This window comes from Streptomyces sp. NPDC054866 (genome assembly GCF_053610745.1).
Genome location: NZ_JBSGZA010000008.1, coordinates 57174 through 114249, shown reverse-complemented (window position 1 = coordinate 114249; position 57076 = coordinate 57174). Strand labels below are relative to the sequence as shown.

Here is a 57076-nt window from a genome sequence, read left to right as displayed (position 1 = left end):
CCTCGCTCGCCGCCCACGGATACGTGGTGGACGAGATCCGTGACGCCCCCGACCGCCCCGGCAGGGAACTCGTCTTCCTCGCCCGCCGCCCGGAGTCGCCCGAACACGTCAGCGCAGGGTCATCCGATACCTCAGCGGCGAGCGGCCGGTGATCAGGACCCGGATGCCGTCCGGTGTGAGGGAGCCGTTCATCCAGGTGTAGCGCTCCCCCGGCTCGACCACGGGCGGCTGCTTACCGCCCTTCCCGTTGCCGGGGCCGAAGGTGATCCGGTCGTCGCCGACCGCGTAGGTCGCCTCGCCACTGACGAGCTGGTAGGTGTCATCGGCTCCGGCGACCGGCTCCAGGCCCTCCCCCGAGAGTTCACCGCCCCGCCGGAAGCACAGTTCGAGGGCCAGCGGCACCGCGGACTCCGACACGTCGAAGGACAGGTCCCAGCCGCCGTCGTCCGTCTCGCGCACCAGGATCTCGGTGCGCAGCGCCCGGTACTCCTTGGGCCGGTGCGGGAAGTCCATCGCCGACCAGAAGCGGCCGTCGTCGGTGAGCGGGTAGAGCCCGTCCTTGCGCCGGTGGCGCCGGGGCAGTGGCTGGTGGAAGGCCGCGCGGACCTCCGCGTGCAGCCGCCACGCGTCGCCCCGCCGCTCAAGGCCCTCGGACCGGAAGGGTCCGAGCGAGAAGAACCGCGGGGCGAGCCGCAGCGAGTCGAGGATCGCGGCGCCCTTGCGCATCTTGAAGAACGTGGGGTTGGTGGACAGGCCCGACGAGATGGCGTGCACCTCGGGCAGGTCCGTGCCGCCGAAGATGCTCGCCGTCCGCTCCCCGCGGCGCACACGCACCAGGCGGCAGCTGTCGTCGTGGTGCTCGAAGTCGGTCGGCAGGGCCTTCACGGACGGCAGTTCGCGCGCGAGCTCGGGGCGGTCGAGGACCTCGGCGAGCCGGTCCCCCGGCGGGGTCTCGCCGAAGGTCTGCCCGGTGCCGCGCTCCCGCAGCAGCTCGGCGACCGCAGCGAACGTCCCGTTGCCGTCGCGGATCGCCAACTCCCGGTACTGGAGCCAGAACTCGGGCAGGTGGCGCAGCGCCGCCTGGTCCTGGCGTCGCGAATGGACGGACTCCACCTCGCCGTTGGGCTCGGTGACGTAGAGCGAGGCGGTGAGGTTGTCCCGTACGTGTGCGTACAGGTCGCGACGGTCGTGGAAGCGGGCGATGGTCAGCAGGGCCGGGTTGGTCACCACCGCCGAGTAGGTGGGACTGCGCTCGCTGTACTCGCCGCCCGGGAGCTGGTCGATGCCCTCCGCGAGCCAGGCGTCGATCCGCCGGGGATAGGACGGGTGGGGCCAGCGCCGGTGGATACGGGAGAGCGCGGAACACACCAGCCAGCGGTGGTTGGCGGTGTGCACACCGCCGTTCGCAAGGCCGGGGCCCGCCTTGCGCAGGATCCGCTCGACCGTGGCCCGCAGCTTCGCGGTCGACCGTTCGCCGTCCTTGTCGAGGAGGGCGTGGGCGATGTTGAGGTCGACGATGGAGAAGGCCGTGTCGGGCGGCGAATGGACGGCGCCCTGGTCCCAGAGACCGTCGTCGAACTGTTCGTCGGCGAGGGCCTGCGCGAGTCCGCCCAGCGGAGCCAGGAGCGCGTCGTCGTGGTGGTACCGCGACCCGGGGTGCACGTGGACGGAGGTGAGGGTGCGCAGGCTGCGGGCGGCGGCGCGGGCTTTCCCCTGGTCGCGCAGATCGGTGATGTAGTCGTCGTACCCGTCGATGACGGAGGCGGCGCGCGCGTCGGCGGCCTCGGTGAGGAAGTCGACGAAGTCCTGGTCCTGGCGCGGCGGTTCGGACGCGGCTGCCGCCGAGCCCGCGGCGAGGCCCCCCATCCCCGCGGCGGTGGCGGAGGTGGCGAGGAAAGTCCTGCGGGCTATCATGCTGTCTCCCCATGGGGCATGCGTACGTTGCGTACATCGATGGCGGTGAGGGCCAGGGCCAGCGGTCCCGGCACGAGGAACGCGAGCGGCAGCATCATCCAGGCGCACAGCACGGCGGCCGCGAGGGCGAGCAGGGCCAGGAGGCTGCCGCCCACGTCCCGCGCCGCTTCACCGGCGGCTCCGCGCACCGCGGCGCGCCAGTCGCTGAGCGCTTCGGGACGGGCGCAGGCGCGCAGGCCCACGACCACGGCGCACGCCCCGATCGCCGCCGCCGTCACGGCGAAGCCCCGGGCACCCGGCAGCCCCGCCCCAGCGAGCGCAAGGTCCGCCGCGAGCAGCGACGCCCCGGCCAGTGCGACCGCCCCCGCGGCGAGGTCACCGGCACGGAACCGGTCACGGAGGAGCGCCAAGTAGCGCCTCACCGTGGCGGGTTGGCCCTCGCCGGTGCCGCGCACCACCGCGCAGGCGGTGGAGAGCGCCACCGGAGCGGTGATCAGCGGCAGGCAGGCGAGTGCCGTGACCACGCCGAGTGCGAGGACGTCCGCGAACAGGGTCATCCGCGGCCCGAACATCTCGCCCGTCTCGCGGGTCCGGGCGCTCATCCCTTCACCCCCGAGTTGGCCATGCCCTCGACGAGGAAGCGCTGGAAGGCGAGGAAGAACAGCACGATCGGAAGGAGCGCGATCACCGACATGGCGAACATCGGGCCGAACGCGGACTGGCTCGAAGCGTCCACGAACGACCTCAGGGCCAGCGTCAGCGTGAACTTCTCCGGCGAGAAGAGATAGATCAGCTGGGTGAAGAAGTCGTTCCAGGTCCAGATGAAGGTGAAGATGGCGGTGGTGATCAGCGCGGGCCTGGTGAGCGGCAGGACGACCAGGAAGAAGCTCCGGAACGGTCCGCAGCCGTCGATCCTGGCCGCCTCCTCCAGCTCGCGCGGCAGGCCGCGCATGAACTGCACGATGAGGAAGACGAAGAAGGCCTCGGTGGCGAGGAACTTCGGCAGGATCAGCGGCCAGTAGGTGTTCACCATGCCGAGCTGGTTGAAGATGATGTACTGCGGGATCAGGACGGCGTGGTGCGGCAGCATGATCGTCGCGATCATGAAGGCGAAGAGCGGCCCGCGGAGGCGGAAGCGCAGCCGCGCGAAGGCGTAGGCCGCGAGCGAGCAGCTGAGTACGTTGCCGAGGACCGCGCCGCCCGCGATCAGCAGGGAGTTGGAGAGCAGCCGACCGACGGACACGTCGTCCACGCCGTCGAGGGCGGTCGAGTAGTTCGACCACTCCAGCTTGCTCGGCAGCAGATTCAGGCTCGCGATCACCTCTTCGGCGGGCTTGAGCGACGTGGCGACGAGCCAGGCCAGCGGATAGAGCATCACCAGGAGCGCGGCCAGGCATCCGGCGTGCAGTGCGACGCGGCGCCAGGGGAAGGACCGCCGGCCCCCGGTGGTGGCAGTGGTGGTGGTCATCGCTCCCCCTCGTTCGCGTAGAAGACCCAGGAGCGCGAGGTGCGGAAGAGCACCGCGGTCACGGCTCCGATGGCGATCAGCAGGACCCAGGCCATGGCGGAGGCATAGCCCATGTGTGAGGCGACGAAGCCGCGGTCGTAGAGGTAGAGCGTGTAGAAGAGGGTGGAGTCGGCGGGTCCGCCCTTGCCGCCGCTGACCGCGAATGCGGGCGTGAAGACCTGGAAGGCCTGGATGGTCTGGAGCACCAGGTTGAAGAAGAGCACCGGTGACAGCATCGGAAGGGTGATGGAGACGAACTGCCGCCTGCGGCTCGCCCCGTCCACCGCGGCGGCTTCGTAGAGCTCGACGGGGATCTGCTGGAGGCCCGCCAGGAAGATCACCATGGGGGCGCCGAACTGCCAGACCGTCAGGAGCGCCACGGCGAGCAGCGCCCAGCCGGGCTTGTTGACCCAACCGCCGGTGTGGATGCCGATGTCGGAGAGGAGGTTGTCGACGGTGCCGCCGTCGTTGAAGACCGCCCGCCACACCAGGGCGATCGACATGGACGCGCCGAGCAGCGAAGGGGCGTAGAAGGCGGAGCGGTAGAAGGACTTGCCGCGCTTCATGGACTTCAGGGCGAGGGCGACGGCGAGCGCGAGCGCCAGTTGCAGCGGCACGGCGATCACGACGTACATCAGCGTCGCGCCGACCGAGCGCCAGTAGCGCGGGTCCTCGGTGAACATCTGGACGTAGTTGCGAAAGCCCACCCAGCGCGGGGTGTTGAACAGGTCGTAGTCGGTGAAGGACAGATACAGCGAGACGGCCATCGGAAGGAGCGTCAGGACGACGGCGCCAAGGACCCAGGGCGAGAGGAACACCCAGGCGGCGCCCTCGCGCCGGAGCCTGCCGGGCTGCTTCGGCGGTGGTGCGGGGGTCTTGGTCCGCGCGGCTTCAGCGCGTATGCCGGTGGTGGTGGTCATTTACCTCAGCTCCGCCTTCGCCTCGGTGATGAAGTCCTCCGCGGCTTCGCGGGGTGTCATCTGCTCGAACGACACCTGGTCGTAGTCGCGCTGGAAGGTGGTCTGCAGGGAGTTGTCGCCGCTCGGCGGGGCCTGCGGCGGTGTCTTGAGAGTGCCGTCGACGGAGTCCTGGTAGTCGGCGACGGTCTTGTCGAAGTCCTTCAGTTCGGGGCCGAGTTCGTCGCGGATCTGTTCGTTGACGGGGATGCCGCGGGAGGCGCCGAGTATCGCCGCCGCCTTCTCGTCATTGATCATGAAGTCGATGAACTCGGCGGACTCCTCCGGGTGTTCGGTGCTCGCGGCGGCGCCCATGAACATCGACGGCTTGAAGTACTGGCCGGGTGTGCCGTCCGCGCCGGACGGCATCGGGGCGAGCGTCAGCCCTTGGCCCACGATGGGCGTGTATCCGCTGGCGGGCGCGTCCCAGTTGAAGTCGGCGATCGCCTTGCCTCGGGCCAGCGGCTGGTTCTCCACCGACCCGTCGAGCTGGGTGGTCTGCTCGGCGGCGGACACCGCGCCCTCGCGCCGCAGCTTGTCGGTGAAGGTCCACCAGCGGGTCAGGTCGTCGGCCGTGAAGCCGAGTCGGCGGTCCTTCGTGTAGAGGGCCTTGCCCTGGCCGCGCAGCCACACCTCGAAGCAGTCCTCGCTCTGTCCGGGGTCGACCGAGCCCGGCTTCCCGGTCCTCTTCGCCAACTGCCGCATGGCGTCGGCCCATTCGTCCCAGGTCCAGCCCTTGCGCGGGGGCGCCACCCCGGCCGCCTTCCACTGCTTGGCGTCGTAGACGAGGGTCTCGGTGCCGCGGCCCTGGGGGATGGCGTACTGGGTGCCGTCGACGACGCCGGTGGCGAGGAGCCCCGCGTCGATGTCGTCGGTGCGCAGGGCCTTCTTCTGCTTTCCGAGGTCGAGCAGGATGCCACCGGACGCGTACTGGTCGATCTGCCGGTAGTCGAGCTGCATGACGTCGGGGGCGTCGCCTCCCGCCGCCTGGGTGGCGAGCTTCTGCTTGTACGCCTCGTAGCCGGCGAACGAGGTCTGCACCGTGATCCCGGGGTGCTCCTTCTCGAACAGCGCGACGGCTTCCTGCGTACGGGCCGCCCGGTCGGGGTTGCCCCACCAGGTGTAGCGCAGAACGGTCCTGCCGCCGCCGCTCGATTCGTCCGAGCCGCCGCAGCCGGTGAGCAGCGCACTGAGCGTGAGCACCGCGACCGTTGCGCAGGACCACTTTGTCCTGCTTCCGGGCATGCCGATGACACCTCTCCTCTCTGGATTCTTGACGGGCGCTTCTAGGAATGGGGGCGGTTACTCGCCGTGGTACGGAAGCGTGGTGCCCGGCAGTTCGTACTCGTCGCGGCGCCCGCACATGCCGTAGCCGCCGAGGCGCGAAGGGCGGCTGTCGTACGATCCCGAGCCCGCGAGGTAGTCGGGGCTGCCGGACTCCAGGGCGTCGAGCTGGGCGCCGGTGCGCTCGGCGGTGGCAAGGGCGCCGGCCCGCCACAGCTCGCGCCACGTGGGGACCTTGTCCCGCACGAGCCGGGCCGCGGCCTGCTGGAACTCCAGGTAGGGGCCGTTGTCCCCGGCCCTGAGCGCGTCCCGCAGCGGCAGGTATCCCTCGACGGCCAGGTCACGGCGTTTGCGCGCGGCTGCTTCCGCCTCGGGGCCGGTCTTCGCGGGGAGCCGTGCCGCGGCGGCGTACCGCTCGGGGTCGGCGAGCACGTCGGGCGGGAAGGTGAAGACGGCGTCCCCGGCCTCGGGCAGGCCGCTGTTCTGCATCAGGACCGTGATCCGCAGGTCGCCGCCCTGGACCATGCGGTGGACGGTGCCGGGCGTGAACCACGCGACGGAGCCCGCTTCCAGGGGGACATCGCGGCAGCCGTCGGGGCTGAGCGTCTGGACGGCGCCGCGGCCACCGGTGACGACGTACGCCTCCGTGCAGACCAGGTGCAGATGCGGACTGCCGCCGCACAGGCCGTCGGCCGCCTCCCACTCGTAGGCGCTGAGGTGCGAGAGGCCGACGGCTCCGGGCAGGGGGTGCGGGAGGCTCACCATGTCAGTCCCTTCAGGTGGGTGGCGACGCGGTCGCGGTCCCAGGCGCCGTCGGCGATCACGACGCGGTAGCGGTAGGTGAAGGACGCGCCGGGCGGCAGCTGGAACTCCTCGAAGAACGCCCAGGAGAACGCGACGGTCGGGATGGGTTCGGAGCGTACGAACCAGTGCGAGTCGTGGATCCCGTCCGCGTTCTCCGGGCTGTGCACGAAGACGAGCGTCGAGTGCGCGTCGACGTCGTCATGCTCGGCGGTGAAGGCCAGCCAGGGGCCCTGGGTACCCATAAGACCGTCCGCGTCCTTGTCGTCGTCGGGGCCGAAGGCGGCGCCGCCGGTGAAGTCACGCGGACCGCGCCACTGCAGGCCGGTGTATCCGGCCATCTCGCGGCCCGCGGTGGTCGGCGAGCCGAAGCGCAGCGGTTCGTCACGGATGTTGGTCAGCCGGATCGACCAGTCCAGGGCCCAGGACCCGGCGTCCTCGTCGACCGAGTGGACGGTGATGTCCCGCTCTTCCCTGGCCCATTCCTGGCCGCCGTTCTCGATCCAGGTGAGCTCTTCGGTGAAGTGGAGGCGCTCGTCGTCCACGGCGATGGCGGGGAACCCGTCGTGGCGCATGGACCCGACCCGCTCCGGCAAGCGCAGATAACCCTCGCCGTGGACATAGCAGTTGCCGCCCCAGAAGTTCTGTCCCGACAGATGGCTCGCGGTCATCTGGAGGCCCTTGTGCCAGCGGTGGTCGTTCGGCCGGTAGCCCGAGACCTGGTGTCCGGCCAGGGTGCGCAGGGGGTGGATGTAGGGCTTGCGGGCCTCGAAGGCGTCCGGGTCCGGTGCGTAGACGTAGCTGAGCAGCTCGACATCGCCCGACCGGACCGTGATCCGCTCGCCGTGGGTGTGGGTGACCTGAATCGTCATCGCGTGGGGCTCCAGTCGGGGTGGCTGCCGTGCATGGCCGGGTAGTAGGGGTCGCCGGACGCGATCTCGCCCGCGAGCACCGGCTGTCCGGTGAACGCCGACTTGTAGAGCGCGGCGGCGAATTCGAGGGTGCGGCGGGCGTCGGCGCCGCTGCCCGGTGGCCGTACGCCCTGCTCGTAGGCATCGAGGAGGGCGCCGAGCTGCGCGGCGTGCGAGCTGGGCACGTCGGTGGCGGGGGTGCGCCAGGCGTCCGTGCGCCCGGCGTCGACGTGCGGGGCCGGGGTGTAGACCCAGTCGGCGTTGGAGTGGCCGTAGAGATGGGTGAGTTCGAGTGTCGCGTCGGCGCAGTCGACGCGGATGCGGCTGACCTCGTCCGGGGACAGGACGCTGTTGACGACGGTGGCGAGCGCGCCGCTCTCGAACCGCACCAGGGCGGTCGACACGTCCTCGCTCTCGGTGTCGTGCACGAGGCGGGCCGCCATGGCACGCACCTCGGTCCAGTCGCCGAGCAGGTGCAGGAGCAGGTCGAACTGGTGGATGCCGTGCCCCATGGTGGGGCCGCCGCCCTCGCTCTCCCACCGGCCGCGCCACGGCACGGCGTAGTAGGCGCTGTCCCGGTGCCAGGTGGTCTGACAGTGCGCGACCCGGGGCGCACCGAGCTCACCGCTCGCGATCAATTCGCGGGCGTGGACGGCGCCCGAGCCGTAGCGGTGCTGGAAGACCACCGACGCGTACGCTCCCGATGCCTCCTCGGCGGCGGCGATCTCGTCGTACTCGGCGAGCGAGAGACACAGCGGCTTCTCGCACAGCACCCAGGCGCTCGCCTTCAGGGCGGCCACGGTCTGCGTCCGGTGCAGCGACGGCGGGGTGCCGATCAGGACCAGGTCGGGGCGGACCGCGTCGAGCATCGCGTCGAAGTCCGCGTAGCCCTCGACGTCCATGTCCCTGGCCGCCGCCTCGGCGCGGAACGCGGTGAGCCGGGCGGGGTCGACGTCGACGGCGGCTCTCAGCTCGATCCGGTCAAAGTGGGCCCGCAGGGCGGGCAGATGACTTCCGGTGACGATGCCGCCCGTGCCGACGACAGCGGCCCGTAGACGGGTGGAAGTGGAGGACATACGGTCTCCTCGAACGAGCTTAGAAAGCGCTTGCACCGGTGCCGACCCTAGGCACCGCGGGAATGTCAGGACAAGACCCCGGAGCCGAAAACTGAAACGAACTGAAACGACTCAATGATGTGGACGGCGAACGTTGCCGCGCGCTCACCACCTCCCCCCGCGACGCCCACATCCGGCTATCCGCACACTCAATCTCCTGAACGGATTCACGCATGCCCATCGACGCCGCGCGCCGTCGCCGCTGTGCCGTGGTGGGACTCGGCGCCCGCGCCCAGCTCTTCACCGAGGCGCTCGCCGGTCCCTACGCGGACCGGAGCGAGCTGGCCGGTTTCTGCGATGTCAACGCGCACCGCATGGCCGTCCACAACGCCTGGATCGAGGCCGCCCACCCCGGCCGCCCGCCCGTACCGACGTACTCCGCGGACGGCTTCGAGGAGATGCTGCGCCGTGAACGCGTCGACCTCGTCGTGGTCTGCACCGTCGACCACCTCCACGACCACTACATCGTGCGGGCCCTCGAAGCGGGCTGTGACGTGGTCACCGAGAAGCCGATGACCACGACCGCCGAGCGCGCCCGCCGCATCCTCGACGCACAGCGCCGCACGGGCCGTGAGGTCCGGGTCGCCTTCAACTACCGCTACAACCCTGTGCATTCGGCCGTGCGCGAGCTCCTGGCGGACAGCTCGATCGGCGAGGTCGGCTCGGTGCACTTCGAGTGGCTGCTCGACCTGCGGCACGGCGCGGACTACTTCCGCCGCTGGCACCGCGACAAGGCGAACTCCGGTGGCCTGATGGTGCACAAGGCCACCCACCACTTCGACCTGGTCAACTGGTGGGTGGGCGCGCGGCCCGAGACCGTCTACGCCCAGGGCGGGCTCTTCTTCTACGGCGACGAGGCGGGCACCCGGCGCGGCCTGGCCCGTGACTACACCCGCGCCCACGGTTCCCCCGCCGCCGAGGACGACCCGTTCGCCATCCGCCTGGCCGACTCGTCCGTGCTCAGCGCCCTGTACCTGGAGGCAGAGGGTGAGGACGGCTACCACCGCGACCAGAACGTGTTCGGGCCCGGAGTGAGCATCGAGGACGACATGGCGGTCCTGGTGCGTTACTCCTCCGGCGCGACCCTCACGTACCACCTGACCGCGTACGCACCATGGGAGGGCTATCGGATCGCCTTCAACGGCAGCGAGGGACGCGTCGAACTCCTCGTGGAGGAGTCCACCTGGACGCGCCCCGACGTACGGACCGAGGGAGCGAGCGCCGTCATGCACGGTGCGGCGGTCGGCGACGAGGCCGGGCGCACCCAGCTCCTGCTGCGCCGCTTCTGGGAGGAGCCGCGGGAAGTGAAGGTGCCCTCAGGCGAGGGCGGCCACGGCGGCGGGGACGTGCGCATGCTGGCCGATCTCTTCGGCGAGCGCGCCCCGGGAGATACGGACTCCCTGGGCCGGGCGGCGGACGCCGTCGACGGAGCCCGCTCACTGGCCACGGGCCTCGCCGCGAACCGCTCCTTCGCCACGGGGATGCCGGTCGACGCACGCCGCCTCCTGGACATCTGAAAAAGCGTCCGGGTCCGGCCCATGTGGGCCGGACCCGGACGTACCGATCAGAGAACTCAGACCAGGTCGAACCGGTCGAGGTTCATGACCTTGACCCAGGCCGCGACGAAGTCCTTGACGAACTTCTCCTTCGCGTCATCGCTCGCGTAGACCTCGGCGAGCGCGCGCAGTTCGGAGTTCGAGCCGAAGACGAGGTCGGCGCGGGTACCGGTCCACTTGACCGCGCCGCTCGCGTCGCGGCCCTCGAACTCGTCCTGTGCCGCGGACGTCGACTTCCAGGTCGTGCCCATGTCGAGCAGGTTGACGAAGAAGTCGTTCGACAGGGTGCCCGGCTTGTCGGTGAACACGCCGTGCTTCGACCCGGCGTGGTTCGCGCCGAGGACGCGCAGACCGCCGACGAGGACCGTCAGCTCGGGCGCGCTCAGCGTCAGCAGGTTCGCCTTGTCGATCAGCAGGAACTCGGCCGGCAGGCGGTTGCCCTTGCCGGCGAAGTTGCGGAAGCCGTCGTTGGTCGGCTCGAGCGCGGCGAACGACTCGACGTCCGTCTGCTCCTGCGTGGCGTCGACACGGCCCGGCGTGAACGGCACCTCAACCTGGACGCCCGCGTCCTTGGCCGCCTTCTCGACCGCCGCGGAGCCGCCGAGGACGACCAGGTCGGCCAGCGAGACCTTCTTGGCACCGGAGTTGAAGGACGACTGGATGCCCTCGAGCGTGCGCAGCACGTGCGCGAGGTCGTCCGGGTTGTTGACCTCCCAGCTGCGCTGCGGCTCCAGACGGATGCGACCGCCGTTGGCGCCGCCGCGCTTGTCGCTGCCGCGGAAGGAGGACGCCGCGGCCCAGGCCGCCGAGACGAGCTGCGCGGTGCTGAGGTCCGAGCCGAGGATCTGCTCCTTGAGCGATGCGATGTCCGAGGCGTCGATCGGCTCGCCCTCGGCCGCCGGGAGCGGGTCCTGCCACAGCAGCACCTCGGAGGGCACCTCCGGGCCGAGGTAGCGCACGATCGGGCCCATGTCACGGTGCGTCAGCTTGTACCAGGCACGGGCGAACGCGTCCGCGAACTGGTCCGGGTTCTCGTAGAAGCGACGCGAGATCTGCTCGTAGACCGGGTCGAAGCGCAGCGACAGGTCGGTGGTGAGCATCATCGGGAGGCGCTTCTTCGAGGCGTCGAAGGCGTCCGGGACGGTCGCCTCGGCGTTCGTCGCCACCCACTGGTTCGCACCCGCCGGGCTCTGGGTGAGCTCGTAGTCGTACTCGAAGAGGTGCTTGAAGAAGTCGTGGCCCCACTGCGTGGGGGTGGTGGTCCAGATGACCTCGAGACCGCTGGTGGTCGCGTCGGGGCCCACGCCGGTGCCGTGGGAGTTCTTCCAGCCGAAGCCCTGCTGCTCCATGGGCGCGGCCTCGGGGTCGTCGCCGATGGCCTCGCTCGGGCCCGCGCCGTGGGTCTTGCCGAAGGTGTGGCCGCCCGCGATGAGCGCGACGGTCTCCTCGTCGTTCATCGCCATGCGGCGGAAGGTCTCACGGATGTCGCGGGCCGCGGCGACCGGGTCCGGGTTGCCGTTGGGGCCCTCGGGGTTGACGTAGATGAGACCCATCTGGACAGCGCCGAGCGGGTTCTCCAGCTCGCGGTCGCCGGTGTAGCGCTCGTCGTCGAGCCAGGTGGTCTCGGGGCCCCAGTACACGTCCTCGTCGGGCTCCCACACGTCGGCGCGGCCACCGGCGAAGCCGAAGGTCTTGAGGCCCATCGTCTCCAGGGCGACGTTGCCGGTGAGGACCATCAGGTCGGCCCAGGAGATGTTCTGGCCGTACTTCTTCTTCACGGGCCACAGCAGACGGCGGGCCTTGTCGAGGCTGACGTTGTCCGGCCAGCTGTTGAGCGGCGCGAAGCGCTGCTGTCCCGCACCGGCGCCGCCGCGGCCGTCGCTGATCCGGTAGGTGCCCGCGCTGTGCCAGGCCATGCGGATCATCAGCGGGCCGTAGTTGCCGAAGTCGGCGGGCCACCAGTCCTGCGAGGTGGTCAGGACCTCGGCGATGTCGCGTTTCACGGCCGGCAGGTCGAGGCTCTTGAACGCCTCGGCGTAGTCGAACTCCTCGCCCAGGGGGTTGGCCACGGCGGGGTTCTTGGCGAGGATCTTCAGGTTGAGCCGCTCCGGCCACCACTGGCGGTTTCCACCGCCCTGGGTCGGGTGCGGCGCGCGACCGTGCGCCACCGGGCAGCCGCCAGTCTCTTCCGGCTTCGGGTCGGTGACGATCGCGTCATGGTTCTCAGTCATGGGAATCCTTCCGGACGGGGCGGATCACGGTGCTCAGAAACTGCGAACGGCGAATCGGTCGGGGGCGCCCGGGGACGGCACGAGCCCCGGCGGCCGGGAAACCGGCGCCGAGGTGATCACCGTCCAAGGGCCGGTGCGCGCGTGAGCGGTGCGCTCGCGGGACTGCTTCTCCGCGAACGGGGTACCGGATGCCGGGGCGAACGGACCCGTCTCCTGAAGTCACGTGCTGTTCCCTGCTGTTGCCCTGTCCCTTGGCCGTCGGCCGGAACTGATCCTACGATGGACCAAGTCCAAGTCAATACGACAGACGGGTCCGTACGAATTCAGTCGTCAGACGACGCACAGTTAGGCTGGTAGGCATGAGCGATCTTCTGGGACGGCTCCGCGGACGTGGGTGGCGGATGACCGCTCAGCGCCGGGTGGTCGCCGAGGTACTCGACGGCGAACACGTCCATCTGACCGCGGACGAGGTGCTCGCCCGCGCCACGGCCCGGCTGCCGGAGATCTCCCGTGCCACGGTCTACAACACCCTCGGAGAGCTGGTCTCCCTCGGCGAGGTGATCGAGGTGTCCACCGGCCGCGCGAAGCGGTACGACCCGAACGCCCACCATCCCCACCAGCACTTGGTGTGCTCGGGCTGCGGCGCCATCCGCGACGTGCACCCCGGCGGCGACCCCCTGGCCGCGCTCCCGGACTCCGAACGCTTCGGCTTCACCGTGTCCGAGGCCGAGGTGACGTACCGGGGGGTGTGCCCGGACTGCGCCCGGGGCTGACAGCCGGGGGTGACAGAACGCCTGAGGTCCGCTCGGCCCACGCCACAGGAGGCAGCGCCATGACCGCTCCCGACTCCGCCATCCCCCGGTTCCACCTGGCCGTGCCGGTCGACGACCTCGCCGCGGCACGTCTCTTCTACGGCGAGGTCCTCGGCCTGGAGGAGGGCCGCAGCGCGGACACCTGGGTGGACTGGAATCTGCACGGCCACCAGTTCGTCACCCACCTCGCGCCGAAAGGCCCTCAGCGCATCCAGAACCCGGTCGACGGCCACGACGTCCCGGTGCCGCACTTCGGACTGATCCTGCCGGTCCCCGAGTTCCAGAAGCTCGCCGAGCGACTGCGTACGGCGGGCATCGAGTTCGTCATCGAACCGTACGTCCGCTTCGAGGGCCAGAAGGGCGAACAGCGGACGATGTTCCTCCTCGACCCCGCCGGCAACGCCCTGGAGTTCAAGGCGTTCGCCGACGACTCCCAGGTGTTCGCCACCTGACCCCCTCCGCGACGGCGCCGGCTACGGTGCCATCTCGTACTCCCCCGACAGTGCCTCGACGCGCTCCCACACCCGTGCCGAGCGCGCCTCGTCGACGACCGGGCGCCGTACCGCGCCAAGGGCCCAGTTCTGCTGGGCCTCGGTGGCGGAGTCCTTGCCGTGCAGTTCGACGGCGTGCGCGGAGAAGTCGCGTACGAGAACGGCGAACAGCTCGTCGAGCACGTCCTCGTCGAGACCGGTCAGGCGTGCCTGCTCAAGGATCAGCTGGCCGTGCACGACCAGCGCGAACAGCTGGCCGACGGCGAGGAGGAGGTCGAGGTCGCGGCTCTGCTCCTCGCCGGGGGCGGCCGTGGTGACGAACTCGCAGAGGGCGTCGGCCTGTTCGCGCAGGCGGGCGACGTTGGGCACCTCGGCGTACGTGTCGTAGGCGGTGCGCCAGTCGTGGAAGCGGATGGCACCCAGGCCTCGGGCCGGGCCCTGCCGGAAGAGGAAGTCGTCGTCGGCCGCGTCCAGGCGGGTGGGCACGGGCTCGTACGCGGCCGGGTTCAGGAGGTGGTTGCCCATGAACTTGAGGATCAGCGCGAGGTTGACGTGGACCGTGCCCTCCAGCTTGGGCAGGCCTCGGATCTCGACGGCCGCCTGCGCGAAGTAGTTGTCCTTCTCGAAGCCCTTGGCCGCGATGACGTCCCACATCAGGTCGATGACCTTCTCGCCCTCCGTGGTCACCTTCATCTTCGTCATGGGGTTGAAGAGGAGGTAGCGGCGGTCGTCGGGCCCGGCGGAGCGGAAGTAGTCGACGGCGCGGTCGCTGAAGAGCTTCATCCCGACGAGGCGGACGTAGGCGTCGGTCAGCTCGCGGCGCACGTGCGGGAAGGCGGTGACGGGACGGCCGTAGAGGATGCGGTTCTGGGCATGGGTGACGGCCTCGTACATCGCGTGCTCGCAGATGCCGATCGAGGCGGTGCAGAGGTTGAACTTGCCGACGTTGACGGTGTTGAGGGCGGCGTCGAAGGCGGCACGGCCGGTGTGCAGGACGTCGTCGGGGCCGACCGGGTAGTTCTCCAGGCGGAACTCGCTCACGTACTTCGAGGAGTCGACGACGTTCTTGACCAGGTGGTACGCCTCGTGGCGGCTGTCGGCGGCGAAGAAGACGTAGCCGTCGGGGCCCTCGACGTCGGTGCGGCGGCCGAAGACGGAGACGAGCCCGGCCGCGTTGCCGTTGCCGATGTAGTACTTGGAGCCGCTGGCCAGGAAGCCGCCGTTGCCGTCGGGCTCCAGGAGCATGTCGGTGGAGTAGATGTCGGCGCCGTGGGTCTTCTCGGACAGGCCGAAGGCGAACACCTCACCCTGGGAGAGGAGTTCGGCCGCGCGTGTGCGGGCCGCGGCGTTGTCGCTCTGCCAGACCGGGCCGAGGCCGAGGATGGTGACCTGCCACGCGTACCAGTAGTCGAGCCCGTAGAAGCCGAAGATCTCGTTGAGGGCGGCGATCCGGGCGGTGTCCCAGCGCTTGTCCTGCTGCCCGTCCGCGGCGGAGGCCGGGGTGAGGAAGGTCGCGAACAGCCCTTCCTTGGCGGAGAACTCGAGGAAATCGGCCAGCCAGGCACGGTCGCGGTAGTCCTCGATCAGCCGGCGCTTGCCACGGGCCTCGAACCAGTCGACGGTCGCGCGCAGCAGCCTGCGGGTCTCGGGGTCGAAGTGCTTCGGGTCGTAGGTGCGCGGGTTGAACAGCAGCGGGTCGGCCATGGGTGTTCGCCTTTCCGGATCGGGAGGTTCGGTGAGGGGTGGTGAGGTGGAGCGGGTGGAGCGTCAGGCCGGTTCAGTCCTTGCGGCCGAGCCTGTGGAGGGTGGCGAGCACGTCGTCCAGCCAGGCGAGCGTCATCCGTTCGTACGCGATGCCTCCGCGCAGCACGACATGCTGGAGCTCCTGTCCGGCGTCGGGCACGCAGGGCGCGTCGGGGCCGGTGAAGTCACGCAGCTCCCCCGCGAGATAGCGCGCGAGCCGGTCGGTGTGCGCCTGGCGGTGCCGCTCGACCTCGTGGATCAGGGCGACCGGGTCGTCGAAGGCCGCGCCGCGGATCTTCACGGCGAGCTCGTGTCGCACGCTCTCGGGTTCGATCGGCTCGTGCAGCCACTGCGAGAGCGCGGACCGCCCGAGGGCGGCGACGGAGTACTCCTTCTTGTCCGGCCGCGCCTGCTGCGGCACGTCGCGGACGTCGATCCACCCGTCGCTCTCCATGCGCTTGAGAACGCGGTAGATCTGCTGGTGGGTGGCGGTCCAGAAGTAGCCGATGGACCGCTCGAACCGCCGGGCGAGCTCATAGCCGGAGCCCGGTTTCTCAAGGAGCGAGACGAGGATCGCGTGCTCTAGCGCCATGCCCCGATCCTGCTATGCAACTCGTTGCATAAACAAGTGGAGCCGCCCTGGTGAGACACGGGTCACCCGGGGTGCCGGGCGCTCCAGCGCTGCGGCCGCCGCCGGTCAGCCCGGTATCGAATCCAGGAACGCGGCCGCCGCCGGTGAGTTCCGTGTCCGGCTCCATACAAGACGCTCCTCGCGGACCGGCCCGCCCTTCACCGGCACCACCGTCAGCCGGGGAAGCCGCGGTACGAGGCACGACGGCAGCAGCGCGATGCCGAGCCCGCCGCAGCCCCGCCGCCTGGAACGCCTCGTCGGTCTGTGCCCGCGCCGCGATGCCCGCGGGAAAGTCCACGAACAGCTCGACGTCTGCCGCACCACCGGCCACGACGTCGACTGGGCCTACCTGAGCCCGCCCTCCCGGTGTCTCCGCGCTCTCGATGGAGGATCTCGCGGTGGCACTCCTTGACGAGGCTGAGCGCCCCAAAAACCACCGCACCCGGTTCACGGCGGCGTACTGAGTTTCAGGGGTGCCCGTCCGGGTCGGCTACCTTCCGACGAACGTGATGCGCTCACGTGCCGGAGGACCGATCGGGTCCTCCGGGCTGGAGTTCTTGCTCAGGTAACCCACCAGCGCCTCTAGGTCGGTCACGTCGCCGCCGTCGCGGTCGGTGCCCTTCGTGAACGTCGTGAAGCCGTTACCGCCGTTGGCCAGGAAGTCGTTGACGGTCACGCGGAACTTGTCGGTGGGCTTCACCGCCTCGCCCTTCACCCTGACGGTGTCGGTGAGCAGCCGGTCGGCGCCCTCGCGGCTCAGGTCGACCGAGTAGCGCAGGGCGGAGGAGAGCTGCAGGAAGCGTGGCTCATCGGCGTTGGTGCCGGTGAGCTGCTCCCGCAGGACGGCGACCAGTTGCTCGCCGGTGAGCGTCATCGTCCACAGCGGGTTGTCGAAGGGCTGGGTGCGGTACGCGTCGGCGTAGGTGACCGTCCCGTCGCCCTTGTGCACCAGGTCGGCGCGCATGCCGCCCGGGTTCAGGAAGGCCAGGTCGGCCTCGTAGCCCTGGGTGGCCTGCACCTGAGCGTCGGTGAGCAGGCTGCCGAGCGGGGTCTCGGACTCGGTCGAGCCACGGCCGGGCAGGTCGGCTGAGATGTAGCCGACGCTCCGGTTGGCCTCGGCCTCGGAACGCTCCCGCCATGTCTCCACGAGCCGGTTCATCGCGGGCTGCTTCGGGGTGTCGACGGGTACGACGTGGTTCTCGGCGCGCACCGATCGGCGGACGACGTCGCCGCTCTCGCCCAGGCGGAAGTTCAGCTCGGTGAAGGAGCGGCCGAAGGAGTCGGCCTGCGTGACCGTCCGGGGTTGTCCCGCGGGGTCGGTGACCGTGCACTCGTACGAGTCGTGCGAGTGCCCGGTGACGACGAGGTCGACCGCGCTCGACGCCTCCTTGGCGATGCCCTTGATACGGCCGCGAAGACGGGACGCGGGGCCGTCGGCGTCGCAGTCCCCGGCACCGGCCACCCCGTTCACGGACTCGCCCTCGTGGATGAGGAGGACCTGGGCGTCGACCCCGCGCTGTGCGAGCTCCTTCGAGTAGCGCTCGATGACCGGCAGTTCGTCGTGGAACTCCAGGTCTCGGATCTGGGACGCGTTGACCGCCTCGGGCGCGTCCTTGGTGACGAGGCCGATGAACCCGATCCGCTGCCCGCCGGGCAGCGTCTTGACCATGTAGGGCCGCAGCAGCGGCGACTCGCTGCCCTTCCGTGTCACATTGGCGGCGAGGTAGGGGAAGGCCGCGCCGTCGTAGGCGCCACCGGGAGCACATCCGTCCTCCGGGTGGCAGCCTCCGCGGGCGATACGGCCCAGTTCGTTCGGCCCTTCGTCGAACTCGTGGTTGCCGACCGATGAGACATCGAGGCCGAGTTCTTCGAGGGCGTCGACCGTCGGCTCGTCGTGGAAGAGCGCGGACAGCAGCGGGCTTCCGCCGATCATGTCGCCGGCCGCCACGTTCAGGGAGTTCGGTCCGGTGCGGGCCTTGTCCATGAGCGTGGCCAGTTGGGGCAGCCCGCCGGCCTGGACGTCGCGCCCGCGCCGCACACGGCCGGCCGCGCCCTCGACGGGATCCAGATTGCCGTGCAGGTCGTTCAGGGCAAGGAGCTGCACCGGCACCCCGGCGGGCGGGGCGGGTGCGGGGTCGGCAGCAGCGGTGGCGGGGCCGGTCGGGGCGCCGAGGGTGAGGGCAAGCACGGCGGCCGCGCAGGCGATCGCGGTGCGTTTCGGCAGCATGGTGAGGGGGCGTGAGAGAGGACGGGAAGTTTCGGTCACGCGGCGACGCTACGGAGCCACGAGCCGCGGAAGCGCCGGACACACCCGCCACCGTCCATGATCACCCAGGGGGCCCTCCCTGGTACGGGCGCTGCGGGTCAGATGCGGTCGGCGGCGATGAGGAGGTAGTGGAAGCTGCCTTCGCGGTAGGCGGTCAGGAAGGGTTCCTCGATGCCGGTGGCGAGCGAGGACTTGGCCCGCAGTTCCCAGTAGGGGATGGTCGCGGCGGTGAGGTCGACGACGTTGATGGGGACCAGGCCGTTGGCCGCCAGTGCCTTGAAGTACGCGCCGCGGGAGTGGATGTTGCAGGTGTAGTGCTCGTCGATGCGGCTGACCGCCTTGGAGCGGCCACCGGTCACGTCGTTGTAGCAGCCGGTGATGCAGACGTAGCGCCCGCCGTGGACCAGCAGCCGGGAGTACTCGGCGAAGAGCGGGAACAGGTCCACGTACATGGTGGACTCGTTGTTCCAGATCCCTTGGAAGGCGCCGGCCGGGAGGCCCGTGTTCAGCATGTTGCGGAAGTGGTAGCCCACCTTGCCGGCCACACCACGCTCACGGGCCTGGTCGTTGGCGAATGCGACCTGTGACTCGGAGATGGAGACACCGTCGACCCGGCAGCGGAAGCGCTGATGGGCCATGATGCTGGTGCCGCCCCGCCCGCAGCCCGAGTCGAGCAGACGGTGGCCGGGCTCGATGGCCCCCAGGTGATCGAGGAGGACATCCGCCTGCGCCGACTCCAGACGGTGCATCTCCTCGATGACGCGCTCGTCCCGGGTCTCCTCCGGTCCGTCCAGGACCGACGGGTCCCAGTCGCCGATCCCGTAGTGGTGGTGGTAGAGGCCGTCGACATCGCCGAGGCGGAGGTTGACCGGGTCCTTCTCGTTGTTCCAGTAGTCCGCGACCGCCCGCTGGTAGGCGGTGCGCACCACGCGGGCAGAGGCATCCGGAGTCACCGTCATCGTGAGAGCTCCTTCGGTGTCAGGCGGGCGTCCGGGCGACCTCGACGTTCTCCAGGACTCCGACCGCGTCGGGGACGAGCACGGCCGCCGAGTAGTAGGCACTGACCAGGTAGGAGATGACGGCCTGGTCGTTGATGCCCATGAACCGCACATTCAGCCCCGGCTCGTACTCGTCGGGTATCCCCGTCTGGCGCAGGCCGACCACCCCCTCCGCCTCCTCGCCCGTACGCATCGCCAGGATGGAGGTGGCGCCCTCGGCGGAGACCTCCAGTTTCCCCAGGGGGTAGATCGGCACGCCACGCCATGCGGGCAGCCGGTGGCCGCCGACCTCGGTTTCGCCGAAGTAGATGCCCCGCTTGTTGCATTCACGGCCGAAGGCGGCGACGGCACGCGGGTGCGCGAAGAACGCCCTGGTCTGGCGGCGCATGCTCAGCAGCTCGTCGAAGTCGTCAGGCGTGGGCGGCCCGGAGTGGGTGGAGATGCGCTGGCCGTAGTCGGCGTTGTGCAGCAGCCCGAACTCCCGGTTGTTGACCAGCTCGTACTCCTGGCGCTCGCGCAGCGCCTCGATGGTCAGCCGCAGCTGCTGTTCGACCTGGTTCATGGGGTCGTTGTAGAGGTCGGCGACCCGGGTGTGGATCTTCAGGACCGTCTGGGCCACGCTCAACTCGTACTCGCGGGGCGCGAGTTCGTAGTCCACGAAGGTCCCCGGCAGCGCGGGCTCGCCCGCATGCCCGGCGGCGAGCGCGATGTCGGCCTCGCCGCGCTTGTTGCGCGGCCGCTCCCCCTCGGCCTGACGCTGCCGCACGTGGGTCCGCAGTCCCTCGCTCTGCCCCGCGACCTCCTCGTACGCCTGCCGGGGCAGCACCAGCACGGTGCACGCGGTGACCGCACGCGTCGTGAACTCCCAGTCGCCGGGCTCGTCCGCGACCACCTGCCCGCCGAAGAACCCGCCGTCGGCGAGCATCCCGAGCCGGGTCTCCTCGCCGTACTTGCCGGTGCCGATCTTCTCCACCTTGCCGTGCGCGATCAGGTAGACGTGGTCGGCGGGCCGCCCCGCCTGGGCGAGCACCTCTCCCGGCGCCAACTCCCGCTGCTGGAACCGCTCGGCCAGCGCCCGAAGCACCTCGGGATCGTCGTATCCGCGCAGCAGCGACAGCTCGCCCAGTTCCGCGGGGACGACGCGGACCTCGACCCCCTCCTGGACGAAGGTCACCCGGCCGTCGCCGACCGCGTACACCAGGCGCCGGTTCACCCGGTACGTGCCGCCGCCCACCTCCACCCAGGGCAGCGTCCGCAGCAGCCAGCGGGAGCTGATGTTCTGCATCTGCGGAACGGTCTTGGTGGTGGTCGCCAGATTGCGTGCGGCTGCTATGCCCAGGCTCAACTGCGCCTGCCCCGCGCTCTGTTCAGGTTGCTCCGACTGCTCGGCCGACGCTGCGGTCGCCATCCTGGTCCCTTCCCACGGCACTGCGTTGCTAGGAGCTGCGCGCCGCAAGTGAAGCAGCGCGCCATGATGTCGGTCGAGAGCGTCCCCAGGCCCACACCACGCGTTTACGCCACACTCCTCGCTTCCCGGATACGCTGCGCGAACAGCCTGTGATCGCTGTGGGAGCGGCAGCCTCCGCGTCCGAGGACGGCCGGAATCGACCGACCCGCCTTGTTGCGCCCCGAGTGCCGTGCTATCCCTGCGTCGAAGACCGAGAAGCCCGTGAGGACCGAGTCGAGCCGATTCTCCCGTGGACGGAGTTGCGGATGAAGGCGCCCATTCCCGGAACGCGTACGACTGACGGACCCACGGAGGCTCTTCCCTCACCCCGGCTGCTGGCGCGCATACTCTCGGGCCCGTCCGGTATCGGGACCGGCTCCCTGCGCCTCGCACCGGTCACGGAAGCGGACGCGGACGCGGCACCGGCCGCGGAATCACCATCGGAGACCCGCTCGGGGCCTGCGCCGTCCTCTCAGCGGATCGAGGGCCTCTACTGCCCTCCGGCCGTACGGGACGACCGCGCGCTCGCCGATGAGATCAACCACCGGCTCGTCGAGTGGGCCGAGCAGGAGGTGGGCCTCTACCCGGGCACCGAGCACCGGGAGGCGCTCGTCGGCTTCGACCCGGGGCGGTCGGTGGTCCTGTGCCACCCGGACGCACCGGGCATCGAGCACCTCATGGCCGCGGCACGCCTGCTGGTCGGCGAGAACGCCGTGGACGACTACTTCTGCGAAGCGGAGTACGGCGGCCACGCGGACCGGCGCGGCGCGGCACTCGCGATCGCCCAGTCCGCGATCGACCCCGCTCACAACACCCCGCGCTACGAAGCCGATTGGCGGTCCGGAGTGGAATCCCACCCGGCCCTGCGCTCGATGCGCTCGGCCATGGACCACTTCCGGATCCTGGCCACCCCGGCCCAGGCACACCGCTACCGGCACGACATCGCCGGCCTCTACCTCGGTTACAACGCCGAGGGCGACTGCATCACCCAGCGCCGCACACCGGCGGTGTGGGAGTACCTGGTGCAGCGGCAGTTCAACAACTTCCGCCCGTGCCTGACCATCACCGACGCCGTCGGCGGCTACGAGCTGCCCGCCCACCTCTTCGCCGAGCCCGCCGTGCAGCGCGCCGTCGCCCTGTCCTCGAACGCCGCGACCCTCTGCAACGACCTCTACTCGCTGCGCAAGGAGCAGCAGAGCGAACGCTTCCACTACAGCCTGCCGACCGTGATCGCCGCCGAGGACGAGTGCTCCATCGAGGACGCCTTCCAGAAGGCGATCGAGGTCCACAACGACATCGTCCATCTCTTCGAGGAGCAGGCCGCCGCGCTCTCCGCCACCGACCCGCTCGTCGCCCGCTTCATGACGGGCCTGTCGAACTGGGTCGGCGGCAACCACGAATGGCACGCGGGGAATGTCGGCACGCGGTACGCGACGTCGCCCTGAGGTGATCAGCTCAGCTCACCGCGTTCCGTACGAGCGCCGCGATCCGCGCCTCGCCCTCGGGGGTCAGCTCCGTCAGGGCGTACGAGGCCGGCCACATGGCACCGTCGTCGAGGTTCGCCTTGTCGCTGAAGCCGAACGTCGCGTACCTCGCGCTGAACTTCTGCGCGCTCTGGAAGAAGCAGACGACCTTGCCGTCCTTGGCGTACGAGGGCATCCCGTACCAGAGCTTCGGCGACAGCTCCGGCACGCTCTCCTTGATCACGGCGTGGATCCGCTCGGCCATGACGCGGTCCGATTCCTGCATCTCGGCGATCTTCGCGACGACGGCGGCCTCTTCCTCCGCCGCCTTGTCGGCGCGCGATCCGCGACGCGCGGACGCCTTGAGCTCCTGGGCGCGCGCCTTCATCGCGCCTCGTTCCTCGTCCGTGAATCCGTCGAACTTCGCGCTCTTCTGTGTGGTCGTCCGGGTGGTCGTCATGGCGAATTCCTTACGTACGCGAGTGGGTGATGAGCGGTGGTGCCCCGGAGGAGCCGCCGCGGCGGCTCCTCCGACGGGGTGTGTCAGCCCCAGGCACCGGCGATCTGGCGGGTCGTGGCGTTGAGCCGGTTGAACAGGTTGGTGACGCCGACCATGAGGACCAGCGCGGCCAGCTGCTTCTCGTCGAAGTGGGTGGCGGCGGCATCCCACACCTCGTCGTTCACCGCGTCGGCGCTGTCGGCGAGACGCGTCGCGGCCTCGGCGAGTTCGAGCGCCGCCCGCTCCGCCTCGGTGAAGTACGGGGCCTCGCGCCAGGCGGCGACCGTGGCGAGCCGCTCGTCGTTGACGCCCGCCTTGCGGGCCGACTTCGCACCGCCGTCGACACAGGCGCTGCAGCCGTTGATCTGGCTGACCCGCAGGTGCACCAGCTCCAGGGTCTGCCCCTCCACTCCGCCGGAGTGCACGGCCTTGAAGAGATTCTGGATGGCCGGCATGGCATCGGAGAGGACGACGGCGGGGTTCTGCATACGGGACTGCATCTCGGTGTGCTCCTTCTTCCGGTTCGGCCCCGTTCCCTCGGGGTGTGACTCCATATCAGCGGCAACCGCTCGCCACGACCACGGCGGTGGGACACCGTGGGACAGCTGAAACAGCCTTGAGCAGCGACGACGTGGCCCGGTAGGTTTCTGGCGACACGGGACACGGGGGGTATCTGGTGGATGAGCCACACCGCACGGCGAAGGCGGACCCGCAGAACGAGCTGGCGGCTCGGCTGCGCCTGATCCAAGAACTGTCCGGCCTTGGCGTACGCGCCCTCGCACGGGACGCGGGCCTCAGCTCCTCGTCCCTTTCGCGCTACCTCAGCGGCCAGACCGTGCCGCCCTGGCCCGCGGTGATCGCGCTCTGTCGCCTCGTCAAGCGCGACCCCCGCCCGCTGCGCCCCCTGTGGGAACGGTCCTCCAACCCTCTCCCCGCGCCCCCGAAGTCCAGCCGCCAGGGCAGGCCGCGGCCCCGCAACGATCTGCCGCGCGACGTACCGGACTTCACCGGACGCGAGGCCCAACTCGCCGCCGTGCTCGCCGCGGTGGACAGCCACCGCGTGGTCGCCGTCGACGGCATGGCGGGGGTCGGCAAGACCTGCCTGGCGATGCACGCGGCGCACCGCCTCGCCGCCGACTACCCGGACGCCCAGCTCTATGTGGACCTGCACGGGTTCACCGAGGGCCGCGAACCGCTCGACCCCGACTCCGCGCTGCGGATGCTGCTCGGCGCGCTCGACGTACCGTCCGAGAAGGTCCCGCGGGAGGGCGTCGAGCAACTGGCCGCCTGCTGGCGGTCGGAGCTGGCCGACCGCCGGGTCGTCGTGGTGATCGACAATGCCGCCGACGCCGACCAGGTCCGCCCCCTGCTGCCGGGAGCCGGCCCGTCCGTCGCCCTGATCACCAGCCGGAACCGGCTCATCGGCCTGGACGAGGTGCCGCCGGTCTCGCTCGACGTGCTGAGCCCGCGGGAGAGCGCGGAACTCCTCGCCCGTGCGAGCGGCGACCCGAGCGGTCCCGACGGACGGCTCGCCCGCGACCCGGAGTCCGCCGCCGAGGTGCTGCGGCTGTGCGGCCATCTGCCGCTGGCCCTGCGCCTCGCCGCGGCCCGGCTGCGGCACCGGCCGGGCTGGACGGTGGGCGTCCTCGTCGAGCGGCTGGCCGAGGGGGCGAGCGAGTTCGACACCGCGTTCGCCATGTCCGTACGGCAGTTGGACCGGTCCCAGGCCCGCCTGTTCCGGCTGCTCGGTCTGCTGCCCGGGGGTTCCTTCGACGCGTACCTGGCGGCGTCGCTCGCGGACGTGCCGCTGAACAGCGCGCGGGCGATGCTCGAGGACCTGGTCGACGCGCACCTCGTACAGGAGCCCACGGCGGGCCGCTACCGCCTGCACGACCTGGTGCACCAGCACGCGCGCCGGGCCGGCGAGGAGCAGGACTCACCGGCCGAACGGCAACGGGCGCTCGGCCGCTTCCTCGACTACTACGTGCACGCGGCGGCCGCCGCCGACGCCGCGATGCCGTTCCTGTCGCCCGGCCGGCCGCCCTCCGCGGGCCGGCCGCCTGCCGCGCTGCCGCGGTTCGCGGACAAGAACGCGGCGTTCGCCTGGCTCGTCGCGGAGTACGAGAATCTGGTGGGCGCCTTCGAGACCGCGGCCGCCGTCGGGGCCGACGCGCACGTGTGCGAGCTGCCGCGCTTCCTGCGGGCGTACTTCGCGCGGCGCTGCGGCACGACGCACCTCAACGTGCTCTTCGAACGCTCGCTGGCCGCCGCCGAGCGCATCGGCGATCCGCTCCAACTGGCCGACGCGCACAGTGATCTGGGCTTCGCGCGCTATAACGCGGGCCGCATGGCGGAGGCCGCCGCCTCGTACGAGGCGGCACAGCCGCGGCTGTCCCAGGCGGGGGACTTGGGGTCGGAAGCCGAACTGACCCTGCGGCGCGGCTATCTGAAGTGGGACGAGGGGTATGTCGAGGAGCCGCTCGAACTCTTCAGGCTGGCAGGGAAGTTGTACGAGCAGGCCGACTGCCCGACGGGCACGGCCAGTGCGGCGGCGTCGGAGGCCTGGGCGATGCTCCAGCTGGGACACCGCGAGGAGGCGGCGCAGCGGGCCCGCGAGGTCCTCGGCATCCCCCTCACCGACCCCGCCTCGCCGCCCACGCTGACGGCTCGGATCACCCTCGGCGTGGCCATCGCCCACGAGGAGCCCGACGAGGCGGCGGAGCACCTGCATCAGGCGTTGGCGCTGGCCCGCGAGGACGGGCACCTCCACAACGAGGCGTGGTGTCTCAACTGCCTGGGTGTCGCGCTGCGGCGTATGGGCCGCTACGAAGAGGCGCTGGCCAGCCACCGGCAGGCGTTCGCGCTGCTCGACGAGCTCTTCGAGGGACACTGGAAGATCCACTTCCTCAACAGCTACGCCGAGACCTGCCGCCTCGCGGGCCTGCCCGACGAGGCCCTGCGTCTGCACCGCCAGGCTCTCGAACTCGCCCCGACGCTGGGGTACCGCAACGAGGAAGCGCTGGCCCACGAGGGAATCGCGACGGTCCTGGACGCAACGGACCCGGCCACGGCGGCAGAACACCGCGCGGCGGGCCGGGCCGTCCTGCGGGAGCTCGACGCGTGATGTCGAGCTCCCGCAGACGTCAGAAGCGCACCGCGTACGAGACGCGCCGCCGCAGGGACTTGGCCCGCTGGGCCTCGTGGAAGCGAGCGTCCTGTTCCAGGACCTCGGCGGCCCTGCGCACCTTCGCACCGGCCCGTTCGATCGCTTCGTCGAGCGGCATCACCAGGGGCAGGTCGAAGATCTCGACGATCCGCTCCACGCGTTCGCGGACGCTGCCGCCCACCACGTGGTACGGGATCTCCAGCTCCTCCAGGGTCTCGATCAGCAGGTCGTCGGACATCTTCCGGAACGTCTCGGAGACCGGCCGGTGGCCGTCGGCCTTCATCTCGAACTCGACCGGCAGGTGCACATAGGCGTCGTAGATCCGCTTGGCACGGGCCTTGGCTACCGCGCCGTAGGCATCCATGTACTGGCGGTAGAACCGCTTCACCGGGAGCCCTGCGATGTTCTTCACCGTCCGCAGGAACAGGTTCGCCCCGGGGTTGATGCCGACCCGCATGCGGGCCTCGCCGTAGATCCACTCGTGGATCACGGAGCCGTCCGAGATGAACGGCCCCTGGCCCGCCTCGTGGTGGATCCGCTCCTCGAGCCGGCGCAGCCCGAGCATCGTCAGTTCCATGGCGCTGAGTTCCTGGACCTGCTTGCCCGGAACGAGGTCCACGAGGATCTCGCGGGACGTCATCGCGTGCGTACGGGGGATGCCCGTGGCCATCGACAGCGTCTCGGTCGTGGTGCTCTTGCCGCTGGAGTACGTTCCGGAGATCGCCAGGTGCAGACCGCTGTGCGGTATGGGGGTGCTTGTGTTCCCCATGGTGTGCTCTCTTCCCGTCGTGGGTGCCCCGGCCGGAGCCGGGGCGTGGGGTGATGTGGTCAGACGCCCATGCCCAGGCCTCCGCTGACCGGCAGAACCGCTCCGGTGACGTAGCGGCCCGATTCGCCGGCGAGGTAGCGCACGGCGGCGGCGACGTCAGATGTTTCGCCGACGTGGCCGAGCGGAGTGACGGACAGCAGGTGTTCGCGTCGCTGATCGGTGATCGCGCGGCTCATGGCCGTGTCGATCAGGCCTGGTGCGACGACGTTGACCGTGATGTTCCGGGGGCCGAGTTCCCAGGCCAGGGAGCGGGCCATGCCGAGCATTCCGGCCTTGGCGGCCGCGTAGTTGACCTGGCCCGGAGCTCCGTACGCGAAGGTCATGGAGGAGATGAGGACGATCCGCCCCCAGCGCGCCCGCACCATGCCGCGCACGGCACGCCGCACGGTACGGAAGGCGCCGTGGAGGTTGACGTCGACGACGTCCGTGAAGTCCTGCTCGTCCATGCGCAGCATCAGGGCGTCGCGCGTGATGCCCGCGTTGACGACGAGCACTTCGACCGGCCCGTGTGCGGCCTCGGCCTCCTTGAAAGCGGCGTCGATGCTTCCGGAGTCCGTCATCTCGGCGCGGACGCCGAGCAGTCCGTCGGGCGGTGCGGTGTCCCGGTGGGTGACGGCGACGCGGTCGCCGTCCGCCGCCAGGGCGGTCGCCACGGCGAGCCCGATGCCGCGGTTGCCGCCGGTGACCATGACCGAACGTCCCATCAGTGCCTCCTCGGGGCGATGGCGTCCTCCGCCTGCGGGCTGCGGACCTCTGCCGTCCGCCGGCCGGTGAGCGCCAGATTCCGCGTGGCTGTCGCGACGATCCGGAGGCCGATCTCCCCCAGGCTGGGGAGCGGGTTCAGCGGGTTCATGGGTCACCTCGCCGAGCCGGTCGCCGCCGCGCAGTACTGCGGCGCATCGGCGAACAGGTGCTCGACGGCTGCGGCGAGGCGGTCCCCGGTCAGCGCGTTCGGCAGCAGCCGCCGGGCGAAGCGCGGGCTCGGCGGCGCTCCCTCGCGCCGCTTCTCGGTCATCAGTGGCGGCAGGAACGCCATCGGCGTACAGGACAGTTCCGCGTCGCTCTCCGCGAGGAAGCGCGCTGCGCGCTCCCGGTCTGCCTCGGGCAGCCAGTCGAGAAACGGCAGGCTGACCTCGACGACCTCATCGTCACCGGGGTCTTGGGAGCCGGCGTCCGCATGGTCGCGCAGCAGTCGGCAGGGCGCGGCCTGCCACTCCTCGCGCAGCATGGGGACACGGCATCGGGCTTCGTCAAGCAGGACGAGCAGCGGCCGTTCCCCGTCCAGATGCTCACGCACCTCGGCACGCTGCTCCGCGTCCGGCCATATTCCCTTCGGTGTCCATTGCCTCGATTCGGACCCGAAAGCGCGCTCTTCCCAGAGCATGCGGGCCGGCCCTTCGAGTACGACGAGCACGTCTCCTAATCGGAGCGTGGGCGTAAAACGCATGATCTATTTCCCCCGTTGCGTTTCTTGCGTGTAACTCTGGTGCGAATTGGGTGCGAATTCAGTGCGACTGTCGACAGCGAAATTCGGCTGTCCGATTACGCGGCGGCGGGCAGGCGGTGCGCCAGCCAGCAGCGGCCGTCGATCCCCGCGAAGTCGTCCACCGCCAGTTCCGCGGTGCGCCAGCGAGCTTCGCCCATGGACAGGAGCCGGGAGCCGGCGGTGCTCACGGTCGGGGTGAAGCTGTGCCCCAGCGGGCGCACCGGTGTGGCCGCGCCGATGACGAAGCGCCTCATCCAGAGCGTGTCGGTGCTGCCGCGGGAAAGACCGTCCTGTGCGTAGAGCAGGACCTGCGCCAGCTGGGCCACGCCCACGAGCGCGTCGACCAGGGAGACCGACGGCCCGTAAGCCGCTTCCGCTCCGGACATGTACGCATCCCCGTTTGTGTGCGCGTCCCCGTCCGTGGCCACGACGCGCTGCAGCCCCCGGATCTCCTGCCGGTCGAGGTCGACGCGGACCTGCTCGGCGTACTGGTCGCGCTGCTTGTAGCCCGCGCCGTAGTGGCGGGCTCGCGCCGGCCCCAGTGCCTGCTTCTCGTCGGAGTACGTGACCGGTGTCCCCGCCCTGTCGCCCTGTTCGTGCACGAGCGTGCAGCGCACTTTCAGGCGTCCGACCCGGCAGTCGAACGTGCTGGCCAGCATGAGGTCTTCCCTGGTCGGACCGTCGACGGCGACCAGCCTGCCGTGTACGGGAAAGTCCGCGAGGTCTTCGTGTGGCGTGCTGCCGGCTCGTACATCGGCTCGGCGCAGCCAGATCCTGCGCCGCTCGGCGGCGCCGAGCCCGAAGGCGCGGGCGAGGTGCGTCTCCGCCAGGTTCGCGGCGAGCACCAGTGCGTCGATGCTGCTCAGATGCGGTCGCAGCTCACCGGCGCCCGTCTTGCGGGACCAGTCGCGCGGATAGCTGAGCGTGCCCCGCGCGGTGACGAGCGCGCCCGGTTCGGCGGACCCGTCGGTGGTGATGTTCCTGAGGCCTTGAGTGACGCGTTTGTATCCGCTTCCGAAAAAGCGGGAGCTGCCAGGTCCGAGGCAGCTGTCCAGAGATCCGTATAATAATTCCTTGTTGCTCATTCCCCGTTTACCTTCCCCCGTGTCGCGGGCCGATCGGCCCGGACAGAAAAAACACTATCCAGCACACCAGGGGGAAGCAATTATTTAATGGAATCTGTGACGCCCTCCACAGATCCACCCAAAGGAAACCTCAAATAGGGATTCTTTAATTCCAGTTTCACCGGATCAATTAATGAATTCGGTCGAACATCATTCGCAGGCGATCACGCGCGGCCAGCGGTCGGCGAGCAGATCACCGAGCAGTGCCCGCAGGCGGTCGCGGTCCTCCGCGGGCACGGCGGAGAGAAAGTCCTGCTCCACGGCGTCGACGGCGCGCCCGGCGCGCTCGAGTGCCTCACGGCCGCCTTCGGTGAGGCGCAGGATGTAGCGCCTGCGGTCCGACGGATTGCGCCGCCGCTCCACATGGCCGGCCCGCTCCATCTCGTCGATCAGCGCCACCATCGTCGTCGGGTCGAGATGGAGGAGTCTGCTCAGATCCTGCTGAGACAGGCTCAGATCACTTTCCAGCGCCGCGAGGACGTAGAAATAGCGCAGGCGCATGCCCTGCGCCGTGAGCACCCGCTCCGCGTCCTCCATCAGGATCGATCCGGCCTTGTTCAGCAGATAGCCGGTCCTGCGGACGAGAGGGAAGTCGAGTGCGGCGGGTTGCGCCGGGGTGGGCGTCGCCTCTGTCATCCGGGCCGTCCCCTTTGCTGCTGGGCGCTGTTGAGCGCCGCTGAGAGCTGCGAGAAGTGCAAGAGCTACAAGAGCTGCTGAGATCTTGGTGAAACGACGGGCCCAGGGATGCTGTTGCTCGGTGGTGCCGAACATCCCCCGCGCCGATCGTCGATCACCCCAAGGGTACTGGCGGTGGCACCGGCCTCCAAGGCCGGTGCCACTCACAGTGCCGCGTCCGGTCGGGGCGGGTAGCCCGGTCGATCTCCGACCGGGCTACCCATCTCCCCCGGCTCGCACCGACTGGGCCACGACCGGCGCTCCGGCGCTCTCGTCCCCCAAGAGCCCTTGTGCGTCCACGCCGTTCACCACAGTCCGGCTGTCGATCTCCACGGTCTCGCCCCGGGCGCTCTCGTGCAGGTCGCGCGTGCGGATGAAGACGAATCCCACGAGCGCGCCGACGGCGGCGACGACCGCGCACACGAACATCACATCGGTCAGACCGTCCACGAAGGCGGTGCGGGCCGCCGCTTCGAGTGCGGGGCCCATCCCCGCGGGCGCGCGCCCGGCGGCCTCCGCGCCGCCGCCCGCCGCCACGGCCTCGCCGAACTCATGGGCGGACGCCCCGAGTTGGCGCCCCGCTTCGGACTGCGCGAACAGGTCGGCCACCCTGCCCTGGAACGCGGCGCCGAAGCCCGCGATACCGATGGCGACGCCTACCTGCTGGAACGTCTCGTTGATCCCCGAGGCCATGCCCGCCTTGGACGGTTCCACGACGGCGATGGACAGCGACGCGCGCGGCGGATTGAAGAGGCCCATGCCGAGGCCGATCCCGAACATGCTCGGCAGCAGCGCCGTCCAGGACGTGTCCGGCCCGGTGAGCGCGACCAGCGAAAGCCCGAGCGCGATGAGCGCGAGGGACGTTCCCATCAGCAGCCGCTGCGGCACCCGGGTGGTCAGCGATCCCGAGATCGCGGCCGCGACGAACAGCGTCCCGGTCAGCGGAAGGAACCGCAGGCCGGTCTCCCACGGCGAGTACGCGAGGACGTTCTGCACGTACGACACCAGGAGGAAGATCGCGGACATGGTCGCGGCGGCGCACAGCAGTGTCACCACCGACACTCCGTTGAACGTCCTGTTCCTGAACAACGACAGCTGGAACATGGCCCGTTCACCGCGTCGCCTCTCCACGGCGCCGAACGCCGCGAGGAGCAGCACAGAGGCCACGAACATGCCGACGATGGGCGCGCTGCCCCATCCCTCGGCCTCTCCTCGCAGCAGCGCGAGCACGAGCAGCGTCAGCGCGCCGGTGAAGAGCACCAGACCCCACCAGTCGACTGCGGGGGCCGACTCCTCTCGGGACTCGCGCATCCGCAGCGCGCTCACGGCCATGGCGAGCAGCCCGACCGGAATGTTCACCAGGAAGATCCAGCGCCAGCTGAGCCCGTCGGTGAGCGCGCCCCCGATGAGCGGGCCGAAGGCGATGGACAGGCCCACCACACCGCCGAAGATGCCGAAGGCCTTACCCCGGTCCTTGCCCTGGTACTCCTGCCCGATCAGCGCGGGCCCGACGGCGAACAGGACCGCTCCCCCGAGTCCTTGGACGCCACGGGCCACGGACAGGACGACGGCATCGTTCGCGAGGCCGCAGGCGAGCGAGGCCGCCAGGAACACGACGAAGCCGATATTGAAGACACGCTTGCGCCCCAGGCGGTCGGCCAGCGATCCGGCTGTCAGCAGAACAGCGGCCAGACCGAGGGCGTACGCGTCGAGCACCCACTGGAGCGAGGTGAAACTCGCGTCGAACGCATCCCTGATGTCGGGCAGCGCCACATTCACCACGGTCAGGTCGAGCAGCAGCATGAACGTGGCCACACACACCACGGCCAGGGTCCACCCCCGCCCGCCCACCGAAGTCGTTCGTCCGGACATCGTTCCCCCGAGATCGTAATGATCTACTTCTCAAATCATCGATAATTCCAACGATTTGGAAAGCTACGAAGGCCCCGGAAACCTGTCAACGGCCCCCTCACGTCTCGGCCATGATCCGACCGGAAACCGCCCTTCCCGGCCGGTAACTCCGCTCGACATGCCCCTTGAGGTCGTCCGGATAGAAGTAGACGCGCCGAAGGTTGCCCTGCGCGTACCGTTCGGCCTGGTCGTCGAAGTGCGGCGAGTCGGGATGCCCGCTGACGCCTCCCGCCGTCACCGCCCAGGCACGCAGCCGCGGCCCGAACTCCACCACCGCCACGAAGCTGTTGCCGCTGGTGCCGTAGTAGCGCTTCGTTCCGGGGTAGCGCATCGCTCCGAACGACGCGAGCGAGCCCCATCGCGCTGAGGTGAAGGGCACCGGGATGCTCGGCTTGTCGTCGCTGAACTCCTGGACGATCGAGCCGTCGTTGCGCTGATAGCGGTTGATGTCGCCCCACGGCACCTCCCAGCGGCCGAAGTCCCGCGTCAGCCGCTCCACCGCTGTCCGGAGCGCCCCGAGCCGCTGCTCGTCGGAAGCACGGTCGGCCATGTAGTCCCACACCGACAGACCGGCTTCCACAGCCGACTGAGAGGTGAGCGCCCACAGCGCATCCCCCCAGAAGACGGCCAGCGACGTGGCGGTCGAGCGCTCGGCCCAGCGGTGGTCCCAGCCGCGCAGCAGGGCGATCGGCCCGCCGAGCTCCGCCTTCTGGCCGCTGCCCGCGGGCAGTTGGTCCCACGCGGCGACGAGCCCCGGAACCAAGCGTGCGAAGGCGGTGAGGTACGGATCGAAGGCGGCCGCCATCAGCCTCTGCGGGGTGAAGTCGTCGCGCGCGGACAGGACTCGGACCGCCTGCGGCCCGCGCGGGTTCTCTCCGGCCCGGTCGAAGTAGCGTGGGTAGTCGGCCGCGTCGGGGCTGTCCGCGCCGGCGGCGGTCCAGGGCCAGTTGTTCGTGTTGAAAGCCCAGCCGTTCTTCGGGTTCACGGCCTGCGGCATGCTCGCGAGGCTGTGCAGACCGCGCCAGTCGGTCGCCGGGTCACTGCCGTCGACGGGCTTGGAAAAGTCGAAGCGGTCGTCGCGCACCGGCATGAACTGCGGCATCAGGAAGGCGATGTCGCCCTTCGAGTCCGCGAAGAGTGTGTTGTTCGAGCTGTTCGCCCTGAGGCCCGCGACCCGGAGATAGCCCGCGTAGTCCCGGGTCTTGGTGCGCAGGAAGCTCTGCTTGAGCGCATCGAGCGGCTTGTTCATCAGTGCGCACGCGATCCACTTGCCGTCCGCCTCCCGAACGATCGGCCCGTGGTGTGTGGCGAAGGTGGTGAAGCGGCGCTCGTCCTGCTTGCCGTCCGCGGTGCGACAGGACAACGTGATCGTCTTTGTCTTCACGGGACGCAGCTCGTCGCCGTAACGGTAGAAGCGTCTGCCGTCCGCCCTCGTCACGATCCGCTCGGCGAACTCGTCGACGTTGTCGACGCCACTCGTCGTGTGCATCCAACCCGTGTGTTCGTTGAAGCCCTGGTAGACAAAGAACTGTCCCCAGGTGGCGGCGCCGTAGACGTTGAGCCCGTCGCCGCTGGTCACATGCTGCTCGGAACGGAAGAAGAAGCTGGTGTGGGGGTTGATCAGCAGCAGCGCATGGCCGTCCCGCGTACGACTCGGCGCGATCGCCATGCCGTTGGATCCCGTGGGTTCGCGCAGCAGCAGCCCCCGTTCCTCATCGGTCATCGGCACCGCTCGCTTGCCGTAGAAGGCTTCGAGCTGACTGAGCGGCACCGATTCGATGTTGCCGCCGATGCTGCCCTCCGAGAAGCTCAACGGCATCCACGGCTCGAACCGCTCGAGCACGCTCGGACGCACCTCGGGGTGCGTCGCGAGGTAGTAGTTGAGCCCGTCCGCCCAGGCCCGCATCAACGCGCGCAGCCAGACCGGGGTCTTCGCGTAATCCTTCTTGAGGGATTCGGGGTCGAGGAACAGCCGCTGGCGCAGGTCCTGCCAGATCGTCTTCTCGCCCTCCGCCTCGGCAAGGCGGCCGAGGGCGACCAGGTAGTTGCGTTCGATCCGGTTGAAGTCGTCCTCGGCCTGGGCATACATCATCCCGAACACGGCATCGGCGTCACTCTCGCCCACGACGTGCGCAACGCCCCAGTCATCGCGCCTGATCGTCACCCGCGCCGCGTGTCTGCGCCAGCGGGCCGCGTCGGGCAGCGGCTGCTCCGGAGCCCCGAACGCGGGGCCGGAGGGCAGACCTGCCGCGACAGCGGCAAGCCCGACCGCTCCGCCCAGGACACGGCGTCGGCTCACCCCTGTTGTGTTCTGCGCGTGGCTCATGAGTTGCTCCACCTTCCGTCGCGAATCGAGAAGTCACCGCGACAGGCCCGCATGCCTACGCGGCGGGACGCGCCACGCTCCGGTGATCACCCACACGCACAGTCCTATCCATGGGGCGCCGGACTGACAAGACCTCGAACCCCGACAAACGGAAGACCCTCATCCATCGAGAGGTCCGACGACCCGGTCGAATGTCCGGGAGCCAAGTTCGATGGCCATGATGCCGCGTGATCCGATCACGACCACTCCACGTGGGCCGAGGACTTTGGTCCGCCACAGGGGTGACCCGACGCGCACGTGGTGCTCCAGCCCGCTTTCCAGGGACCACAGCGCCACGGAACAGGTATGACCACCGGTGACGGCAATCGCTCGCCGGCCGTACTGAGCCATGTCGACGTCCGTCAGTTCCATGCCGTGCCCGCGCTCAAGTTGAGCGTGAGTCATACGTGTACCGTCTTCGGCGTTCCAGACGGTCAACTGGGAGTAGGACCCCACGCCCACGACGACGGCAGCGTGGCCCGAGCAGGCGAAGGAAACAGCCGTGGTGCGGAACGGGGTGCCGATGTCCGTCCGTCCGGAAAGGGCCAGATCCTCGAACCGTGCGTCTTCGCCCGTCACGGTCCACAAACGCGTCTGGTCTTCCTGCCAGTCCCATGTGACGAACCGCAGGGCATCGTCTGGCTGGTCCGGAAGCGGGGCCACCGCGAATCTGCCGGCGTGGCAGTGGAGCGGTGGCCGGACCGGTTCGCCCGAGGCCAGGTCGAAGAAGCCGAGCCGACCGCTGACGGCGGCGGTGAGCAGCAGCGGTCGCTCTCGCTCGAGGACGGCGATACGAGCCCATTCCTCCTCCGCCGGGAGCCGGCGGTCGTACGCCATCTGACCGTCCGGGAATCGCCGCAGCGCGAAGAGCCCTTCCGTGTCCAAGGTGACGAAGGACGTCGGGTCGCCGGGCATTGCCGCCGCGCTCCGGTAGCACCTCTCGGCGGACGATCCGAGTCTCGCGAGGATGTCCCCGGTGTCCGCGCCGAAGATCACGAACTGTCCGTCCGCGCTGAGCGCCGCCACGCAATCGCCCTCCGCTTCCCCGGCTCCCGCGACAACCCCGTGGTACTTGTTGGCCGGAGCTTCCGGAGCATCCGCCCGGCTGTCCCAGACCCGGACGGCACCGTCACGCCCGCCCGTGACGACCCAGCAGGTTCCGTCCATGTCACATTGCGCCACGGCCTCCACCCCGCCGTCGTGAATGGCGATTCGCTTTGCCTCTCCCTGGGCCGACCGGCGGATGAACACGTCCCCGTTCCAATCGCCCCAACACCAAAGATCGCTGTGGCGGCCCGAGAAGAGAGTGGAGAACACGCCGGCTCCACCGCGATAGGGGTCGACGATCCTCGTCCCTCGCACCGGATCCCATACGATCACCTGGCCGACCTGTGTCCCCAGAAGCAGAACTGGTCCGCCCTCGTGCTCCGCGACCGAAGCGCTCCAGACATGCAGATCGGCGCGCCAGGCCGCCATCTCCGCCCTGGCGTCGAACGGTTCACCGATCGGCCGGGCGGACTCAACGTCCCACGTGCTGATCTCGTCCATGTCCGTGGCCAGCACGGCCAGGCATCGTCCGCCCGCATGGCCCACCGTGAGCACTCGTTCCTGTTCTCCGAGAACGATGCGGGGAAGATTCAGCGACCCGCCGTCCTCGGCCGACAGGATCTCGATGACGCGCTCCTCACTGACCGTCGCGACTGCGGCGGCGCCCTCGATGACGACGGCCCAAACGCCGTGCAGGGCACGCTGGTCCGCGAGAACATCCGGGCCGTCGGTCGTGCCCGGCACCGTTCGCAGCAGACGACCGTCCTGATGCAGCGTGATGACGGCGATGCCGCCACTGCGCACTGACGCCGTCATGTCGACGATGGCCGATTCGGGTTCATGCACCCCGGATGCCAACGGGCTGCCGTCCCTGAGGAACCATGCCTGGACAGCCCACTCGCTTGCCGAGAGCACCACGGCTCCCCTCGGGTGCTCGACGGTGGCGAGGGCGAGGACGTAGTCGTCGTGGTGACCGAGCATGCGAGTCGCGGCCAGGTCGTCCCAGTGGGCCCAGCGCACCGCCCAGGGGCGGTCGGGAAAGGCAGCGGCCAATGAGGCGGCCAACTCCTCGTCGCCGACCATTCGCGCCGCCATTTCGAGGTAGCAGACACGCTCGTCCTCGGAGGCCACGAGCAGTTGCTGTCCGACTCGCTGGACGGTGCGGGCCAGCCTCCGTCCCGACGGGGTGCGCGCCGTCGGCAGCGCTGCCAGCAGCCGGGCAGGATCCATCGTGGCCAGGAAACCCGCGTCACGCAGCAGCCTGTCGAGCACCTGGCCCTGGCCTGCGTGGAAGGGCAGGTACGTGCGCGTGTAGGAGTCGGCGTCAGCCCAGACCGGCCCGTCGCCGGACGTCGGCGACAAGCGCTCGAGAAGTACTTCTGTGAGGCGCCGGTGGGTCTCGGCCGGTGGACGCTGCCGGACACTGAGCTGGCGCAGGTGTTCGCCGAGTGCTTCGTGGAAGAGCCGGAGCCGGACTCCCGATCCGCGTTCGGTGCGGTGGAGCAGGTCGGTCGCCGTGGTGTCCAGGAGCAACCGGTTGACGTCCCGTTCCGAGTAGGTGTCGGTGCCCAGTGCTGTGGCCGCGGCCGCCCAGGTTCGCGGGTCGTCGAAGCCGTCTCCCTGGGACCAGGCCAGGACCATCAGCAGGTCGCGCAGCCACGGTCCGCCTTGCTGCACGTCGTGCAGGTAGCGTTCCATCGCGGCACCGACGGTGGTGGGAAACGTCTCCTGCCAGCCCGCGCTGTCCGTGTCGACGGGTTCGCTCGCTGCCATGAGGGACAGTGCGGTGAGCTGTGCCACCAGGAAACTGCGGCCGCAGCGAACTGCCACAGCCGCGCCGACCGACGCCGCGAGTTCAGGGCAGGGCCGGTAGGGCGTGGGGAGCTGCGGGTCGCTCTCGGCGAGCAACGTGAGGCGGACGTACTCGGCGATGTCACGCCGGTCCAGATAGCGGGCCTCGTCCAGGTCGATGACTCGTGCCGAGCCTCCGAACAGGCGCAGCAGGTCGTCCTGGCCTCCCGGACGGGTGCCGACGAGGAGGCGTATGCCCGTCCTGCCCGCCGCCGCAGCGAGGGGTTCCAGCAGGTCGACGATGAGCCGCTGGGCGTCCGCTGCCTCGTCGACCCCGTCCACGACCACCACGGTCGCCCGATGATCCCGGGCTTCTCGGAGGTTGGCGAGGAGGCCACCGGCCGTCGCCTCGTCGATGGTCAGCGCACGTGCGATCTCGGCGGCGACCTCGTCGACCGTGCGGCCCCTCACATGTACGGCGGCGCTGAGGGCGCCGATCCGCGGTAGGGGCTGGTCCGGTGCGGTGGGCGTCTCACCGCGCAGCCGGGCATCGGCCAGGCTCACCAGCCGTCCGAGAACGGCTGACTTGCCTGATCCGGGTGCCCCGGTCACCACACGGGATCGCGCGATGTCCGAACCCTCGGCGTTGATCCACGCGGTCAGCTCGCGCAGGGCCTGCACCCGGCCCGCGAAGTACGTGCCTTCTCTGAGGCTGGATGGCAGGACACCACGCCCCCTCGGGCGAAAGTGACCGCGCAGCTGCTCCGCACGCTCCGTGGCCGCGCTCTCCAGCCTTTGTGCGAGGAGGAGTTGTTCCTCGGTCTGCTGCGCGGCCCGTGCCCGAAGCCGGTCGACGGCCGGCGGAACCGCGATGCCGCTGACCATCAGCAGAGCGGTGAGGACGACCATGACGGGTGTGACTCGGTCGGCAGAGACCAGTCCGAGCAGGGCCCCGGTCGCGACCGCCACGCCGGGAAGCAGGTGGATCAGCAGCCGAACCGTCAGTGACCACCAGTTGTCGCGGCGACGCAGTGAGTGCACAGCATCATTCGTATAGCCAACTCGCTTCCGCCGTACAGGACTTCCGTCAATGACCAGCAGCACCGAGCAGGCGCCCGGCGGCACCCCACTCCGCGCTCGGGGAGGAGCTCAGTAACCCGCAGGGAGGAGCTCAGGAGCCCGTAAGGAAGGTGAGGCGCACCCCTCGCTCCGGATTGTCCCGGTTCGTATCGACCAGGCACACCGACTGCCACGTCCCCAACTCCAGGCGGCCGCCCAGCACCGGCAACGTCGCGTGCGGCGGCACCAGCGCAGGCAGGACGTGGTCGCGGCCGTGGCCGGGGCTGCCGTGGCGGTGCTGCCAGCGGTCGTCGGCGGGGAGCAGGGTGTGCAGCGCGGCCAGCAAGTCGTTGTCGCTGCCCGCGCCCGTCTCCAGGATCGCGATGCCGGCAGTCGCGTGGGGGACGAAGACGTTGAGCAGGCCGTCACGGCCGGCCGCCGCCTCGCTCAGGAAGCTCTGGATGTCGTCGGTGAGGTCGAAGACCTTCTCCGCCGAGCCGGTGGTGACGTTCAGGACACGTGTGGTGAAAGCATCGGACATGGGGCCATCTTCCCTCACGGAGCTCCCAACCACTGATATGCGGCGTCCGCCTTTCGAGACGACATTGACCGTGCGCGGACGATCTGGCTACGTTCTGCGGCATGTTGCGTTCAGCTCTGCTCACCACGCGCGGTCACATCGACCTGCTGCGGGTGGCTTCTGCCGCGTGTCGTCGCGGCTGCTGACGCCCCCTCAGTCAGCTTCTCCCCCCTCGCACTTCTCTGCCCTGCTGCCCTCGCGCGGTTGATCTCGCCATCCCGCGCGTAGGCCATTCGGGCATCCCTCCCTCCTGCCGTGGAGACCCATGAGCATCAGCCATGCCCCGCCGGATTCCGTACCCGACATTTCGGGAATATCCAAGCTCGATCTCGTCCCCATCGCCCCGTCGTCCACCCGCCGCGCCCGCGTCCCCCGCTGGCTGCGCCGCACCTCCGGCCCCCTCGCGCTCCTCGCCCTGTGGCAACTCCTCAGCTCCACAGGGGTGTTGACCAAAGACATCCTCGCCTCGCCGGGGACCATCGCCGGCGTCGCCCGCGATCTGCTCGCCGACGGTTCGCTGACCTCCGCCATGGGGGTCTCCCTGCAACGTGTCGCGGTGGGACTGCTACTCGGCACCCTCGTCGGGACCTCGCTCGCCCTCGTCTCCGGGCTCTTCCGCGTCGGCGAGGATCTCGTCGACGCGAGCGTGCAGATGCTCCGTACCGTGCCGTTCGTCGGGCTCATCCCGCTGTTCATCATCTGGTTCGGCATCGGTGAGGCACCCAAGGTCGCCATCATCACGCTGGGCGTCTCCTTCCCGCTCTATCTGAACGTGTACGCGGGCATCCGCGGGGTCGACTCGCAGCTCATCGAGGCCGGTGAGTCCCTCGGGCTCTCGCGGTGGGGGCTCGTGCGGCACGTCATCCTGCCGGGCGCGCTGCCGGGTGCGATGACCGGGCTGCGGTACTCCCTGGGCATCGCCTGGCTCGCCCTCGTCTTCGCCGAACAGATCAACGCGGACTCCGGGATCGGCTTCCTGATGGTCCAGGCACGTGACTTCCTGCGCACCGACGTGATCGTCGTCTGCCTGATCGTCTACGCCTTCCTCGGCCTCATCGCCGACTTCATCGTCCGCACCCTCGAAAGGCTGCTGCTGCAATGGCGACCGACGTTCACCGGCCGGTGACCCCCAACGCCCTGACGACACAGGCCACTTCGGCCGTACGCGTCGAAGGTCTCACCCGCTCCTTCGACGGGCGTGCCGTCATCGACCACCTCGACCTCGACGTGCGGCCGGGTGAGTTCGTGGCGCTGCTCGGGCGCAGCGGCTGCGGCAAGTCGACCCTGTTGCGCATCCTCGCCGGGCTCGACCGGGACATCGAGGGAACGGTCCTCGTGCCGCGCCGCAAGGCCGTCGCGTTCCAGGCGCCCCGGCTCATGCCCTGGAAGCGCGTATGGCGCAACGTCCTGCTCGGGCTGAAGGGAAAGCCCGAACGCGCCGTAGCCGAAAGGGCGTTGGAGGAGGTCGGGCTCAAGCACCGTACCGACGCCTGGCCCAAGACGCTCTCCGGCGGCGAGGCTCAGCGCGCCTCACTGGCCCGGGCCCTGGTGCGCGAGCCCGATCTGCTGCTGCTCGACGAGCCGTTCGGCGCGCTCGACGCGCTCACCCGCATCAAGGCCCAGCGTCTGGTCGACGAACTGTGGCAGCGGCGCGGCTGCGCCGTCCTGCTCGTCACGCACGACGTCGAGGAAGCCGTGCTCCTCGCCGACCGGGTGCTCGTCATGGACGACGGGGTCATCGCGTACGAGACCGAGATCGATCTGGACCGGCCGCGCGGCATCTCCGATCCGCGCTTCGCCGAACTGCGTGCCGAGCTTCTGCAGCGCCTGGGCGTCGACGCGCCCCACTCCGCAGAAGCCGCGGAAGCCGCTGCCGCGGCATGAACCTCCCGCATCCCCCCTCCCCCGTGAACAGCACGAACAGACCGAACGGACTCACCATGCGACGACACCTCGCCGCCCCCGCCCTGCTCCTCCCCCTGACCCTGCTGCTCGCCGCCTGCTCCGGCTCCTCCTCCGCGAACACCTCGTCCGGCGGCGCCGGTGGCGGGACCGACGGCCAGGGGTCGCTCACCCTCAACGTCGGGGACCAGAAGGGTGGTTCGGAGGCCGTGCTGCGTGCGGCCGGGGAGCTCGACGACCTGAAGTACAAGATCCGCTGGTCCACCTTCACCTCCGGGCCGCCCCTCCTGGAGGCCGTCAACGCCAAGGCCGTGGACATCGGCGCCGTCGGCAACACACCGCCCGTCTTCGCCGCCGGAGCGAACTCGAAGATCTCCGTGGTGGCCGCCACCCACGGCACCGCGGCGGGCGAGGCGATCCTCGTCCCGAACGGCTCGCCGCTGAAGAAGGCCGAGGACCTCAAGGGCAAGTCCGTCGCCGTGGCGCAGGGTTCGTCGGCGCACTACCAGTTGATCGCGTCCCTCGAGAAGGCCGGGCTCGGCTTCAAGGACGTCAAGGTCAAGTATCTCCAGCCGGCCGACGCGCTGGCCGCGTTCACCAGCGGCAAGGTGGACGCATGGTCGGTCTGGGACCCGTACACCTCGCAGGTCCTGGAGAGCACGAAGGGCCATGTCCTGACCGACGGCGACGGAGTCGTCAACGGCCTCAACTTCCAGGTGGCGGCGCCCGGCGCGCTCAAGGACAAGAAGAAGTCCGCGGCCATAGACGACTACCTCAAGCGGCTGCGCAAGGCCCAGGACTGGGTCTACGACCATCCGGAGGAGTGGGCGAAGGTCTGGGCGAAGGACACCGGACTGCCGTACGAGGTCGCGCTCGCCGCGGTCAAGCGCACCAACGGCACACGGGTCCCGGTGGCCGTGGACAAGAACGCGATCACCTCCGAGCAGGAGATCGCGGACACCTTCGCCGACCAGAAGCTCATCCCGCGCCGCATCGACTTCGGCGACTTCGTCGACACCCGCTTCAACGGCGACCTGCCGCCCTCCACCAGCAAGCCGCGCACGTACCGCAAGGAGTCCTGACGATGACCGTCCACCTCAACTGGTTCCTGCCGACCGGCGGCGACGGCCGCACCCTCGTGGACCGCCACGCCTACACCGACGGCGGCATCAAGCGCTCCCGCGTCACCCCCGTCAGCGGGGTGCGGGCCCCCGACATCGACTATCTGATCCAGATCGCCAAGGCCGCCGAGCAGGTGGGCTTCGAGGCGGTCCTCACCCCGACCGGCACCTGGTGCGAGGACGCCTGGCTGACGACGGTCGCCCTCGCCCAGCACACCGAGCGGCTCAAGTTCCTGGTGGCGTTCCGGCCCGGCGTCATATCGCCGGTGCTCGCCGCGCAGATGGCGGCCACGTATCAGCGCATCACGCGCGGGCGGCTGCTCCTGAACGTCGTCACGGGCGGCGACTCGACCGAGCAGCGGCGCTTCGGCGACCATCTCGACCACGATCGCCGTTATGCCCGTACCGATGAGTTCCTGTCCGTCGTACGGGGCGTGTGGAGCGGGAAGCCCTTCGACTTCCACGGCGAGCACTACGACGTGGAGGGCGGTCTCACCGCGCTGCCGCCGGACCCGCTGCCGGAGATCTTCTTCGGGGGTTCGTCGGCGGCGGCCGGGCCGGTCGCGGCGCGGCACACCGATGTGTATCTGACGTGGGGTGAGCCGCCGGAGCAGGTCAAGCAGAAGATCGACTGGATTCGTGGTCTCGCCGAGGAACAGGGGCGCACGGTCCGGTTCGGGATCCGCCTTCACACCATCTCGCGTGATTCCGCCGCCGAGGCGTGGGCCACGGCGAACCGGCTGCTCGACGACCTCGACCCGGACACCATCGCCGCCGCCCAGCAGGCGCTCGGCCGCAGCGAGTCCGTCGGCCAGCAGCGGATGCTCGCGCTGCACGGCGGTTCCCGCGACGACCTGGAGATCTCGCCGAACCTGTGGGCGGGCGTGGGTCTCGTACGGGGCGGCGCGGGCACCGCGCTCGTCGGCAGCCACGCGGACGTCGCCGACCGGATCGAGGAGTATCACGCGCTGGGTGTGGAGCACTTCGTGCTGTCGGGCTATCCGCATCTGGAGGAGGCGTACTGGTTCGGCGAGGGCGTGATCCCGCATCTGGCGGCGCGCGGGCTGCTGCCCCGGATTCCGGCGTCGCAGCTGGCGGGTGTGCCCGCGGCGAACGGGCGCCCGGCCTCGGCTCCGGGCGGCGCCCCGCTGCTGGTGGCGGGCGGGCGCTGATGCTCGTGGCGGGCGGGCGCTGACCCGGAGGCCCGCGCGGGAAGATCCCGTGCCCCGATGGAGTTAGTAGAAACGTGAACGGCATCGGGGCACGGGACGCGGCCGCACACGAAGCGGCACAAGCGGCACAAGAGGTGGACGCGGTCGTCATAGGCGCCGGGCAGGCGGGCCTGTCCAGCGCCTATCACCTGCGCAGGGTCGGCTTCGAGCCGGACCGGGACTTCGTCGTCCTGGACCACTCGCCCCGGCCCGGCGGTGCGTGGCAGTTCCGCTGGCCCTCGCTCACCTACGGGAAAGTGCACGGGATGCATGCGCTCCCGGGGATGGAGCTGACCGGCGCCGACCCCGCGCGTCCCTCGTCAGAGGTCATCCGGGAGTACTTCGAGGCGTACGAGCACCGCTTCGACCTGCGGGTGCGCCGCCCCGTCGACGTACGGCAGGTGCGGGAAGGGGACGGCGGGCGGCTGCTGGTCGAGACCTCGGCCGGGACGTGGGCCACCCGGACGCTGATCAACGCCACGGGCACGTGGGACCGGCCGTTCTGGCCGCGCTACCCGGGGCAGGACACCTTCCGTGGGCGGCAGTTGCACACGGCCCTCTATCCGGGGCCCGAGGCGTTCAAGGGGCAGCGGGTGATCGTCGTGGGCGGCGGGGCCTCGGGCACCCAGCATCTGATGGAGATCGCCCCGTACGCCGCCGAGACCACCTGGGTCACTCGGCGGGAGCCCGTCTTCCGCGAGGGGCCGTTCGACGAGAACTGGGGGCGCTCGGCGGTCGCCATGGTCGAGGAGCGGGTGCGGCAGGGGCTCGCGCCGCAGAGCGTGGTGTCCGTGACCGGGCTGCCTGTCAACGACGCCATCCGGCAGGCGCGGGCCGACGGGGTGCTCGACCGGCTCCCGATGTTCGACCGCATCACGCCGAGCGGCGTCGAGTGGGACGACGGGCGGCACGTGGAGGCCGACGTCATTGTCTGGGCCACCGGATTCCGTGCGGCCATCGAGCACTTGGCGCCGCTGCGGCTGCGCGAGGCGGGAGGCGGCATCCGGATCGAGGGCACCCGCGCCGCCGCCGACCCCCGCGTCCACCTGGTGGGGTACGGGCCGTCGGCCAGCACGATCGGCGCGAACCGTGCGGGGCGGGCGGCGGTGCGGGACATCAAGCGGCTCCTTGAGGACGTGCCCGTCACGGTGTGAAACCGGGGCGCCCGGCGCTCGTGCCGCCGTCCGAGCGCCGGGCTCCAGGACGTCAGGACGTCCGGTGCCCTCAGGCCCCCTGCTTCTTCTGGTCCTTGCTCTTGTTCTTGTTGAACTCAGCCACGTTCTTCTGCTGTTCCTCGAAGCTCGCCGTGAAGCGGGTGTCTCCCGGCTTCACCGTCACGAAGTACAGCCAGTTGCCCTGCGCCGGAGTGGTCGCCGCGCGCATCGCCTCCTCGCCGGGGTTGCCGATCGGAGTGGGGGGCAGACCCATGCGCGCATAGGTGTTGTACGGGCTGTTGATCTCCGTGTCGCGGTCGCGGGTGTTCAGCGTGGAGCGGTTCAGGGCGTAGTTGATCGTCGAGTCCATCTGCAGCGGCATGCCCTGTTCGAGGCGGTTGAAGATGACCCGGGCCACCTTGCCCATGTCCTCCTTGGAGTCCGCCTCGGCTTCGATGATGCTGGCGATGGTGACGGTCTGGTAGACGTTCACGGCGTTGCGTTCGGCGCCCGCCGTGACGTGGTTGCCGCTGAACTTCTTGGCGGCCGTGTTCACCATGTACGAGAGCACGGACGCGGGGGTCGACTGGTCGCTGATGGGATACGTGGCCGGGAAGAGATAACCCTCGGGGTTGCCGCGTGCGTCGGCGGGAAGTTTGAGGCCCGCCTTGGGAAGGGCCTTCTTCGTGGTGCCGGTCGGCACATCGAGAACCTTGTCGACGGCCCCGTACACCTGGCTGGAGCGCCAGCCCTCCGGGATGGTCAGTGACTCGGGGCGTCCGTCGTCATCCGGGAGCAGCAGCGGCACCGACACGGCGGTGACCGCCGCGACGGCTCCGGTCGCGATCAGGGCGATCCGGCCCCGACGCGTCAGTCGAATCGTGCCCCGGCGCGGAGTCTTGGTCTGCAGCATGCGGGCACGGTATCCCGCAAATGCCGACATTCCGTGCATATCTTCATCTTGCTGGCTCCAGTTGGGCGTCTCTTCGGACCAGGGCGGCGTAACGGCCGTCCTTCTCCAGGAGTTCCTCGTGGCTGCCGCGCTCGGCGGTCCGGCCCGCTTCCAGGACCACGATCTGGTCGGCGTCGCGGACCGTGGAGAGGCGGTGGGCGATCGTGAGCGTCGTCCGGTCGGCGGACAGGGCGTCGATGGCTTCCTGCACGGCGTGCTCGGTGTGCGTGTCCAGGGCGCTGGTCGCCTCGTCCAGGATGAGCACGGGCGGATCGCGCAGGATCGTACGGGCGATGGCGAGGCGCTGCTTCTCGCCTCCGGAGAAGCGGTGGCCGCGCTCGCCGACCACCGTGTCGTACCCGTCGGGCAGGGACGCGATGTGGTCGTGGATCTGGGCGGCGCCGGCGGCCGCGATCAGTTCCTCGTCCGTGGCGTCGGGCTTGGCGAAGCGCAGGTTCTCGGCGACCGAGGCGTGGAAGAGATACGTCTCCTGGGAGACGACACCGACCGCGCGGGCCAGCGTGTCGAAGTCCAGGTCGCGTACGTCGACGCCGTCGATCGTGACGCGGCCGCCCGTCACGTCGTACAGCCGCGGCACCAGATAGCTGAGGGTCGACTTTCCAGAGCCGGTGGGGCCGACGACGGCCAGGCTGCCGCCGGCGGGGACGGTGATGTCGATGCCGTCGAGGATCGGGCGGCTCTGGCCGTCCTCTCCGTCGTAGCGGAACTCGACGTCCTCGAAGCGGACTTCGCCCTTGATCTTGTCCAGGCGGACCGGGCGCTCGGGCTCGTTGATGTCGATGGGCAGATCGAGATACTCGAAGATGCGCTGGAAGAGCGCGAGCGAGGTCTGGATCTGCACGCCGGTGGAGAGCAGGCTCACGGTGGGCCGGAACAGGCCCTGCTGGAGCGAGACGAAGGCGACGAGCGTGCCGATCGAGACGGTCGGGCCGCCCATCTGGAAGGCGAGGCCCGCGGTCCAGTAGATGACGGCGGGCATGGCGGCCATGACGATCGAGATGACGGCCATGCGCCAGCGACCCGCCATGTTCGAGCGGACCTCGAGGTCGACGAGACGCTCGGACTCGTCGGCGAAGGACTTGGTGAGCGAGTCGGCGCGGCCCATCGTGCGGCCGAGCAGGATGCCGCTGACGGAGAGCGATTCGGTGACCGTCGCCGCCATCGCGGCCATCTGCTTCTGCCGCTGCGTGGCTATCTTCTTGCGTTCGCGGCCGACCCGGCGGCTGATCCACACGAAGACGGGCAGCAGGAGCAGCGACACGACCGTCAGGCGCCAGTCGAGGGCGAGCATCGCGACGATCGTGGCGATCACGCTGGTGAGGTTCGAGACCAGGGAGGTGGCGGTGGAGGTGACCGTCGCCTGCATGCCGCCGATGTCGCTGGCGATGCGGGACTGGACCTCTCCGGTGCGGGTCCTGGTGAAGAAGGCGAGCGACATGCTCTGCAGCCGGCCGTACACGGCGGTGCGCAGGTCGTGCATGACGCGCTGGCCGACCGTCGTGCTGATCAGGGTCTGCAGGACGCCGAAGACGCTGGTGACGACCGCGCTGAGGATCATCCCCAGGGCGAGCAGGCTCAGCAGGCCCGTCCGTCCCTGCGGGATCGCGGTGTCGAGGATCTCCTTCAGCAGGAAGGGGGTGGCGACCGAGACCAGGGAGGCGGCGCCGACCAGCAGGCCGACGACCGCGAGGCGGGCGCGGTAAGGGCGGAAGAGACGGAGGATGCGGCGGACCTGCCGCGGCTGTTCCTCTTGGCCGGGGGCCAGGGGCTGCGGTGTCCACTTGGGTTCGTCGTGAGGCATGGGCTCCTACGGGAGGTGAGACGGCGCCGGCGCACGGGCCGGCCGGGGCAGTCGGCACGGGGCCGACGGTGAGGGTCGGCAGAGATGGAGATACGGCCGACGATCATTGAGGGAGCATAGCTCACTGTTACCTATGCTCACAATGCACAAGGTCCTGATAATGTTCCCGCATGAACACCCCGGACGCCGACGGACTGCTCGCCGAACAGCTGCTGCGGCTGACCCGCAGGCTGCACCGCATCCAGAAGCGCCATCTGGTGCCGATCGGCATCACCCCGGCCCAGTCGCGCCTGCTGCGCACCCTCGTGCACTACGACACTCCGCCCCGCATGGCCGACCTGGCCCAGCGCCTCGAAGTGGTCCCGCGCGCCGTGACCAGCCTGGTCGACGGTCTGGAGGCCGGTGACCTCGTGCGCCGCGTCCCCGATCCCACCAACCGCCGGGTGATCCGCATCGAGCTCACGGACGCGGGACGCAAGGCGCTGAGGGAGCTGCGCAGCGCGCGCCGGGCCGCCGCGGAGGACATCCTGGCTCCACTGGACGCCGAGCAGCGCGAGCAGCTTGGCGGCCTCCTGAACGCACTGTTCGACGTGCCGGACGTCCGGCGCTGCTGACCCTGGCCGACCGTCCGGACCCGCTTGCCCGTCCGACCGTCCGACCGCCCGCCTCGCCGAGGAGAGCTCATGCCGATCCTGGAGCCCAAACCGGAAGCCCTGCGCCCCGCGTCGCGCCCGGAGGGTCCGGCTCACGACCGGGTGCCGGACCGGCAGGCCAAGGGCACTCCCGAGCCGCTGCGCTCGGAGCTGACCGCCCTGCTCGGCAGCGACAAGGTCCTGACGAAGATCTCCGACCTCGTGCGGTACGCATCCGATGCGAGCCCCTACCGCTTCGTGCCGCAGGTCGTGGTCGTCGCCGAGGACATCGACGACATCTCCGCCGTCCTGTCGTACGCGCACGGCAGGAGCCGCGAGGTCGTCTTCCGCGCGGCGGGCACCTCGCTCAACGGCCAGGCCCAGGGCGAGGACATCCTGGTCGACGTCCGCAAGCACTGGGCGGGCGTCGAGGTCATCGGCGACGGCGAGCAGGCCCGCATCGGCCCCGGCACGACGGTCCTGCGGGCCAACGCCACGCTCGCCCGGCACGGCCGGGTGCTCGGCCCCGACCCGGCGAGCGCCATCGCCTGCACGATCGGCGGGGTCGTCGCGAACAACGCGTCCGGCATGACGGCGGGCACCACCCGCAACTCGTATCGCACGGTGGCCTCGCTCACCTTCGTCCTGCCGACGGGCACGGTCGTCGACACGGCGGACCCGGAGGCCGACGACGAGCTGGCGCACGCGGAACCGGCCCTGTGCGAGGGCCTGTTGGCGATCAAGCGGGAGATCGAGGCGGACCAGGAGCTCACCGCCCGCATCCGCGCCAAGTACGAGATCAAGAACACGAACGGCTACCGCCTGGACGCGTTCCTGGACGGCGCGACGCCCGTCGAGATCCTGCGCGGCCTGATGGTCGGCTCCGAGGGCACCTTCGGGTTCATCTCGGAGGTCGTCTTCGACACGCTTCCACTGGACCGGCACGTCACCACGGGCCTGCTGTTCTTCCCCTCCCTGCCGGCCGCGGCGGCGGCCGTCCCGCTGTTCAACGAAGCGGGCGCGCTGGCCGTCGAGCTGATGGACGGCAACACCCTGCGCGCCTCGACCAGCGTGGCGGGGGTGCCCGCCGACTGGGCGCGGCTCCCGAAGTCGACGGCCGCGCTCCTGGTGGAGTTCCGCGCGCCGGACGAGGCACGCCAGGAGGCGTACGAAGCAGCGGCAGCCGAGGTCGTCAAGGGGCTCGAACTCGTCGCGCCGGTCGCTTCGGTGACCAACGCCTTCACGCGCGACCCGAAGACGATCGGAGGCTACTGGAAGGCCCGCAAGGCCTTCGTGACAGCGGTCGGCGGCTCGCGGCCGTCCGGGACGACACTGATCACCGAGGACTTCGCGGTGCCACCGTCGCGTCTCGCCGAAGCCTGCGAGGCATTGCTGGAGCTCCAGACGCGGCACGGCTTCGACGCGGCCGTCGCGGGGCACGCCGCGCACGGCAATCTGCACTTCCTGCTCGCCTTCGACGCGGGCCTGCCGTCGGACGTGGAGCGCTATGCCGCGTTCATGGACGCATTCTGCAGCCTGACCGTCGAGCGCTTCGACGGCTCGCTCAAGGCCGAGCACGCCACGGGACGCAACATCGCCCCGTTCCTGGAGCTCGAATGGGGCCCGAGGGCCACGGAGTTGATGTGGCGCACCAAGCAGGTCATCGACCCGGACGGCGTGCTCGCGCCCCGCATCGTCCTCGACCGCGACCCGAAGGCCCACCTCCGCGGCCTGAAGACGATCCCCAAGGTGGAGCTGATCGCGGACCCCTGCATCGAGTGCGGCTTCTGCGAACCGACCTGCCCCAGCGAGGACTTGACGACCACTCCGCGCCAGCGGATCGTGCTGCGCCGCGAGATGATGCGCCAGGCGCCCGGCTCCCCGGTCGAGGACGGCCTGGTCGAGGCGTACGGATACGACGCCGTGGACACCTGCGCCGGCGACTCCACCTGCAAGCTGGCCTGCCCCGTGGGCATCGACACGGGCGCCCTGATGAAGGACTTCCGGCACGCACGGCACTCGCCGCGCGAGGAGAAGACGGCCGCCCTCGCCGCGAGGAACTTCAAGGCGGTCGAGGCCGCCGCGCGGCTCGCCGTGGCCGCCGCCGACCGCATCAGCGACCGGCTCCTGACCTCGGTGACGCGCACCGCGCGCAAGGCCGTCCGCCCCGATCTGGTTCCCGAGTGGCTGCCGGACATCCCGGGAGCGGCCGCCCGAAAGCTACCGCACACCACGCGCGTGGGCGCGAGCGCCGTCTACTACCCGGCGTGCGTCAACCGCATCTTCGCAAGCCCCGGCGACCGCTCCCTTCCGGAGGCGATCGTCGCCGTCTCCACGCGCGCGGGAAGGCCGCTTTGGATTCCGGACGATGTCGCGGGGACGTGCTGCGCGACGATCTGGCACTCCAAGGGGTACGACGCGGGCAATGCGGTGATGGCCAATCGCATTGTCGAGGCGGCCTGGGGCTGGACGGCGGGCGGCAGGCTGCCCCTTGTCGTGGACGCCTCGTCCTGCACGCTCGGCATCGCGCATGAAGTCGTGCCCTATCTCACCGCCGACAACCGGCAGTTGCACCGGGAGCTGACCGTGGTCGACTCCCTCGTCTGGGCCGCGGACGAGCTGCTCCCCCACCTGAGCGTGTACCGCACGGTCGGCTCCGCCGTCCTGCACCCCACCTGCTCCATGAGCCATCTCGGCGACGAGGCCCAGCTGCGCGCCGTCGCCGAGGCCTGCGCGGACGAAGTGGTGGTCCCGGACGACGCGGGCTGCTGCGCCTTCGCGGGCGACCGCGGCATGCTGCACAAGGAGCTGACGGAGTCCGCCACCCGCAAGGAGGCGGCCGAGGTCACCGCCCGCCCCTTCGACGCGCACCTCTCGGCGAACCGCATGTGCGAGGTGGGCATGGACCACGCCACGGGCCGCGCCTACTACTCCGTACTCCTGGAGCTGGAGCGCGCGACGCGTCCGTAGACACCTCCGAAACACCACCGGCTGGTACGCCTGCACAAGTCGCCCCGCAGGAGGGCGCGAAATAAATCCAACTCCCTGGCCACTTCGGTCCCTTGCGCCACGCCCGTCCCCCCCATCAGGGTGGCATCCGTTCCAGCGCAGGCATCCAAGCCACGGAGGTCCGATGCACGACGAGCACGCGATACCGAACCCTGACGAGTCCGCGACCCCCGACGAGTCCACCGACGGCGCATCCCGCCGCGCCGTGCTCCGCACCGCCGGCCTCGCGGGGGCCGGGCTCGGCCTCGGCGCCCTCGCCGGCGGCACGGCCCACGCCGACGCACCGCAGGGCGCACCCGCATCGCCCGCCGCTGCGGCCACGGCCGCCGATGCACCGCCCCGCAAGGGCAAGACCATGATCGGCGTACCGTTCGAGCGGCGTTCCACGGTGCGCGTCGGCATCGTCGGGCTCGGCAACCGCGGCGGCAGCATGATCGACCTGTTCCTGGCGATCCCGGGGGTGAAGGTCGTCGCGCTCTGCGACCCGGTCAAGGACAAGACCGCGGCGGCCGCGAAGAAGGTCACCGACGCGGGCCAGCCCGCACCGGCGACGTACACCAAGGGCGATCACGACTTCGAGAACCTGTGCAAGCGCGGGGACATCGACTTCGTGTACGTGGCGACGCCCTGGGACTGGCACTTCGACATGGCCAAGTCCGCGATGCTCAATGGCAAGCACGTCGGCGTGGAGTGTCCGGTCTCCCTTCAGCTCGACCAGCTCTGGGAACTGGTCGACCTCTCCGAGCGGACCCGCAGACACTGCATGCAGTTGGAGAACTGCTGTTACGGCAAGAACGAGATGCGCGTCCTGCGCATGGCCCACGCGGGCAAGTTCGGTGATCTGCTGCACGGTGCGGGCGCCTACAACCACGACCTGCGCGGCCTGATGTTCGACCCTGACTACTACGAGGGTCCGTGGCGCCGCTTGTGGCACACGCGGTTGCGCGGCGACCTCTACCCCAACCACGGCTTCGGCCCGGTCTCCAACTACATGGACATCAACCGCGGCGACCGCGTCACGCACATCTCCAGCTTCGGCACGCCCGCCCTCGGCCTCGCCGAGTACCGCAAGGCGCACATGCCTCCAGGCGACCCGAGCTGGAAGGAGACGTACATCGAGAGCGACCGCACCATCAGCCTCGTCCAGACGGCGAAGGGGCGGGTGATCCGTCTGGAGCACGACGTCTCGACCCCCCACCCCTACAGCCGCATCAACAGCCTCGGCGGCACGAAGGGCGTCTTCGAGGACTACCCCGCCCGCATCTACATCGAGCCGGACCACACGAACGACCAGTGGGCCGACTTCTCCAAGTACGCGGACTTCGACCACTGGCTGTGGAAGGAGCACTCCAACCCGCCGGGCGGGCACGGCGGCATGGACTACATCATGATCTTCCGTCTGATGCAGACCATGCAGCTCGGTCTCGTGCCTGACTTCGACGTCTACGACGCCGCGGTCTGGACGTCGCCCGTCCCCCTGAGCCATCTGTCGATCAAGGCGAAGGGCGCGCCGCAGGCGATCCCTGACTTCACTCGCGGGCTGTGGAAGAAGGCGCGTCCGGGAGTGGATTCGGAGAAGCCGCAGGCGTAAGGGACTTGGGCCCGGCGGTGCTCAGATCGGCGCTGCCGGGCTCGTCCGCCTGTTCCGGTACGAACGCGATCTCGCCGCCGAGCACCTTCTTCGCCCGCGCCGTGTCCAGAGCGCCTTCCCAGCGCGAGACCACGAAGACGGCGACGCAGTTGCCGAGCAGGTTCGTGGCGACGCGCATGGCGTCCATGATGCGGTCCACGCCGAGCAGCAGCGCGACCGCGCCGGCCGGGATGACCCCGAGCGCGGAGGCGGTCGCGGAGAGCGCCAGGAACGCCGAACCGGGCACGCCCGCCATGCCCTTGCTGGTCAGCATCAGGACGAGGACGACCGTGATCTGCTGGCCCAGGCTCAGGTCCACGCCCACGGCCTGCGCGATGAACAACGTACCGACGGAGAGGTAGATCGAGGCGCCGTCGAGGTTGAAGGAGTACCCCGTCGGCAGGACGAGGCCCACCGCGTCGTCGCGGCAGCCCGCCTGGCGCAGCTTCTGCATCATGCGCGGCATGACGGTCTCGCTGGAGGCCGTGCCGAGCGCGAGCAGCATCTCCTCGCGCGTGTAGCGGACGAACTTCCAAAGGCTCAGGCCGGTCAACGCCTTCAGGGCGACGCCGAGCAGGACGAGGAAGAGCAGGGCCACCGCGTAACAGACGCCGATGAGCTTGCCGTACGTCGACAGGGCGCCGAGCCCGTACTCCCCCACCAGGTGCGCGGTCGCGCCGAAGACGGCGAGCGGTGCCAGCTTCATGATGAAGCCGACGATCGCGAAGACGATCTCCTGGCCCTGCTCGATGGCGGGCAGGATCGCGGGGACCTTCGTGTTGCCCAGGTGCAGCAGGGCGGCGCCCACCAGGCAGGACAGGACGAGGACTTGGAGCAGTGAGTTCTCGGCGAAGGCGCCGATCGCGCTGTCGGGCAGCGAGTGCAGGATGAACTCGCTGGTCGAGGGGAGTTCACCGCCGCCGGTCTTCTCGTCGACGGCCGAGGTGTCGAGTGTGGAGGGGTCGACGTTCATGCCGGCGCCGGGGCGGACGAGGTTTCCGGCGACCAGGCCGACGACGAGGGCGATGGTGGTCGCGACCTCGAACCAGATGAGGGCCTTGATCCCGATGCGGCCGAAGGCCTTGAGGTCTCCGGCCTTGGTGATTCCGGCGACGACCACGCAGAACACGAGCGGGGCGATCATCGCCTTGATGAGACGTACGAAGCCGTCGCCGAGCGGTTGGACGGCGGTGCCCGCGTCGGGCCACAGCCTTCCGACGAGGACTCCGAGCACCAACGCGCAGGCGACCTGCGCGAACAGTGAGGTTCGCAATGTGCGTGCTACGCGTCGCGGTATGGACGGTACGGACTGCGGCACGGGCACTCCTGTAGTGAGGCTTCAAGTGACTTCTGGCATACGGAAGTTTCTTTCCGCGAGGCGTCACTATTGCGGAGTGCCCGCTTCCGCAAAAGTCCTCCAGATCACATCGGCGTAAATCTTGGATCATGCTCCAAATCCCTGGAGCCGACCGTCCAGATCCCGGGAGCTGGGCGGGGGGAGCTCAGCAGCGCAGCCGGTTCACCGTCAGCGTCCCCTGCTCGGTCGCCAGCGTGCGGTCGTAGCAGCCGCCGTCGCCGTACACGCGATAGCGCTCACGCGACGTGCCGACGGCGTGCCGGTCCTCGCGCGGGACGTTGGCGGTGTACGTCGCGTCGCCCTCGTAGCGGTCGTCGGTCACCGAACGGGCCGTGCGGCGCCCGTCGTTCGAGACGACCGTCTCCGCGCGGTCGCCGAGGGCGATCTTCGTGCGCAGCCGGTCGCCCGCGCCGAGCGTCGTCATGCCGTCCATCGTGTAGGTCCGGTCGGTGCGGGTGGCACGGCCGTCTGTCGTCACCGTCTCGCGGTCGGTCCAGGTGGACTTGAGCGCGTCGGTGGACTCGCCATCGGTCCAGTGGTGGACGGAGGTGTTGGCGAGCGCGCGGGTGACGGTCGTCTCGACGCGGCCGTGGGAGGTGTCGACGTACCCCGAGACGCTGAGCCGGTGACTGCCCTTGGTGTCGAGCCGGTGCTCGCGCTCCGGCGAACCGGGCGTGTACGTCGCCTTGTTGGCGAGGTCGCCCGCCTGGTGCGCGGTCAGCTTCCCGGTGACGTGCTCGCGCTTCTCGTCCTGCCAGACCAGGACGTTCGTCGGAGTGTGCCAGCCGGTCGTCGCCTCCGGCCTGCCCGCGACGGACACCTCCACCTGGTGCGGACGGCCGTCGTTGAGCAGTCCGGCGAAGGGTGTCAGGTCGTACTCGATGGGCTTGATGTCGAAGGCGCGGGGGCCGGGGATCACGTACCACAGGAAGGGGTTGGACCAGCCGCCGGTCCACACGGTCGGGAACGGCGTGGCGATTCCGGCGAGTTGGCCGTCGACCGTGACCTGCACCTCGCGGTAGGGCCCGTCCTCGGCCTTGCAGGAGTACGGCGCCGCGTCCGGGACCGTCAGATACCAGTACTCCTCGCAGCCGCCGCCGGAGCCGGTCGCGTAGACCTCGGCGACGATGCGCTCGCTGTTGCGCGGGGTGGTGAGAGTGGTGCCGTCCCCCAGCGGCAGGACGCGGTCCGGGGGCGTCGGCGTCCGCTTGCTCTGGGCGCCGCCCTTGTGCGCCGCGTAGAACGTCAGGGTCGCCTTGACGTCGATGATGCCCGTGTACGTCTCGTTGACGACGTTCCCAATGAGCATCTCGACCCGCTGGTCGCGCCGCAGTGTCTCGCGGTAGCGCGTGACGTCCTTCTCGACGGACCAGGTGATGCCGTCGACGGACGGCTCGGGCGTGGACGTCCGGAAGACCTCGACGCCGCCTATGCGGAGATACCCGAGGCGGTCGTACTGCCGCCCCTTGACCTTGCCGTCGAGGCGCAGGACCACCTTGCCCCAGTCACCGGCGCCGCACTTCGCGGGCGGGCTGTAGGTACCCTCGTAGGGCGTGAAGTCCTTGAACTGCGCCTCGGCCACGGTCACTTCGCACGACGTGGTGTGCGGCTTCGGGACGGGCGGGGCGGCCGTGATTGGGTCGTGCCAGTCGTTGCCGAACTCGGGCGGTGGCGTGTCGGCCGCCGCCGGGCCCGCGTTGAGGAGTGTGCTCGCCGCGAGGGTGACCCCGACGAGCATGGACATGACGCGTCTTCTCATGGGGGATTTCTACGGCGGGACTTCGATCACCGCAATGCGTTGTGCGAAGCCCGGCAGGCGGACGCGCCGGCTAGGCCTTCAAGTTCGCCTTGTCACCCATCAGCACGACCGGGTGCTGCTTCGGGTCGAGGTTCTCCAGGAGGTACTTCATGCCCTGCTTCGACAGGCTGACGCAGCCCGACGTGCCGCTTCCGTGGTCCATGTGCAGCCAGATGCTGCCGCCCTTGGACTGGCCCTGGGGGCGGGTCGGGTCGTTGGGCGGGGTGCCCTTGGCGCGGTTGTAGTCGATCGCGATGACGTAGTCGAAGTCGTGCCAGTGCGTCTTGGGCCAGTAGTGCGGGGCCTGCATCGACGTGCTCTGGGTGTACGGGAACTTCGCGCCCGGGTCGGCGAGGACGCCGCCCGCGTCGGTGAGCGTGAAGACGCCGACCGGGCTGCGCTTGTCGTTCTCGCGGTGGTCGGTCGTCCAGCCCTTCTTGCCGTTGTGCGCGTCCCAGCTGCGGGTCTTGTCCCAGGTCGAGCCGGACTTCTCGTACAGGACGGCGGTGGACTTCGCCGAGTCCTCGCCCTCCCCGTAGACCGCGACGACCTGCCGCGAGTTCTCGGGGATCTTGTTCTGAAGGCGGTCGCCCACGTCGGGGATGCGTTTGAGGTCGGTCGTCTCCGACGCCTCGGCTCTTTTCGCCCGGCCCGCGTCGTCGTCGTTCTTCGCTCCGGCCTTCGCCCCGCCGTCCGAGCTTCCACAGGACGTCAGTAGAACACCGCAGGCCGCGAGGGCGGCCGCCGTTCGCACCGCACCGGCTATACGCATCCGTCCATGGTCGCACTCGGTTCACGTGAGCCGTCCCGGTGCCCGGCCCCGGGCGGAGAAGGGGCCGAATCTTTACTCCCCGACGGAAAATCGTTTGCTTCGCGCCACCGTCCGAGGCGAACCTTTCACGGCCTGTTACCGCCGCTGTCACCGCCGCTCGATGTCAGCTGCCTCCGCTATGGGGGCCGCTGTTCCGCCCGTTCACCGCCGTCCGTTCACGCCGGCACGCTCCGCCGAACCGACGGCCCGTCTCTCCGACCCCGACCCTGGGACGTCACACGTCATGCAGATACGCGATCTTCCGTACACCGACCCGGGCATGCCGGATGCCCGCTCGGGCCCCCACTTCCTGCGCTGGCTCGGGCGGAACCAGCTCGACGGCCAGCTGAAGTCGCTCGCCTGGGGCCTCCTGCACTTCGGCTCCATCGCGGTGATCCCCTATCTCGTCGGCTTCGCCGTGCAGGCGGTCGTCGACCGCTCCGGGGGGCGCCTCGCCATCGCGGGCGCGGTGATGGCGCTGTGCGGCATCGCCATCGCCCTGGGCGACACCATGCTGCACCGCACGGCGGTCACCAACTGGATCACTGCGGCCGCCCGAGTCCAGCAGCTCCTGGCCCGCAAGACCGCGCAGCTCGGCTCGGCGCTCACGCGGCGCGTCGCCGCAGGTGAAGTGGTCGCGGTCTCTACAGGTGACGTCGAGAAGATCGGTTGGTTCGTGGAGGCCGTCTCGCGGTTCACGGCGGCCGCGCTCACGGTCGTCTTCGTCTGCGTGGGCGTCGTCATCTACCAGCCCGCTCTCGGCGTGGTCGTCGCGGTGGGGGTGCCGGTGCTCGCGCTCGCCGTGCTTCCGCTGCTGCCGCGCGCCACCCGGCGGGCCGACCACCAGCGCGAGAAGGCGGGGCGAGCCACCGAACTCGCCTCGGACACCGTGGCGGGGCTGCGGGTGCTGCGCGGCATCGGCGGCGAGGAACTCTTCCTCGACCGCTACCGCCGTGCCTCGCAGGAGGTGCGTACGGCCGCCGTGCGCAGCGCCCGGATGTGGGCGGTGATCTCGGCGG

The 57076-nt window shown here is 69.9% G+C and carries 47 protein-coding genes (1 of these 47 running past the window's edge); 15 read left to right on the top strand and 32 right to left on the bottom strand.

Annotated features, from left to right (window positions below):
- Positions 1–108: 108 nt before the first annotated feature.
- From ACWGI2_RS33615 to ACWGI2_RS33580, 8 genes are read right to left on the bottom strand one after another with little or no spacing between them, the layout of a single operon-like run.
- On the bottom strand, positions 109–1914 hold the full coding sequence (locus ACWGI2_RS33615) for a hypothetical protein (RefSeq protein WP_453398509.1): 1806 nt from the start codon (positions 1912–1914) through the stop codon (positions 109–111).
- A complete protein-coding gene (locus tag ACWGI2_RS33610; RefSeq protein ID WP_453398510.1) occupies positions 1911–2516 on the bottom strand; it encodes a hypothetical protein in 606 nt (201 codons plus the stop codon). The genes ACWGI2_RS33615 and ACWGI2_RS33610 overlap by 4 nt, the downstream gene beginning before the upstream one ends.
- Entirely contained in the window at positions 2513–3382 is an 870-nt protein-coding gene (locus ACWGI2_RS33605; RefSeq protein ID WP_453398511.1) for a carbohydrate ABC transporter permease, read from the bottom strand. Before ACWGI2_RS33605 ends, ACWGI2_RS33610 begins: the two co-directional genes overlap by 4 nt.
- The gene (locus tag ACWGI2_RS33600) at positions 3379–4341 is read right to left on the bottom strand and encodes a carbohydrate ABC transporter permease (RefSeq protein ID WP_453398512.1); all 963 of its coding nucleotides are present in this window, start codon (positions 4339–4341) and stop codon (positions 3379–3381) included. The genes ACWGI2_RS33605 and ACWGI2_RS33600 overlap by 4 nt, the downstream gene beginning before the upstream one ends.
- A complete protein-coding gene (locus tag ACWGI2_RS33595) occupies positions 4342–5622 on the bottom strand; it encodes an ABC transporter substrate-binding protein (RefSeq protein WP_453699561.1) in 1281 nt (426 codons plus the stop codon). It lies immediately after the preceding gene.
- A gap of 57 nt (positions 5623–5679) precedes the next feature.
- Positions 5680–6426, bottom strand: coding sequence for a cupin (locus ACWGI2_RS33590; RefSeq protein WP_453699560.1), 747 nt, complete (start codon positions 6424–6426; stop codon positions 5680–5682).
- Positions 6420–7334: a DUF6807 domain-containing protein gene (locus tag ACWGI2_RS33585; protein ID WP_453699558.1), complete on the bottom strand. Its 915-nt coding sequence runs from the start codon at positions 7332–7334 to the stop codon at positions 6420–6422. The genes ACWGI2_RS33590 and ACWGI2_RS33585 overlap by 7 nt, the downstream gene beginning before the upstream one ends.
- Positions 7331–8449, bottom strand: a complete 1119-nt coding sequence (locus tag ACWGI2_RS33580; protein ID WP_453699557.1) for a Gfo/Idh/MocA family protein — start codon at positions 8447–8449, stop codon at positions 7331–7333. Before ACWGI2_RS33580 ends, ACWGI2_RS33585 begins: the two co-directional genes overlap by 4 nt.
- 212 nt (positions 8450–8661) lie before the next feature.
- Here ACWGI2_RS33580 and ACWGI2_RS33575 point away from each other — a divergent pair, with 212 nt between their 5' ends.
- A complete protein-coding gene (locus tag ACWGI2_RS33575; RefSeq protein WP_453699556.1) occupies positions 8662–10005 on the top strand; it encodes a Gfo/Idh/MocA family protein in 1344 nt (447 codons plus the stop codon).
- 56 nt (positions 10006–10061) lie between these two features.
- On the opposite strand, the gene katG is transcribed toward ACWGI2_RS33575, so the two are convergent.
- The gene (gene katG / locus ACWGI2_RS33570; RefSeq protein ID WP_453699554.1) at positions 10062–12275 is read right to left on the bottom strand and encodes a catalase/peroxidase HPI; all 2214 of its coding nucleotides are present in this window, start codon (positions 12273–12275) and stop codon (positions 10062–10064) included.
- 359 nt (positions 12276–12634) lie between these two features.
- Between katG and ACWGI2_RS33565 the strand changes: the two genes are divergently transcribed.
- Together ACWGI2_RS33565 and ACWGI2_RS33560 are read left to right on the top strand one after the other, a co-directional pair.
- The gene (locus ACWGI2_RS33565) at positions 12635–13048 is read left to right on the top strand and encodes a Fur family transcriptional regulator (protein WP_453699553.1); all 414 of its coding nucleotides are present in this window, start codon (positions 12635–12637) and stop codon (positions 13046–13048) included.
- A gap of 59 nt (positions 13049–13107) precedes the next feature.
- Positions 13108–13539 carry a VOC family protein gene (locus ACWGI2_RS33560; RefSeq protein WP_453398520.1) on the top strand — a complete coding sequence of 144 codons (432 nt, stop codon included), beginning with the start codon at positions 13108–13110 and terminating at the stop codon, positions 13537–13539.
- Between the two features lie 21 nt (positions 13540–13560).
- Here the strand turns inward: ACWGI2_RS33560 and ACWGI2_RS33555 are convergent, their stop codons facing one another.
- The 6 genes from ACWGI2_RS33555 to ACWGI2_RS33530 all read right to left on the bottom strand — a co-directional run bounded on the left by ACWGI2_RS33555 (position 13561) and on the right by ACWGI2_RS33530 (position 20624).
- On the bottom strand, positions 13561–15282 hold the full coding sequence (locus tag ACWGI2_RS33555; RefSeq protein ID WP_453699551.1) for an acyl-CoA dehydrogenase family protein: 1722 nt from the start codon (positions 15280–15282) through the stop codon (positions 13561–13563).
- Between the two features lie 73 nt (positions 15283–15355).
- A complete protein-coding gene (locus ACWGI2_RS33550; RefSeq protein ID WP_453699550.1) occupies positions 15356–15913 on the bottom strand; it encodes a PadR family transcriptional regulator in 558 nt (185 codons plus the stop codon).
- A gap of 105 nt (positions 15914–16018) precedes the next feature.
- Positions 16019–16120 (bottom strand): hypothetical protein, encoded by a 102-nt coding sequence (locus tag ACWGI2_RS33545; RefSeq protein WP_453699548.1) that lies wholly within the window; start codon positions 16118–16120, stop codon positions 16019–16021.
- 322 nt (positions 16121–16442) lie between these two features.
- A complete protein-coding gene (locus ACWGI2_RS33540) occupies positions 16443–18218 on the bottom strand; it encodes a bifunctional metallophosphatase/5'-nucleotidase (protein ID WP_453699546.1) in 1776 nt (591 codons plus the stop codon).
- 98 nt (positions 18219–18316) lie between these two features.
- Positions 18317–19177, bottom strand: a complete 861-nt coding sequence (locus ACWGI2_RS33535; RefSeq protein WP_453398525.1) for a geranyl diphosphate 2-C-methyltransferase — start codon at positions 19175–19177, stop codon at positions 18317–18319.
- A 19-nt stretch (positions 19178–19196) separates the two neighbouring features.
- Positions 19197–20624 carry a family 2B encapsulin nanocompartment shell protein gene (locus ACWGI2_RS33530; protein WP_453699545.1) on the bottom strand — a complete coding sequence of 476 codons (1428 nt, stop codon included), beginning with the start codon at positions 20622–20624 and terminating at the stop codon, positions 19197–19199.
- A 305-nt stretch (positions 20625–20929) separates the two neighbouring features.
- Here ACWGI2_RS33530 and ACWGI2_RS33525 point away from each other — a divergent pair, with 305 nt between their 5' ends.
- Entirely contained in the window at positions 20930–22108 is a 1179-nt protein-coding gene (locus ACWGI2_RS33525; protein WP_453699544.1) for a family 2 encapsulin nanocompartment cargo protein terpene cyclase, read from the top strand.
- Positions 22109–22118: 10 nt separating this feature from the next.
- Here ACWGI2_RS33525 and ACWGI2_RS33520 read toward each other — a convergent pair whose 3' ends face one another.
- Together ACWGI2_RS33520 and ACWGI2_RS33515 are read right to left on the bottom strand one after the other, a co-directional pair.
- Positions 22119–22586 (bottom strand): iron chaperone, encoded by a 468-nt coding sequence (locus ACWGI2_RS33520; RefSeq protein ID WP_453699543.1) that lies wholly within the window; start codon positions 22584–22586, stop codon positions 22119–22121.
- 83 nt (positions 22587–22669) lie between these two features.
- Positions 22670–23125 carry a carboxymuconolactone decarboxylase family protein gene (locus tag ACWGI2_RS33515; RefSeq protein ID WP_453398529.1) on the bottom strand — a complete coding sequence of 152 codons (456 nt, stop codon included), beginning with the start codon at positions 23123–23125 and terminating at the stop codon, positions 22670–22672.
- Positions 23126–23301: 176 nt separating this feature from the next.
- Between ACWGI2_RS33515 and ACWGI2_RS33510 the strand changes: the two genes are divergently transcribed.
- Positions 23302–25749: a tetratricopeptide repeat protein gene (locus ACWGI2_RS33510; RefSeq protein WP_453699541.1), complete on the top strand. Its 2448-nt coding sequence runs from the start codon at positions 23302–23304 to the stop codon at positions 25747–25749.
- Between the two features lie 19 nt (positions 25750–25768).
- On the opposite strand, the gene ACWGI2_RS33505 is transcribed toward ACWGI2_RS33510, so the two are convergent.
- From ACWGI2_RS33505 to ACWGI2_RS33460, 10 genes are all read right to left on the bottom strand, one after another.
- Positions 25769–26560: an AAA family ATPase gene (locus ACWGI2_RS33505; RefSeq protein ID WP_453699539.1), complete on the bottom strand. Its 792-nt coding sequence runs from the start codon at positions 26558–26560 to the stop codon at positions 25769–25771.
- Between the two features lie 59 nt (positions 26561–26619).
- Positions 26620–27324 carry a 3-oxoacyl-ACP reductase FabG gene (gene fabG / locus ACWGI2_RS33500; RefSeq protein WP_453398532.1) on the bottom strand — a complete coding sequence of 235 codons (705 nt, stop codon included), beginning with the start codon at positions 27322–27324 and terminating at the stop codon, positions 26620–26622.
- Positions 27324–27473 carry a hypothetical protein gene (locus tag ACWGI2_RS33495; protein ID WP_453398533.1) on the bottom strand — a complete coding sequence of 50 codons (150 nt, stop codon included), beginning with the start codon at positions 27471–27473 and terminating at the stop codon, positions 27324–27326. Before ACWGI2_RS33495 ends, fabG begins: the two co-directional genes overlap by 1 nt.
- A 3-nt stretch (positions 27474–27476) precedes the next feature.
- Complete coding sequence (locus tag ACWGI2_RS33490) at positions 27477–28067, bottom strand: hypothetical protein (protein ID WP_453699538.1); 591 nt, start codon at positions 28065–28067, stop codon at positions 27477–27479.
- A 95-nt stretch (positions 28068–28162) separates the two neighbouring features.
- Entirely contained in the window at positions 28163–29191 is a 1029-nt protein-coding gene (locus ACWGI2_RS33485; RefSeq protein WP_453699536.1) for an AvrD family protein, read from the bottom strand.
- 189 nt (positions 29192–29380) lie between these two features.
- The gene (locus ACWGI2_RS33480) at positions 29381–29866 is read right to left on the bottom strand and encodes a MarR family winged helix-turn-helix transcriptional regulator (protein WP_453699534.1); all 486 of its coding nucleotides are present in this window, start codon (positions 29864–29866) and stop codon (positions 29381–29383) included.
- Between the two features lie 255 nt (positions 29867–30121).
- Positions 30122–31777, bottom strand: a complete 1656-nt coding sequence (locus ACWGI2_RS33475) for an MFS transporter (RefSeq protein ID WP_453699533.1) — start codon at positions 31775–31777, stop codon at positions 30122–30124.
- Between the two features lie 97 nt (positions 31778–31874).
- The gene (locus tag ACWGI2_RS33470; protein WP_453699532.1) at positions 31875–34142 is read right to left on the bottom strand and encodes a penicillin acylase family protein; all 2268 of its coding nucleotides are present in this window, start codon (positions 34140–34142) and stop codon (positions 31875–31877) included.
- Between the two features lie 159 nt (positions 34143–34301).
- Entirely contained in the window at positions 34302–38060 is a 3759-nt protein-coding gene (locus ACWGI2_RS33465) for an AAA family ATPase (protein ID WP_453699531.1), read from the bottom strand.
- Between the two features lie 130 nt (positions 38061–38190).
- Positions 38191–38619 carry a secondary thiamine-phosphate synthase enzyme YjbQ gene (locus ACWGI2_RS33460; protein WP_453699530.1) on the bottom strand — a complete coding sequence of 143 codons (429 nt, stop codon included), beginning with the start codon at positions 38617–38619 and terminating at the stop codon, positions 38191–38193.
- Between the two features lie 101 nt (positions 38620–38720).
- On the opposite strand from ACWGI2_RS33460, the gene ACWGI2_RS33455 reads away from it, so the two are divergent.
- From ACWGI2_RS33455 to ACWGI2_RS33430, 6 genes are all read left to right on the top strand, one after another.
- Positions 38721–38804 carry a putative leader peptide gene (locus ACWGI2_RS33455; RefSeq protein ID WP_349817350.1) on the top strand — a complete coding sequence of 28 codons (84 nt, stop codon included), beginning with the start codon at positions 38721–38723 and terminating at the stop codon, positions 38802–38804.
- A 119-nt stretch (positions 38805–38923) separates the two neighbouring features.
- Entirely contained in the window at positions 38924–39784 is an 861-nt protein-coding gene (locus ACWGI2_RS33450; protein WP_453699528.1) for an ABC transporter permease, read from the top strand.
- Complete coding sequence (locus ACWGI2_RS33445; protein ID WP_453398542.1) at positions 39757–40542, top strand: ABC transporter ATP-binding protein; 786 nt, start codon at positions 39757–39759, stop codon at positions 40540–40542. Before ACWGI2_RS33450 ends, ACWGI2_RS33445 begins: the two co-directional genes overlap by 28 nt.
- Positions 40543–40598: 56 nt before the next feature.
- Positions 40599–41642, top strand: coding sequence for an ABC transporter substrate-binding protein (locus tag ACWGI2_RS33440; RefSeq protein ID WP_453699527.1), 1044 nt, complete (start codon positions 40599–40601; stop codon positions 41640–41642).
- Positions 41643–41644: 2 nt separating this feature from the next.
- Positions 41645–42853, top strand: coding sequence for an LLM class flavin-dependent oxidoreductase (locus ACWGI2_RS33435; protein WP_453699526.1), 1209 nt, complete (start codon positions 41645–41647; stop codon positions 42851–42853).
- 74 nt (positions 42854–42927) lie between these two features.
- Positions 42928–44046, top strand: coding sequence for an NAD(P)-binding domain-containing protein (locus ACWGI2_RS33430; protein ID WP_453699524.1), 1119 nt, complete (start codon positions 42928–42930; stop codon positions 44044–44046).
- A 70-nt stretch (positions 44047–44116) separates the two neighbouring features.
- On the opposite strand, the gene mltG is transcribed toward ACWGI2_RS33430, so the two are convergent.
- Both mltG and ACWGI2_RS33420 read right to left on the bottom strand, forming a co-directional pair.
- Positions 44117–44956, bottom strand: coding sequence for an endolytic transglycosylase MltG (gene mltG / locus ACWGI2_RS33425; protein ID WP_453398618.1), 840 nt, complete (start codon positions 44954–44956; stop codon positions 44117–44119).
- Between the two features lie 46 nt (positions 44957–45002).
- Complete coding sequence (locus tag ACWGI2_RS33420; RefSeq protein ID WP_453398546.1) at positions 45003–46820, bottom strand: ABC transporter ATP-binding protein; 1818 nt, start codon at positions 46818–46820, stop codon at positions 45003–45005.
- 170 nt (positions 46821–46990) lie between these two features.
- On the opposite strand from ACWGI2_RS33420, the gene ACWGI2_RS33415 reads away from it, so the two are divergent.
- From ACWGI2_RS33415 to ACWGI2_RS33405, 3 genes are all read left to right on the top strand, one after another.
- Complete coding sequence (locus ACWGI2_RS33415) at positions 46991–47434, top strand: MarR family winged helix-turn-helix transcriptional regulator (RefSeq protein ID WP_160502753.1); 444 nt, start codon at positions 46991–46993, stop codon at positions 47432–47434.
- 69 nt (positions 47435–47503) lie between these two features.
- A complete protein-coding gene (locus ACWGI2_RS33410) occupies positions 47504–50422 on the top strand; it encodes an FAD-binding and (Fe-S)-binding domain-containing protein (RefSeq protein ID WP_453699523.1) in 2919 nt (972 codons plus the stop codon).
- A gap of 163 nt (positions 50423–50585) precedes the next feature.
- Positions 50586–52052, top strand: a complete 1467-nt coding sequence (locus ACWGI2_RS33405; protein ID WP_453699522.1) for a Gfo/Idh/MocA family protein — start codon at positions 50586–50588, stop codon at positions 52050–52052.
- On the opposite strand, the gene ACWGI2_RS33400 is transcribed toward ACWGI2_RS33405, so the two are convergent.
- The 3 genes from ACWGI2_RS33400 to ACWGI2_RS33390 form a co-directional block, all read right to left on the bottom strand.
- The gene (locus ACWGI2_RS33400; RefSeq protein ID WP_453699520.1) at positions 51991–53409 is read right to left on the bottom strand and encodes a cation:dicarboxylate symporter family transporter; all 1419 of its coding nucleotides are present in this window, start codon (positions 53407–53409) and stop codon (positions 51991–51993) included. The genes ACWGI2_RS33405 and ACWGI2_RS33400 overlap by 62 nt on opposite strands.
- Before the next feature lie 184 nt (positions 53410–53593).
- On the bottom strand, positions 53594–55207 hold the full coding sequence (locus ACWGI2_RS33395) for a peptide-N4-asparagine amidase (RefSeq protein ID WP_453699519.1): 1614 nt from the start codon (positions 55205–55207) through the stop codon (positions 53594–53596).
- A 70-nt stretch (positions 55208–55277) separates the two neighbouring features.
- Complete coding sequence (locus ACWGI2_RS33390) at positions 55278–56018, bottom strand: L,D-transpeptidase family protein (protein WP_453398551.1); 741 nt, start codon at positions 56016–56018, stop codon at positions 55278–55280.
- 283 nt (positions 56019–56301) lie between these two features.
- Here ACWGI2_RS33390 and ACWGI2_RS33385 point away from each other — a divergent pair, with 283 nt between their 5' ends.
- Positions 56302–57076, top strand: the beginning of a protein-coding gene (locus tag ACWGI2_RS33385; RefSeq protein ID WP_453699517.1) for an ABC transporter transmembrane domain-containing protein. 1031 nt of this gene lie beyond the right edge of the window; only the first 775 of its 1806 coding nucleotides appear in the window; it begins with the start codon at positions 56302–56304; its stop codon lies beyond the right edge, outside the window.

Coding starts and splice junctions, on each gene's coding strand:
- ACWGI2_RS33415 (WP_160502753.1), top strand. CDS start 46,991: ATGAACACCCCGGACGCCGACGGACTGCTCGCCGAACAGCTGCTGCGG.
- ACWGI2_RS33420 (WP_453398546.1), bottom strand. CDS start 46,820: ATGCCTCACGACGAACCCAAGTGGACACCGCAGCCCCTGGCCCCCGGC.
- ACWGI2_RS33605 (WP_453398511.1), bottom strand. CDS start 3,382: ATGACCACCACCACTGCCACCACCGGGGGCCGGCGGTCCTTCCCCTGG.
- katG (WP_453699554.1), bottom strand. CDS start 12,275: ATGACTGAGAACCATGACGCGATCGTCACCGACCCGAAGCCGGAAGAG.
- ACWGI2_RS33555 (WP_453699551.1), bottom strand. CDS start 15,282: ATGGCCGACCCGCTGCTGTTCAACCCGCGCACCTACGACCCGAAGCAC.
- ACWGI2_RS33450 (WP_453699528.1), top strand. CDS start 38,924: ATGAGCATCAGCCATGCCCCGCCGGATTCCGTACCCGACATTTCGGGA.
- ACWGI2_RS33575 (WP_453699556.1), top strand. CDS start 8,662: ATGCCCATCGACGCCGCGCGCCGTCGCCGCTGTGCCGTGGTGGGACTC.
- ACWGI2_RS33525 (WP_453699544.1), top strand. CDS start 20,930: ATGAAGGCGCCCATTCCCGGAACGCGTACGACTGACGGACCCACGGAG.
- ACWGI2_RS33530 (WP_453699545.1), bottom strand. CDS start 20,624: ATGGCGACCGCAGCGTCGGCCGAGCAGTCGGAGCAACCTGAACAGAGC.
- ACWGI2_RS33480 (WP_453699534.1), bottom strand. CDS start 29,866: ATGACAGAGGCGACGCCCACCCCGGCGCAACCCGCCGCACTCGACTTC.
- ACWGI2_RS33565 (WP_453699553.1), top strand. CDS start 12,635: ATGAGCGATCTTCTGGGACGGCTCCGCGGACGTGGGTGGCGGATGACC.
- ACWGI2_RS33495 (WP_453398533.1), bottom strand. CDS start 27,473: ATGAACCCGCTGAACCCGCTCCCCAGCCTGGGGGAGATCGGCCTCCGG.
- ACWGI2_RS33585 (WP_453699558.1), bottom strand. CDS start 7,334: ATGACGATTCAGGTCACCCACACCCACGGCGAGCGGATCACGGTCCGG.
- ACWGI2_RS33445 (WP_453398542.1), top strand. CDS start 39,757: ATGGCGACCGACGTTCACCGGCCGGTGACCCCCAACGCCCTGACGACA.
- ACWGI2_RS33460 (WP_453699530.1), bottom strand. CDS start 38,619: ATGTCCGATGCTTTCACCACACGTGTCCTGAACGTCACCACCGGCTCG.
- ACWGI2_RS33475 (WP_453699533.1), bottom strand. CDS start 31,777: ATGTCCGGACGAACGACTTCGGTGGGCGGGCGGGGGTGGACCCTGGCC.
- ACWGI2_RS33560 (WP_453398520.1), top strand. CDS start 13,108: ATGACCGCTCCCGACTCCGCCATCCCCCGGTTCCACCTGGCCGTGCCG.
- ACWGI2_RS33615 (WP_453398509.1), bottom strand. CDS start 1,914: ATGATAGCCCGCAGGACTTTCCTCGCCACCTCCGCCACCGCCGCGGGG.
- ACWGI2_RS33410 (WP_453699523.1), top strand. CDS start 47,504: ATGCCGATCCTGGAGCCCAAACCGGAAGCCCTGCGCCCCGCGTCGCGC.
- ACWGI2_RS33595 (WP_453699561.1), bottom strand. CDS start 5,622: ATGCCCGGAAGCAGGACAAAGTGGTCCTGCGCAACGGTCGCGGTGCTC.
- fabG (WP_453398532.1), bottom strand. CDS start 27,324: ATGGGACGTTCGGTCATGGTCACCGGCGGCAACCGCGGCATCGGGCTC.
- ACWGI2_RS33435 (WP_453699526.1), top strand. CDS start 41,645: ATGACCGTCCACCTCAACTGGTTCCTGCCGACCGGCGGCGACGGCCGC.
- ACWGI2_RS33395 (WP_453699519.1), bottom strand. CDS start 55,207: ATGAGAAGACGCGTCATGTCCATGCTCGTCGGGGTCACCCTCGCGGCG.
- ACWGI2_RS33505 (WP_453699539.1), bottom strand. CDS start 26,560: ATGGGGAACACAAGCACCCCCATACCGCACAGCGGTCTGCACCTGGCG.
- ACWGI2_RS33590 (WP_453699560.1), bottom strand. CDS start 6,426: ATGGTGAGCCTCCCGCACCCCCTGCCCGGAGCCGTCGGCCTCTCGCAC.
- ACWGI2_RS33440 (WP_453699527.1), top strand. CDS start 40,599: ATGCGACGACACCTCGCCGCCCCCGCCCTGCTCCTCCCCCTGACCCTG.
- ACWGI2_RS33490 (WP_453699538.1), bottom strand. CDS start 28,067: ATGCGTTTTACGCCCACGCTCCGATTAGGAGACGTGCTCGTCGTACTC.
- ACWGI2_RS33455 (WP_349817350.1), top strand. CDS start 38,721: ATGTTGCGTTCAGCTCTGCTCACCACGCGCGGTCACATCGACCTGCTG.
- ACWGI2_RS33580 (WP_453699557.1), bottom strand. CDS start 8,449: ATGTCCTCCACTTCCACCCGTCTACGGGCCGCTGTCGTCGGCACGGGC.
- ACWGI2_RS33390 (WP_453398551.1), bottom strand. CDS start 56,018: ATGCGTATAGCCGGTGCGGTGCGAACGGCGGCCGCCCTCGCGGCCTGC.
- ACWGI2_RS33535 (WP_453398525.1), bottom strand. CDS start 19,177: ATGACGGTGACTCCGGATGCCTCTGCCCGCGTGGTGCGCACCGCCTAC.
- ACWGI2_RS33550 (WP_453699550.1), bottom strand. CDS start 15,913: ATGGCGCTAGAGCACGCGATCCTCGTCTCGCTCCTTGAGAAACCGGGC.
- ACWGI2_RS33405 (WP_453699522.1), top strand. CDS start 50,586: ATGCACGACGAGCACGCGATACCGAACCCTGACGAGTCCGCGACCCCC.
- ACWGI2_RS33610 (WP_453398510.1), bottom strand. CDS start 2,516: ATGAGCGCCCGGACCCGCGAGACGGGCGAGATGTTCGGGCCGCGGATG.
- ACWGI2_RS33485 (WP_453699536.1), bottom strand. CDS start 29,191: ATGAGCAACAAGGAATTATTATACGGATCTCTGGACAGCTGCCTCGGA.
- ACWGI2_RS33515 (WP_453398529.1), bottom strand. CDS start 23,125: ATGCAGTCCCGTATGCAGAACCCCGCCGTCGTCCTCTCCGATGCCATG.
- ACWGI2_RS33600 (WP_453398512.1), bottom strand. CDS start 4,341: ATGACCACCACCACCGGCATACGCGCTGAAGCCGCGCGGACCAAGACC.
- ACWGI2_RS33470 (WP_453699532.1), bottom strand. CDS start 34,142: ATGAGCCACGCGCAGAACACAACAGGGGTGAGCCGACGCCGTGTCCTG.
- ACWGI2_RS33520 (WP_453699543.1), bottom strand. CDS start 22,586: ATGACGACCACCCGGACGACCACACAGAAGAGCGCGAAGTTCGACGGA.